Annotated in this window: 52 protein-coding genes, 3 pseudogenes and 1 riboswitch (1 of these 56 running past the window's edge); of the genes and pseudogenes, 31 read left to right on the forward strand and 24 right to left on the reverse strand. The window is 65.2% G+C overall.

The genetic code is table 11. From position 1 onward, the window contains the following. The 5 genes from DB708_RS18850 to DB708_RS18870 all read left to right on the forward strand — a co-directional run. Positions 1-682: LysR family transcriptional regulator substrate-binding protein (locus DB708_RS18850; RefSeq protein WP_165839868.1), on the forward strand; the 682-nt coding region annotated here is incomplete at its 5' end. 363 nt (positions 683-1045) lie between these two features. Further along, positions 1046-2113, forward strand: a complete 1068-nt coding sequence (locus DB708_RS18855) for an acyl-CoA dehydrogenase family protein (RefSeq protein WP_108924495.1) — start codon at positions 1046-1048, stop codon at positions 2111-2113. A gap of 30 nt (positions 2114-2143) precedes the next feature. Then, entirely contained in the window at positions 2144-2653 is a 510-nt protein-coding gene (locus DB708_RS18860; protein WP_108924496.1) for a nitroreductase/quinone reductase family protein, read from the forward strand. Between the two features lie 90 nt (positions 2654-2743). Beyond that, positions 2744-3364 (forward strand): C40 family peptidase, encoded by a 621-nt coding sequence (locus DB708_RS18865; protein ID WP_235616854.1) that lies wholly within the window; start codon positions 2744-2746, stop codon positions 3362-3364. Positions 3365-3737: 373 nt separating this feature from the next. Continuing rightward, a complete protein-coding gene (locus DB708_RS18870) occupies positions 3738-4061 on the forward strand; it encodes a putative quinol monooxygenase (RefSeq protein ID WP_108924498.1) in 324 nt (107 codons plus the stop codon). Here the strand turns inward: DB708_RS18870 and DB708_RS18875 are convergent. Then, positions 4058-4738 carry a guanylate cyclase gene (locus DB708_RS18875; RefSeq protein ID WP_108924499.1) on the reverse strand — a complete coding sequence of 227 codons (681 nt, stop codon included), beginning with the start codon at positions 4736-4738 and terminating at the stop codon, positions 4058-4060. The two genes, DB708_RS18870 and DB708_RS18875, sit on opposite strands and share 4 nt — an antisense overlap. A 59-nt stretch (positions 4739-4797) precedes the next feature. Here DB708_RS18875 and DB708_RS18880 point away from each other — a divergent pair, with 59 nt between their 5' ends. Next, positions 4798-4989, forward strand: a complete 192-nt coding sequence (locus DB708_RS18880; protein ID WP_108924500.1) for a hypothetical protein — start codon at positions 4798-4800, stop codon at positions 4987-4989. Here the strand turns inward: DB708_RS18880 and DB708_RS18885 are convergent. After that, complete coding sequence (locus tag DB708_RS18885) at positions 4959-5792, reverse strand: adenylate/guanylate cyclase domain-containing protein (RefSeq protein WP_108924501.1); 834 nt, start codon at positions 5790-5792, stop codon at positions 4959-4961. The genes DB708_RS18880 and DB708_RS18885 overlap by 31 nt on opposite strands. A 124-nt stretch (positions 5793-5916) precedes the next feature. Here DB708_RS18885 and DB708_RS18890 point away from each other — a divergent pair, with 124 nt between their 5' ends. Continuing rightward, entirely contained in the window at positions 5917-7326 is a 1410-nt protein-coding gene (locus tag DB708_RS18890; protein WP_108924502.1) for a glucose-6-phosphate dehydrogenase, read from the forward strand. 15 nt (positions 7327-7341) lie between these two features. Continuing rightward, entirely contained in the window at positions 7342-8364 is a 1023-nt protein-coding gene (gene gnd / locus DB708_RS18895) for a phosphogluconate dehydrogenase (NAD(+)-dependent, decarboxylating) (RefSeq protein ID WP_108924503.1), read from the forward strand. Here the strand turns inward: gnd and DB708_RS18900 are convergent. Then, positions 8357-9229, reverse strand: a complete 873-nt coding sequence (locus DB708_RS18900; protein WP_108924504.1) for an alpha/beta fold hydrolase — start codon at positions 9227-9229, stop codon at positions 8357-8359. The genes gnd and DB708_RS18900 overlap by 8 nt on opposite strands. Positions 9230-9328: 99 nt before the next feature. Here DB708_RS18900 and DB708_RS18905 point away from each other — a divergent pair. From DB708_RS18905 to DB708_RS18915, 3 genes and pseudogenes are all read left to right on the forward strand, one after another. Next, positions 9329-9816 (forward strand): annotated as a pseudogene (locus tag DB708_RS18905) (VOC family protein). Positions 9817-9887: 71 nt separating this feature from the next. Next, positions 9888-10790, forward strand: coding sequence for an alpha/beta fold hydrolase (locus tag DB708_RS18910; RefSeq protein ID WP_108924505.1), 903 nt, complete (start codon positions 9888-9890; stop codon positions 10788-10790). A 4-nt stretch (positions 10791-10794) separates the two neighbouring features. Next, positions 10795-12036 (forward strand): WS/DGAT domain-containing protein, encoded by a 1242-nt coding sequence (locus DB708_RS18915; RefSeq protein ID WP_108924506.1) that lies wholly within the window; start codon positions 10795-10797, stop codon positions 12034-12036. Between the two features lies 1 nt (position 12037). Here the strand turns inward: DB708_RS18915 and DB708_RS18920 are convergent, their stop codons facing one another. Beyond that, positions 12038-12643 carry a MarR family transcriptional regulator gene (locus DB708_RS18920; protein WP_108924507.1) on the reverse strand — a complete coding sequence of 202 codons (606 nt, stop codon included), beginning with the start codon at positions 12641-12643 and terminating at the stop codon, positions 12038-12040. Next, entirely contained in the window at positions 12640-14250 is a 1611-nt protein-coding gene (locus DB708_RS18925; protein ID WP_108924508.1) for a pyruvate, phosphate dikinase, read from the reverse strand. The genes DB708_RS18920 and DB708_RS18925 overlap by 4 nt, the downstream gene beginning before the upstream one ends. 177 nt (positions 14251-14427) lie before the next feature. Here DB708_RS18925 and DB708_RS18930 point away from each other — a divergent pair, with 177 nt between their 5' ends. After that, on the forward strand, positions 14428-14940 hold the full coding sequence (locus DB708_RS18930) for a DoxX family protein (protein ID WP_108924509.1): 513 nt from the start codon (positions 14428-14430) through the stop codon (positions 14938-14940). 22 nt (positions 14941-14962) lie between these two features. On the opposite strand, the gene DB708_RS18935 is transcribed toward DB708_RS18930, so the two are convergent. Together DB708_RS18935 and DB708_RS18940 are read right to left on the reverse strand one after the other, a co-directional pair. After that, positions 14963-16327 carry a flavin monoamine oxidase family protein gene (locus DB708_RS18935; RefSeq protein ID WP_108924510.1) on the reverse strand — a complete coding sequence of 455 codons (1365 nt, stop codon included), beginning with the start codon at positions 16325-16327 and terminating at the stop codon, positions 14963-14965. 118 nt (positions 16328-16445) lie between these two features. Next, positions 16446-17873, reverse strand: a complete 1428-nt coding sequence (locus DB708_RS18940; protein WP_108924590.1) for a short-chain fatty acyl-CoA regulator family protein — start codon at positions 17871-17873, stop codon at positions 16446-16448. Positions 17874-17983: 110 nt separating this feature from the next. Here DB708_RS18940 and prpD point away from each other — a divergent pair, with 110 nt between their 5' ends. The 3 genes from prpD to DB708_RS18955 are packed head-to-tail and all read left to right on the forward strand — an operon-like array spanning position 17984 to position 21521. Continuing rightward, positions 17984-19489, forward strand: coding sequence for a 2-methylcitrate dehydratase PrpD (gene prpD / locus DB708_RS18945; RefSeq protein WP_201263561.1), 1506 nt, complete (start codon positions 17984-17986; stop codon positions 19487-19489). After that, complete coding sequence (gene prpB, locus DB708_RS18950; protein WP_108924512.1) at positions 19489-20406, forward strand: methylisocitrate lyase; 918 nt, start codon at positions 19489-19491, stop codon at positions 20404-20406. The genes prpD and prpB overlap by 1 nt, the downstream gene beginning before the upstream one ends. Further along, positions 20403-21521 carry a bifunctional 2-methylcitrate synthase/citrate synthase gene (locus DB708_RS18955; protein ID WP_108924513.1) on the forward strand — a complete coding sequence of 373 codons (1119 nt, stop codon included), beginning with the start codon at positions 20403-20405 and terminating at the stop codon, positions 21519-21521. Before prpB ends, DB708_RS18955 begins: the two co-directional genes overlap by 4 nt. Positions 21522-21526: 5 nt before the next feature. On the opposite strand, the gene DB708_RS18960 is transcribed toward DB708_RS18955, so the two are convergent. Continuing rightward, complete coding sequence (locus DB708_RS18960) at positions 21527-21745, reverse strand: hypothetical protein (RefSeq protein ID WP_108924591.1); 219 nt, start codon at positions 21743-21745, stop codon at positions 21527-21529. Between the two features lie 119 nt (positions 21746-21864). Between DB708_RS18960 and DB708_RS18965 the strand changes: the two genes are divergently transcribed. Continuing rightward, on the forward strand, positions 21865-23595 hold the full coding sequence (locus tag DB708_RS18965) for a DUF3556 domain-containing protein (protein ID WP_108924514.1): 1731 nt from the start codon (positions 21865-21867) through the stop codon (positions 23593-23595). A gap of 15 nt (positions 23596-23610) precedes the next feature. On the opposite strand, the gene metE is transcribed toward DB708_RS18965, so the two are convergent. The 12 genes from metE to DB708_RS19020 form a co-directional block, all read right to left on the reverse strand. After that, positions 23611-25881: a 5-methyltetrahydropteroyltriglutamate--homocysteine S-methyltransferase gene (gene metE / locus DB708_RS18970; RefSeq protein WP_108924515.1), complete on the reverse strand. Its 2271-nt coding sequence runs from the start codon at positions 25879-25881 to the stop codon at positions 23611-23613. Positions 25882-26019: 138 nt separating this feature from the next. Then, a riboswitch (cobalamin riboswitch) is annotated at positions 26020-26269 on the reverse strand. Between the two features lie 2 nt (positions 26270-26271). Then, complete coding sequence (locus tag DB708_RS18975; RefSeq protein WP_108924516.1) at positions 26272-26913, reverse strand: NAD(P)H-binding protein; 642 nt, start codon at positions 26911-26913, stop codon at positions 26272-26274. 40 nt (positions 26914-26953) lie between these two features. Continuing rightward, on the reverse strand, positions 26954-27514 hold the full coding sequence (locus tag DB708_RS18980) for a TetR/AcrR family transcriptional regulator (protein ID WP_108924517.1): 561 nt from the start codon (positions 27512-27514) through the stop codon (positions 26954-26956). A 79-nt stretch (positions 27515-27593) separates the two neighbouring features. Next, a complete protein-coding gene (locus DB708_RS28370; RefSeq protein WP_338103944.1) occupies positions 27594-28001 on the reverse strand; it encodes a hypothetical protein in 408 nt (135 codons plus the stop codon). Positions 28002-28030: 29 nt separating this feature from the next. After that, on the reverse strand, positions 28031-28882 hold the full coding sequence (locus DB708_RS18985) for a TrpB-like pyridoxal phosphate-dependent enzyme (protein WP_338103945.1): 852 nt from the start codon (positions 28880-28882) through the stop codon (positions 28031-28033). 196 nt (positions 28883-29078) lie between these two features. Next, entirely contained in the window at positions 29079-30128 is a 1050-nt protein-coding gene (locus DB708_RS18990; protein WP_108924518.1) for an aldo/keto reductase, read from the reverse strand. A gap of 163 nt (positions 30129-30291) precedes the next feature. Further along, positions 30292-31134, reverse strand: coding sequence for an SDR family oxidoreductase (locus tag DB708_RS18995; protein ID WP_108924519.1), 843 nt, complete (start codon positions 31132-31134; stop codon positions 30292-30294). A 102-nt stretch (positions 31135-31236) separates the two neighbouring features. Next, complete coding sequence (locus tag DB708_RS19000; protein ID WP_108924520.1) at positions 31237-32541, reverse strand: TetR/AcrR family transcriptional regulator; 1305 nt, start codon at positions 32539-32541, stop codon at positions 31237-31239. A gap of 155 nt (positions 32542-32696) precedes the next feature. After that, positions 32697-33344, reverse strand: coding sequence for a nitroreductase family protein (locus tag DB708_RS19005; RefSeq protein WP_108924521.1), 648 nt, complete (start codon positions 33342-33344; stop codon positions 32697-32699). Further along, positions 33344-34450 (reverse strand): acyl-CoA dehydrogenase family protein, encoded by a 1107-nt coding sequence (locus DB708_RS19010; protein ID WP_108924522.1) that lies wholly within the window; start codon positions 34448-34450, stop codon positions 33344-33346. The genes DB708_RS19005 and DB708_RS19010 overlap by 1 nt, the downstream gene beginning before the upstream one ends. Further along, positions 34447-35592, reverse strand: a complete 1146-nt coding sequence (locus DB708_RS19015; RefSeq protein ID WP_108924523.1) for an acyl-CoA dehydrogenase family protein — start codon at positions 35590-35592, stop codon at positions 34447-34449. The genes DB708_RS19010 and DB708_RS19015 overlap by 4 nt, the downstream gene beginning before the upstream one ends. A gap of 76 nt (positions 35593-35668) precedes the next feature. Then, the gene (locus tag DB708_RS19020; RefSeq protein WP_108924592.1) at positions 35669-36643 is read right to left on the reverse strand and encodes an SDR family NAD(P)-dependent oxidoreductase; all 975 of its coding nucleotides are present in this window, start codon (positions 36641-36643) and stop codon (positions 35669-35671) included. A gap of 93 nt (positions 36644-36736) precedes the next feature. Here DB708_RS19020 and DB708_RS19025 point away from each other — a divergent pair, with 93 nt between their 5' ends. The 7 genes from DB708_RS19025 to DB708_RS19055 all read left to right on the forward strand — a co-directional run bounded on the left by DB708_RS19025 (position 36737) and on the right by DB708_RS19055 (position 45587). Beyond that, entirely contained in the window at positions 36737-38425 is a 1689-nt protein-coding gene (locus DB708_RS19025) for a nitric oxide reductase activation protein NorD (protein WP_108924524.1), read from the forward strand. A gap of 136 nt (positions 38426-38561) precedes the next feature. Then, a complete protein-coding gene (locus tag DB708_RS19030; protein ID WP_108924525.1) occupies positions 38562-39401 on the forward strand; it encodes a CbbQ/NirQ/NorQ/GpvN family protein in 840 nt (279 codons plus the stop codon). A 95-nt stretch (positions 39402-39496) separates the two neighbouring features. Next, positions 39497-40615, forward strand: a complete 1119-nt coding sequence (locus tag DB708_RS19035) for an ABC transporter substrate-binding protein (RefSeq protein WP_108924526.1) — start codon at positions 39497-39499, stop codon at positions 40613-40615. Next, positions 40615-41751 carry a spirocyclase AveC family protein gene (locus DB708_RS19040; protein WP_108924527.1) on the forward strand — a complete coding sequence of 379 codons (1137 nt, stop codon included), beginning with the start codon at positions 40615-40617 and terminating at the stop codon, positions 41749-41751. The genes DB708_RS19035 and DB708_RS19040 overlap by 1 nt, the downstream gene beginning before the upstream one ends. Continuing rightward, positions 41744-42736, forward strand: a complete 993-nt coding sequence (locus tag DB708_RS19045; RefSeq protein WP_108924528.1) for an SDR family oxidoreductase — start codon at positions 41744-41746, stop codon at positions 42734-42736. The genes DB708_RS19040 and DB708_RS19045 overlap by 8 nt, the downstream gene beginning before the upstream one ends. Continuing rightward, positions 42737-43957, forward strand: coding sequence for a cytochrome P450 (locus tag DB708_RS19050; RefSeq protein WP_108924529.1), 1221 nt, complete (start codon positions 42737-42739; stop codon positions 43955-43957). 145 nt (positions 43958-44102) lie between these two features. Continuing rightward, the gene (locus DB708_RS19055; protein ID WP_108924530.1) at positions 44103-45587 is read left to right on the forward strand and encodes an aldehyde dehydrogenase family protein; all 1485 of its coding nucleotides are present in this window, start codon (positions 44103-44105) and stop codon (positions 45585-45587) included. An 85-nt stretch (positions 45588-45672) separates the two neighbouring features. Here the strand turns inward: DB708_RS19055 and DB708_RS19060 are convergent, their stop codons facing one another. Beyond that, entirely contained in the window at positions 45673-46338 is a 666-nt protein-coding gene (locus DB708_RS19060) for a TetR/AcrR family transcriptional regulator (protein ID WP_108924531.1), read from the reverse strand. A 134-nt stretch (positions 46339-46472) separates the two neighbouring features. On the opposite strand from DB708_RS19060, the gene DB708_RS19065 reads away from it, so the two are divergent. The 6 genes and pseudogenes from DB708_RS19065 to DB708_RS19090 all read left to right on the forward strand — a co-directional run bounded on the left by DB708_RS19065 (position 46473) and on the right by DB708_RS19090 (position 53702). After that, positions 46473-47240 (forward strand): DUF1989 domain-containing protein, encoded by a 768-nt coding sequence (locus DB708_RS19065; protein ID WP_108924593.1) that lies wholly within the window; start codon positions 46473-46475, stop codon positions 47238-47240. Continuing rightward, positions 47237-47839: an urea amidolyase associated protein UAAP2 gene (locus tag DB708_RS19070; protein WP_108924532.1), complete on the forward strand. Its 603-nt coding sequence runs from the start codon at positions 47237-47239 to the stop codon at positions 47837-47839. Before DB708_RS19065 ends, DB708_RS19070 begins: the two co-directional genes overlap by 4 nt. Further along, positions 47836-49852, forward strand: a pseudogene (locus tag DB708_RS19075) (5-oxoprolinase/urea amidolyase family protein). The gene DB708_RS19070 and the pseudogene DB708_RS19075 overlap by 4 nt, the downstream one beginning before the upstream one ends. 18 nt (positions 49853-49870) lie before the next feature. Continuing rightward, the gene (gene atzF / locus DB708_RS19080) at positions 49871-51499 is read left to right on the forward strand and encodes an allophanate hydrolase (protein ID WP_108924533.1); all 1629 of its coding nucleotides are present in this window, start codon (positions 49871-49873) and stop codon (positions 51497-51499) included. Between the two features lie 254 nt (positions 51500-51753). Continuing rightward, positions 51754-52902: a thiolase family protein gene (locus DB708_RS19085; RefSeq protein WP_108924534.1), complete on the forward strand. Its 1149-nt coding sequence runs from the start codon at positions 51754-51756 to the stop codon at positions 52900-52902. After that, positions 52899-53702: a crotonase/enoyl-CoA hydratase family protein gene (locus tag DB708_RS19090; protein ID WP_108924535.1), complete on the forward strand. Its 804-nt coding sequence runs from the start codon at positions 52899-52901 to the stop codon at positions 53700-53702. Before DB708_RS19085 ends, DB708_RS19090 begins: the two co-directional genes overlap by 4 nt. Before the next feature lie 2 nt (positions 53703-53704). Here DB708_RS19090 and DB708_RS19095 read toward each other — a convergent pair whose 3' ends face one another. From DB708_RS19095 to DB708_RS19105, 3 genes are read right to left on the reverse strand one after another with little or no spacing between them, the layout of a single operon-like run. Next, the gene (locus DB708_RS19095) at positions 53705-54721 is read right to left on the reverse strand and encodes an NAD(P)/FAD-dependent oxidoreductase (RefSeq protein WP_108924536.1); all 1017 of its coding nucleotides are present in this window, start codon (positions 54719-54721) and stop codon (positions 53705-53707) included. Continuing rightward, a complete protein-coding gene (locus tag DB708_RS19100; protein WP_108924537.1) occupies positions 54718-55218 on the reverse strand; it encodes an isoprenylcysteine carboxyl methyltransferase family protein in 501 nt (166 codons plus the stop codon). Before DB708_RS19100 ends, DB708_RS19095 begins: the two co-directional genes overlap by 4 nt. A 33-nt stretch (positions 55219-55251) precedes the next feature. Next, positions 55252-56352: a type III polyketide synthase gene (locus DB708_RS19105; protein WP_108924538.1), complete on the reverse strand. Its 1101-nt coding sequence runs from the start codon at positions 56350-56352 to the stop codon at positions 55252-55254. Between the two features lie 82 nt (positions 56353-56434). Between DB708_RS19105 and DB708_RS19110 the strand changes: the two are divergent. Next, a pseudogene (locus tag DB708_RS19110) lies at positions 56435-57577 on the forward strand (NAD(P)H-binding protein). Next, positions 57574-57671: the start of a CPBP family intramembrane glutamic endopeptidase gene (locus DB708_RS19115; RefSeq protein WP_108924539.1), read on the forward strand. It continues 625 nt past the right edge of the window; the window shows 98 of its 723 coding nt (coding positions 1-98); the start codon lies at positions 57574-57576; the stop codon falls past the right edge of the window. The pseudogene DB708_RS19110 and the gene DB708_RS19115 overlap by 4 nt, the downstream one beginning before the upstream one ends.

A 57671-nucleotide genomic window follows, 5' to 3' on the forward strand; every position in this document is an offset into this window, starting at 1 on the left:
TCAGACCGGCAGACGGGTGGGCCAGGGTGGGGCGGGCAGAATCCGCATCGCTTGTTCGGAGACCCTGACGGCATGGCTTTTGCTTCCGGTCTTGCAACAGTGGCGATGTCTGCGCCAGGACGTGCATTTGGAGTTGTTGGAGTTCACCAACACTGACGTCATGCTCGAGTTGCTGGAGGCTGGTCAAATCGACGTCGCTTTCGGCCCGCGACCCACCCGCGGCTGCTCTTGTCACATCGATGTCATCGGTGAGCAGGATGCCGTTGTGGTGGCAGCCGCCGGGCACCCCTACGCGGAGCTGCCCCACATACCGATCGAGGACCTTGATGGCCAGCCATTTATCCACTACGACAGCGAAAATGCCTTGGCCGCATGGGTTGACCAGCTGGCCGCGCACCACGATATCCTGCTCAATACCGTGCTACGTACCCGCAGTCCGCGCACGGCGGTGCAGCTTGCCGCCGCCGGGATGGGTATCACCATCGCGCCAACGTCTGCGTTACCGACGCGGCTGGCCGGAACCGTGCGCCGACTAAAACCCCTGATAACGATTGATGTCATTGTTATTGTCGACGCACGGTCCGATCACCTTGTTCAACAGTTCGTCTCCGACGTCCATCGGCGCGGACTGCCCAGGTGGGATGGGCCCGCCACCGAACATGCTTTCTCGGACGAGGTTTGAGCCGCGGGGCCTGCGATTTCGGAGCCCGTGTCCATAGAACCGCTCGTGCCCAGTTGATTTACGAACCAGCTCGCCAGCATCGCTGTGAAATACCCTACCGCTGTCAGCGGTCGTGGTATTCGAGGTATCTGAGAAATCATCCGAAATGTGCATACTTCTGGGTCGCGTAGGCGGGGTAGATTCGGGCGTAGCCCGTAGACGCTGTACGTAGTACACAACGGGCCTTCGGTGACCGGCCATGAGCGCGATGGACTTTCACGTGAGTGCGCACCCCCGCCCCGTTCGAAACGGTGCCGGGGCGACCGTCGCTTCCGGCAGCGAGTTGCTTGGTTGCGAATGAAACACCAAACGGGAGGTACTGGTATGACGGCGGCGATGGGTTCCGCACCAACCCAGTTGGATTCGCGACTGCTGGAAGATATTCGAGCCCACGCCGGGGCGCTGGACCGCGGCGAGTATCACTCCCGCCGTAGCTTCGTCGCGCTCGGATCTGCCGCTCTGCTCGGGGTAGGTGCCCCCGGCAATGCCGACGGCAGGCTCCCCGAGATGGCCGATGTGATCCGGTTGATCTCGGCTGAATGCATGAGCACGGGGTTCTCGTTGTGGGCGCACAGGATGACGGTGGAGTATCTACTCACCGCTGCAACGCCTTTCAGCAATGCCGCGGCCACGCCGCTTCTTGCCGGGACCGCCCTGGGGGTCAGTGGAATGGCTGCGGCGCAAAAGGAGGTGACGGGCTGCGGAAGCCTGGAATTGACGGCGACGCCGGTGGTGGGCGGCTATGAGATTTCCGGCCCGATCAGGTGGGCCAGCAATCTGTATACCGACTCGATCATGGTTACCGGGGCTCGCACGGATGACGGAGAGAGATTGATCGTTGCCGTGCCACTGGATACGCCGGGGATAGGGGTGGGCGATCCCTTTGACTTGCTGGCAATGGGGAGCACCGCGTCGTCGTATGTGCACATGACAGCCGCCTACGTCCCCGCGGAGCAAGTGCTGTCGCGCGACTTGAAGGGTTTCCTGCGGGCGGTGCGTCCGATCATGCTCATCCTGCAGTCGGCGATGTGTCTGGGGCTGACCAGGACCTGCGTCGATCAGAGCAGGCTCGGTCTAGCCGGGACCACTGCGATCTTGCGCCCCGACCTCGACCGCATCGCGGGCGGGCTGGCCCAAGCAGAAGCAACGTTGGCGGCGGTGGCGGCCGCCGTGGGTGGCGCCAGGCCGCCGACCACGAAAGATCTGCTGTCCTTGAGGCTTTCCGCGGGTGAACTTGTCAGTGCCAGCGCCGATTTAGAAATGCGAACGGCCGGAGGCAACGGGTATGCAACCAGGACATCGACGAGCCGCCATTATCGGGAGGCGGCGTTCATCCCCGTTCAGTCGCCATCAGAGGCTCAACTGCGCTGGGAATTGTCCAGATGCGCCTGACGGTGGGGCACCGCACAGTAATGTCGCGGCATGCCGCTGCACTACGTCGACCCGACCCAGGATTACGGCCGCTGGTATCGAGCCCTGGAACGCTTCGGCCGCTCGCGGATGGGAGGGTTCGTGGGGCGACATCTGTTGTGGCACATCGATCCGTGGCTGTATCGAGCAACCGGCGGGCGCTACCCGTCCATCCTCGGCGGGCTTTCCTCGGCCCCGTTGATCAGCATGGGCGCCAAGTCGGGTCAGCCGCGAGAGCATCAACTCGCGTACTTCCACGATGGGCCCGATGCGATCTTGGTCGCCTCCTATCTGGGTGAACCCAAGAACCCGCACTGGTACCACAACCTGAAGGCGCATCCCGAATGTCGGCTCGGCGACGAAGGCTTCGTCGCGGTGGAGGTCACCGATCCCGCCGAGTACGAGCGCCTTTACGCGCTCGCGGAGCATGTCTGCATCAACTATGGCGATTACCGCGCCAAGGCCACTGCGCTTGGGCGGCGGATCCCGGTTTTGCGCCTGCGGCCCGCGCCGGCGGGATGAGGCCTGGTAGCAGTACCGTTTCGGGAAATATGCATTCTCGTGACTTGTTTGCTGTAGGTGCGGTGCACACCATTATTTAATTTACACGTGATGGGCGCCACAAATTTTGTCTTGCTAACTACCTTGTTGCTAGTGTCCGTGCCCATGATTGTCCTTGCTTCGTTGATGTCGCTGATTAATCAGGTCTCGGGGACGCCCTATATTGTGGGTGGAGATTCTCCCGCGGGTACCGATTGTTCGGGGCTCGTGTCGTGGGTTGTCAATGCGGCAACCGACAGACCGATTTACGGAAACAGATTCAATACTGGGAATGAAGAAGCCGCGCTGTTGTCGCGGGGCTTCCAATATGGAACGGCTCCCAACGCGTTGGTTGTCGGCTGGAACGGGGGCCACACGGCGGTGACCCTGCCGGACGGTACCCCGGTGTCCAGCTGCGAGCGTGGCGGGGTGCACGTCGGTGGTGCGGGCGCTTACCAGGCCGGATTCACGCACCATATGTTCCTGCCGATGCCGCCGGACGGTGAAGGCCTGCCAATGGGGCTGCCGGGTCTGCCGCCTCCGCCACCGGATGCACCGCCCCCTCCGCCGCTGGACGCTCCGCCCCCACCGCCGGAGGCGCCGCCCGTCTTGGTTGGTGCCGTGGCTCCTGCCCCACCCGCTGCGCCGGCTCCCGAATTGCCGCCGCCAGGCGATCCCGGAATTCCGAATTGATAAAGAATTGGATTTCGACATGTTATCTAATTTCGGAGATCGAATCGCGGCGCGAATCACCCGGATTGCATTGCGCGCCTGGCGCAAGTGAAGTAGTCGAGGAAACCACTTCGTTGTGGCCTGCATCACAAGTCGCTGTGTGGCATCGCAAATTCAAATAATGAAGTTCCAATGAAAAGTCCGCCTACGCGTCCATTGCGACGCGTAGGCGGACTTTGCTGTGTTCCCCTGAAACAGGAGCCTCACTGTCCCGCAATGCCACTCCCGTCACAACGAGGAGCCTGGGGCCGCAACGGGCCGTATATCCTGGCGCTGCCCGTCGCTGATCGGGCGGGCAGGCGCATTGGGAGCTGCGAGCAAAGCGGGGACCGCAATGATCTTCATCGTCGTCAAGTTCGAAACCAAACCCGACTGGACCGACCGCTGGCCGGACCTGGTCGCCTCGTTCACCGCCGCCACCCGCGCCGAAGAGGGCAACCTGTGGTTCGAATGGTCGCGCAGCCTGGAAAACCCGGCAGAGTACGTCCTCGTCGAGGCATTCGTTGACGGCGACGCCGGGGGCGTCCACGTCAACAGCGATCACTTCAAGCGGGCCATCCAGGAGATTCCGCAGGCGCTGAAGTCCACGCCCAAGATCATCAGTCAGACGATCGACGCGACGGGCTGGTCGAAGATGGGGGAGATGTCCGTCGACTAGCCGATGGACACTTCGATTTCTTCGCCTAGTGCGTACCCCGGTGCCAGCGGAAGCGTATCGCCGCTCCAGAACGTGCCCGGGTCGAACCAGTTCGCGTACTTCTCGGTACTGACCAAGCCCATTTCCTCATAAGTGATGCCCACCGTCTCGGCGCAGTACGCGGTTTCCAAGCCGACGCGCTGACGTTCTTTGCGCCGTTGGGTGGACTCTCGAACCTTCTTGTCTACGAAGGGGATTCCCTTTGTCCAGTCGTAAGCGGTGGGGAGCCGGCCACGCAACCACCGTCCAGTGAGGCGCGCGGTGGTCGGAAACGCGGTGCCGTCCATCCGTGCGATCACCCGCAGCAGTTTGTCTTCTTGTTCGCGGGTGGCGTGCGGCATCAGCTGGCGCAGCCAGCAGCGCTGGTGGTAGCGCTCACTCCACTGCACGACGGCCTGGCGGAGATCGTTGAGCTGCACGCCACGGTGGTTCGTTCCGGTCCATAGGTCGACGAGCTTGTCGCCCAATTCGGCATGCCAGATCAGCGGTGGGAGGTCGTCGATGGCCACCGTCATGCCGACGTGGTTCACCGGGCTGTTCGTCAACGTCTGAATGGCACGGTCGGGTCCCGAACCCCCGCGGAACAGCCAGAGGTCGCCGGTCCGGGTCTCGTTCAGCGCTTGTTCCAGGGTCAGCATTGAAGTCCGCTCGTCGCTTGGGGTTTCGCCGTGTCCATGGCGGTAATAGCGTGTCAATTATGCGCAGCATTTGGAAGTGGATCGGCCTGGCCGGCGTCGCCGGTGTCGTCGCCGGGGGCGCTCTCGTCGTGCGTGACCAACGGAAACGGCGCGCCTACACCCCCGACGAGATCCGCTCCCGACTGCACCAGCGGCTGGCCGAGTCGGATGCCCACGGTGGTCAGTCCAGGTCGGCGTCGGATTCGGTCTGAACTGCAAACAACCGATAGTCGCCCGAAAATCCTTTCAACTCGACACTGCGGCCTTCGTCGAACCAGATGTCGTCACAGCCGCTCAGCGCGTCTCGCACCGGTTGACTCACCAGGATCTCTCCGCCGACGGCCTGCGCCGCGACCCGCGCCGCCATGGCGACGTTGCGGCCGAACAGGTCATCGCCGCGGCGCACCGAGCGGCCCATGTGGATGCCGATCCGCACCCGAATCTCCTCGTGCCGCTTACGTTTTGCGTCCTTGTGCAGTTCGTACTGAAGGTCGATGCCACAGCGCACCGCTTGCTCGGCCCGGGCAAAGGCGATCATGAAACCGTCGCCCTGACTCTTGACCACGTGGCCGGATCGACGCTTCACCAGCCCGGAAACGAGCTTGTCGTGCGAGCTGATCAACCTGACCCAGGCGCGGTCGCCGATCCGCTCGTTGAGGGCGGTGGACTCCTCGATGTCGGAGAACAGAATCACCACCCGGCCGTCCGGCGTGACCCGGGCCAGGTCGGGGCGCTCGACCTCGGCCCAGTCGGCGAGGTCTTCGATGGAGCTGCGCATGGCCGCGCCAAAGCCCTCCTTACGCATCACGCTGGCGGTGTTCCACACCGTCTTGACCGCCTCACGGCCACCGGAGATCAGCCAATTGCGGGTGTCGACACGCTGCCGTAGCTCCTCGGCCTCCTGGCGGCTACGGTCGAGCAACCGCCACAACACGGCGAGTGCGCAGGCTTCGATCACGGCAACGCCGGCCAGGACGTAGACCGCGATATGCAGTACATCACCCACGTCACGCATCCTTGCAAAGTGCGCGATGGCTTCCGGTTGTCGGCCCTATAAGCAGTGTCTAGGGTTGAGTGCGAACACCCCCGGGTAGTGCATCTCAAGTGCTCCGATCAGGTGACTTTTGGGAGGTTCGGTCTTGGCCGACGACGGTGGTGATTCGTCCAACCTGCTGGTGATCTTCGGGATCACCGGCGATCTGGCCCGCAAGATGACGTTCCGGGCGTTGTATCGGCTCGAGCGCCGCAACCTGCTGGACTGCCCGATCCTGGGTGTCGCTAGCGACGACATCAGCGTCGAGGAGTTGGTCGAGCGGGCGCGGGGCGCCATCAACGAAGCCGGGGAGAAGATCGACGACGAGGTGTTCGATCGGCTGGCGAATCGGTTGGACTACATGCACGGCGATGTCACCGAGCGCGAGCTATACCACCGGCTGGCGGAGATGATCGGTTCGGATTACCGCCCGCTGTACTACCTCGAAATGCCGCCCGCGTTGTTCGCCCCGATCGTCGAGAACCTCGCGCGCGAAGGACTCGTGCAGCGCGCACGCGTCGCAGTGGAAAAGCCGTTCGGCCATGACCTGGAATCGGCGTGCGAGCTCAACGAGCGATTACACGCGGTGCTCGACGAAGACCAGATCCTGCGGGTGGACCACTTCTTGGGCAAGCAGCCCGTGGTGGAACTTGAATGCCTCCGCTTCGCCAACCAGGCGCTGGCCGCGTTGTGGGATCGCCAGAGCGTTTCCGAGATTCACATCACGATGGCCGAGAACTTCGGCGTCGAGGGCCGCGGCAAGTTCTACGACAAGGTCGGCACCCTGCGCGACGTGGTGCAGAACCATCTGCTGCAGGTGCTTGCTGTGATGGCTATGGAACCGCCGGTCGGTGGCAGCGCCGACGACCTCAACGACAAAAAGTCCGAGGTGTTCCGCGCCATGCCGCCGCTAGACCCCAAGCGTTGCGTACGGGGTCAGTACAACGGCTACACCGACGTTGCCGGAGTGGCAAAGGACTCACAGACCGAGACTTTCGTCGCGCTGCGGACCGAGATCGACAACTGGCGCTGGTCCGGGGTGCCGATCTTCCTGCGGGCCGGTAAGGAGCTGCCGGAGAAGGTCACCGAGGTGCGGCTGTTTCTGCGCCGGGTTCCGCAATTGGCCTTCCTGCCCCACCGCAGGTCGGCCGAGCCGAATCAGATCGTGTTGCGCATCGACCCGGAACCGGGCATGCGTCTGCAGTTGTCCGCTCAAGTCCAGGGCGATTGGCACGACGTACACCTGGATTCGTTGTTCGCCACGGACCTGGGTGAAGCTGAGGGGCCCTACGAACTGCTCCTGCATGCCGCGCTGACCGGCGATCGGCAGCTTTTCGCCCGAGAGGACAGCATCGAAGAGACCTGGCGCATCGTCCAGCCGCTGCTCGACAAGCCGAGCGAAATCCACCCTTACGAGCCGGGGTCCTGGGGGCCCGAGGCCGTCCAGTCGCTGGTACGTGGTCATCGCCACTGGCAAGACCCGTGGTTCCCTCCAAAAACGCAGTCGGGACAGTAAGGAGACCGGAAAATAATGCAGCTCGGAATGATCGGCCTGGGCCGGATGGGTGCGAACATCATTCGCCGCGTGGTCAGCGGCGGACATGAGGGCGTGGTGTACGACCACGACCAGGAAGCCGTCAAGGCGCTGGCCGGTGAGGCGGGAATGACAGGGGCCTTTTCGGTTGCCGAGCTGAAGGAGAAGATGACCGCGCCGCGGGTGGTCTGGGTGATGGTGCCTGCGGGCGACATCACCACGTCGGTGATCGAGGAGCTGGGTAAGACGCTCGAGCCTGGGGACATCGTGATCGACGGCGGCAACTCCTACTACCGCGACGATCTCAAACACTCAAAATTCTTGGCCGAGAAGGGGATTCACCTCATGGACTGCGGCACCAGCGGCGGGGTGTGGGGTCGAGAGCGTGGCTACTGCCTGATGATCGGCGGCGACCAGGAATCCTTCGATCACGCCGAGCCGCTGTTCGCCACCATCGCGCCCGGTGTTGACGCGGCCCCGCGCACGCCGGGCCGCGAGGGCGAGGTCACGCAACCGGAGAAGGGCTATCTGCACTGCGGGCCGGCCGGAGCCGGGCACTTCGTGAAGATGGTGCACAACGGAATCGAGTACGGAATGATGGCGTCGCTGGCCGAAGGGCTGAACATTCTGCGCAACGCCGACATCGGTACGCGCGTCGAAAAGGGCGACGCCGAAACCGCGCCGCTGTCCAACCCCGAGTGTTACCGCTACAACATCGACATTCCCGATGTCGCCGAGGTGTGGCGTCGGGGCAGCGTCGTGGGGTCCTGGCTGCTGGATCTGACGGCGATCGCGCTGCACGAATCGCCCGACCTGCACGAGTTCTCCGGACGGGTCTCGGACTCGGGCGAGGGTCGATGGACCGCGATCGCGGCGATCGACGAGGGAGTTCCCGCACCGGTCTTAACGACCGCGCTGCAGTCCCGCTTCGCCTCGCGCAGCCTCGACGACTTCGCCAACAAGGCACTGTCGGCGATGCGCAAGCAGTTCGGCGGACACGCCGAGAAACCGGCTAACTAGCGGTCACTCGCCTGACGAAGTCCACCACGGCGTCGGTGAACGCGTCGTTGTCATCGCCGGCGGCGGTGTGCCCGGCGTCGGACAATTCGACGAACTCGGCGCGCGGCACCGTGTCCAGGAAATGCCGCACGCCCTCGGGGCTGACAACGTCGGAGAGTTTGCCGCGGATCAACAGGATCGGGATCTGCAGATGCTTGGCGGCATGCTCGAAGTTGTCCGTCCGCAAATCCGGGTCGTCGCCGGGTGCGATCATGAACGCCGGATCCCAGTGCCAGTACCACCGGCCGTCACGCAGCCGAAGGTTCTTTCTCAGCCCCTCGGGACTGCGCGGTTTACTGCGGTGCGGCAGGTAGGCCGACACTGCGTCGGCTGCTTCTTCGAGCGAGCCGAAACCGTGCAGGTTGGTCAACATGAAGTCCCGGATGCGCGCGCTGCCGTTCTTCTCGTACCGCGGCACCACGTCGACCAGCACCAATCCGGTCACCCTGTCCGGGCCCGCGGCGTCGGCCACCAGGATGCCCGTCAGCCCACCCATGCTGGCGCCGATCAGCACGACGGGATGGCCGATAGCGTCGAGGATGTGCAAAACGTCGGCCATCAGGGTTTCGATCGCGTAGTCCGCGCCGGGCGCCCGGTCACTGTCGCCATGGCCGCGGCTGTCGAGTGCGACGACGTGGTAACCCTCGTCGGCCAGGAATTGACCGGTGTTCTTCCAGGAGAACCGGTTTTGGCCGCCGCCGTGCAACATCAGAATCGACGGTCGGCCCGCGATGGCGACGTCGCGGTTCCATTCGTCGGCGACCAGGCCAATACCGCCCACACCAGCGAACTTGACCGTCTGGGGACTGCTGCTCACGGTGCTCATCGAACTGACGTTACATAGTGCTCCGATGATTTCTGGCGCTTGGTGGGGTCTGACCGTGAGACGACCTCGGCAGGTACCCAAACAGGAAAGGAGGCGCCCATGCCATCGATCACTCCCTCGCTGTGGTTTGACCACAACTTCGGGAGGCGGTGACGTTCTACGCCTCGGTGTTCCCGAACTCGCGAATCCAGGACCTCAACCGCAGCACCGACGCCGGTCCCGGCGAGCCCGGCTCGGTGCTATCGGGCACGTTTGTGCTGGACGGCAACCGGTTCATCGGGATCAACGGCGGTCCGCAGTTCCCGTTCAGCGAGGCGGTTTCCTTCACGATCGACTGCCAAGACCAGGACGAGGTCGATTACTACTGGAACCGGCTGACCGACGGTGGTGAGGAGTTGCCATGCGGCTGGTGCAAGGACCGCTACGGGCTGCGTTGGCAGGTAATCCCGGCCAGGCTCTACGACCTGGTGAGCCATCCCGATCCGGCCCGCGCGACGGCCGCCACCCAGGCGATGTACGGCATGCGCAAGATCGTGGTCGCTGAGCTCGAGCGGGCGGCGGCGGATGCATCGAGCGAAAACCCTTGATGCCGTGACGGTTTAGAGATTCCTGCGGTCCGTCGGTGCGGTCTAGACCCGTACGCGTTAGGTTGGTCCGTGTGACGGAGCCGCGGTGGATCGACGTGCCGGGGCCTCCCGGCGACCTCAAGGCGCTGACCTGGGGCCCGCCCGACGCCCCGATCGCCTTGTGTCTGCACGGCTTCCCCGACACCGCCTACGGCTGGCGCAAGATGGCCCCACTGCTTGCCGCATCGGGTTGGCGGGTCGTCGCACCGTTCATGCGCGGATACGCCCCGTCGTCGATTCCCGACGACGGCAGCTATCACGTCGGCGCGATCATGGACGACGCGCTGCGTGTGCGCGCGGCGGCCGGAGGGACCGACCGCGACGTGGTGATCGGTCATGACTGGGGCGCACTGGCGGCCACCGGCTTGGCCGCGATGCCCAACAGCCCGTTCGCCAAAGCCGTGGTCATGTCGGTGCCGGTGTCTGCCGCATTCCGCGGCCAGGTGAGCGAGCGGGGCCGGCTGGCCCGCCAGCTGCCGCGTCAGCTGTTGCGCAGCTGGTACATGTTCTACTTCCAATTACCTTTGCTGCCAGAGCGTTCCGGGCCCTGGATACTGCCGTTGTTGTGGCGGCGATGGTCGCCGGGCTATCGCGGGGCCGACGAGGATCTGCGCCACGTCGACGCCGCGATCGGAACGCCCGAAAGCTGGCGGGCGGCGCTGGGGACCTACCGGGCCACGCTGCGCAACACCAAGCCGCCGCAGCGCTACGCCGAACTCAACGAGCTGTGGACCCAGGCACCCATCCTGCCTACCTTGTATCTGCATGGCCGTGACGACGGTTGTATGACTCCGGCGTTCGCGCACTGGACGGAGAAGGTGCTTCCCGCCGGCAGCGAGGTGGCCATCGTCGATCATGCCGGGCATTTCCTGCAGCTTGAACAGCCCGAGAAGGTGGCCGAGCGGGTGCTCGCGTTCGTCGACCCACCCGGCTGACGCCATGGCTGCGCAGCGAATGGCGGCCGTCGATGCGGAGTTCTATTGGATGTCGGCCAAGGTCCCCAACGACGACTTCCAGCTGTGGGCATTCGACGGCGAACCCGCCGATCTCGATGCTGCCATCGCCGAAGTGTGTCGCCGGGCCCGCGGGTGTCCCGATCTGACCATGCGGGTCCACGACGGATACCCGCTGACGTATCCGCAGTGGGTGCCCGCGCCGGTCGGTCCCGAGCAGGTGGTCTGCCACGACTTGGTCGACCGCAGCTGGCGCGGCTGCCTGACGGCCGTAGTCGGTCTCGCCGATCACCAGTTGGATATGCGCCAGATGCCCTGGCGGATACACGTATTCACGCCGGTCTTCGGCGTCCCGGGCGTCGGCGGCCCAGGCACCGTGGTGATCTGGCAGTATCCGCATGCATTGGCCGACGGCGTTCGTGCTTCGGCGATGGCAGCCCGGCTGTTCGGGCGGGCTGACCCAATGCCCGAGATGCAGCGGTTGCCGTTGGGTTTTCTGCCGTGGCGTGCTGTCGACGCGGCGCGCACGCATCGCCAGCTGGTTCGCGACACCCGCGACGGGCTGGTGGCACCGGGAATCGGATACCGGCCTCCGCTGCCAACCAACGCCCGTCCGGCCGGTGTCCGCTCGATTCATACTTTGGTGCGCCACCGCTCGCAAGTGCTGGGTCCTACCGTCACCGTTGCGGTGCTGGCCGCGGTGTCCACCGCGCTGTCCGGCCTGCTCGGCGATGCGGCCGATTCATTGGCCGCAGAAGTGCCGATGGCTAAACCCGGTGTGCCACATCCACATAACCATTTCGGAAATGTCGTTGTCGGGCTATACCCACAGCTTGATCGGGATGCCCGAGTGCAGCGTATCGCCACCGATCTGGACAATGGTCGGCGGCGATTCGCGCATCCGGCTACCCGCGCAACCGACCGGGCCTTCGCCGCGATGCCCGGCGCGCTATTGCGGTGGGGTGTCTCGCTGTTCGATCCCGATGCCCGGCCCGCGCAGGTGTTGGGAAACACGGTGTTGTCCAGCAATAACCGCGGTCCCGCTGATTTGAATTTCGGGGGCGCTCCGGTGGTACTGACGGCCACCTATCCGCCGTTGTCGCCCGCAATGGGTCTGACGCACGGCGTGCACGGCATCGGCGAGACGATCGCGATCAGTGTCAACGCGGCCGAATCCGCCGTCCCCGACATCGACGCTTATCTGGCGCGCCTCGACGCCGCGCTTTAAGTTATTGCGCGTCGCCGGACCTGGCCGCCTCCTCGCGGGTGAGGCCGACGGCGCCGATCAGCTCCTCGTGCATTTCGAACCACACCGTGTGATACGAGTCGATCAGCGGTCGAGTCAGCCAGGAGCTGTCGCCGCCTTTGATTTTTCCAAGTGCTGCAACAAGTTTGGCTGCATAGGCGTTCAGCCGGGGCAGTTGGGCGCCGGCCGCGGCAATGATCGGCAACACCCTGGCGTGCACCCGGTCGAGGCGCGCCAGTACCGCCGCGTCGTATTCGGCGTCGTCGTGCGCATTGGGCGGGCTCCCGGGACCGCCCTTGAGCTGCCAGTCGGTTACCAGAGCCTTGAAATCGTGGTTCACGCTTCGGAAGTCGTCGTACACGGCCGCCACCGCGGCCGGGTCAACGCCCTCGCGCTCCTGGGCGAGCAGTTCGTTCAGCCGGTCGCGGCCGCTGGGGCTGATCCGCAACGTCGCCCCGCCGACCAGCAAGCCCGACGCGGTCAGCGTCTCGGTCACGTCGCCAACGTCTTCATTGAGGGTGGCGGCGAGGTCGGTCGGCGTCACCCGACCCTTGAGCCGAATTGCCTGCAGCACAGCCAACTCAGTCACGGGGTGGTCTGGGTGGTCAGTCGCAGCGCGGCCAGCATGACGATCAGCGGGGAGGCCGAGAGCACGTCGGTACGCCCGCTGTCCAGCGCGGCGCGCACCGCGGCGTCAGAAGTATCGTCAAGCGTCGGGTGGTCGCCGTCGGCGTGTGCGCGCAGCGGGCTGATTCGCCGCGCGATGTCGGCGAGTTCGCGAAGCTCGGGCGTATCGTTCTCCGACCACGAGGACGGGGCCAGATTGCCTTCGCGCACTTCACCTTCGTAGCCGTCGACGGTGATCTGCTTGCCGGCCAGCGTTGCGGCGACTCCGTTGCCGCATCCCACCACTGCGACCCTGCCGAGTTCGCGGCTGACCACCGCAGCGTGGCTGGCGGCGCCGCCGACCTCGGTGACGATGCCGTGGGCGGCCAGCATGCCCCGGACGTCTTCGGGTCGGGTGTGGTCGCGAACCAGGATGACCTGCTCACCCCGGTCGGCGGCATCCAGCGCCTCGTCCACCTGCGTGTAGGCCTTACCCGAGACGACGCCCGGGCAGGCCGGCAATCCTTTTGCCAAAAGCGGTGCGGCCAAACGTATTTCCGGCTGCAGCGCCGGCAGTAGCAGAGCCTTGACGTGTGTCGGGGTCACCCGGCGCAGCGTCTCGGCGGCGTCGATGAGCCCCTCGTGATGCAGTTGCAGCGCCAGCCGCACCGCCGCCTGCGCCGAGCGTTCGGCCGCCCGAGTCTGCAGCAGCCAGAGTTTGCCGTCTTGCACGGTGAACTCGATCTCTTGCACATCGGACCCGAGTCGTTCCAAAGTGCGGGCGACATCCATCAGCTCGTCGTAGACCGCCGGTTGCTCGTCGCGCAGGGCGGCGATCGGTTCCACGTCGACCAATCCAGAGACCACGTCGTCGCCCTGGCCGCCCGGGAGCCATTCCCCGAAAGGCTCATTGGCGCCGGTGATCGGGTTGCGTGAGAAGAATGCTCCGGCACCGGAATTGGGGCCCAGGTTGCCGAAAACCATGGCCTGCACAACCACGGCGGTGCCGCCACCCTCGTCGAGGCCGTAGTGGTCGCGGTAGGCAACCGCGCGCGGCGAGTTCCACGACGCGAACACGGCCTCGATGCCCGCGCGAAGCTGCGCGTACGCGTCGTCCGGAACGGATGGCGACTGGCCGCCGACGATGCGGTGATACATACCGGTGAACCGCAGCCGGGTGTCTTCGGCGAACTTCTTGGTTCCAGACGCGGCCAGCGCCTGTTCGACGTTGTCGTTGAGACCCAGGTTCAGGATCGTGTCCATCATGCCGGGCATCGACAGGGTGGCCCCCGAGCGAACGCTGACCAGCAGCGGACGCGGCCCGCGGCCGAAGGTGCGTGAGGTTTCGCCCTCCAGCCATTTCATTCGGTCGAGCACGTCGTGCCAGATCGCGTCCAGCGTCGCGGCGGGCTCGGTCAGACACCGCAGGCCCACCTCGGTGGTGATGCAGAACGCGGGCGGCACCGGCAAGTCGTGCCGGTGCATGACTTCGATGCCGTGGCCCTTGTTGCCCAGGATCTGCCGCGGATGGTCCGTTTCGCCGTTCAGCAACACCACGGTGTGGTCGGTGGAGGTGGCCGCATGCCCGATCGAGCTGCTTTCGGGGGTGCTGTTGCCTCGTGCGATACGCGCCGTGGTGCACCCCCTCCTGGTTCAGCTAGTTGCCGGCAAACGCGGGAACGCCCGCTATATTCCCACACGAATCGCCTGACGCAGCCGCTCACCACTGCTGTTATCCGATCCGCCCGATGATCTAGGTTTGCACGTATGACTCCCTATGACGTCGGATTACTCATCCTGCGGCTGGTGCTGGGCGTGACATTGGCCGCACACGGCTACAACAAGTTCTTTGGCGGCGGCCGGATACCGGGCACCGCGCGATGGTTCGAGAGCATCGGTATGAAGCCGGGCAAGTTCCACGCCACCGTGGCCGCCACCACCGAAATCGCCGCGGGGCTGGGCCTGGCCGCCGGGCTGCTGACGCCGATTCCCGCCGCGGGCTTTGTCTCGCTGATGCTGGTCGCGGCGTGGACCGTGCACCGCCACAACGGGTTCTTCATCGTCAAGGAGGGTTGGGAGTACAACCTGGTCCTGGCGTTGTCCGCAATCGCGGTGGCGACGCTGGGACCCGGCCGGCTCAGCCTGGACTGGGCGATCTTCGGGATCAACGACCCGCTGATCGGCTGGAACGGGCTGCTGATCTCGGTGGGGCTCGGTCTCGCAGGCGCGCTCGGCCTGTTGCTGATCTTCTACCGGCCGCCGGCCAAGCAAGCCGGCTAGCTTCTCGGGGCGCCGTGTCCGCCTAGGCGACTGCAGTGGTTTCGGCCGCCGTCACCTCGGCCGCCGCCCGCTCGCCGGAGCGGATCGCTCCGTCGATCCACCCGCACATGACCGCCGAGCTCTCGGTGCCTGCCCAATGGACGCGACCGCAGGGTTCGCGCAAGGTGTAGCCGAATTCGGTCAGCACGCCGGGCGCGGTGTGGCCGATCATCCCGCCACCGGAATAGCGCTCGACGGTCCAGTTCTGCAGGTGGAATTCCCGCGGAGATTTGGCCTTACTGCCGAACCGATCGACAAGCTCGCCGATCAGGATCGACTTTTGTTCGTCCGCCTCGAGGTAGGTCAGTCGGCGCGCCGCGGGTCCCTCGGTGATGATGCACATGATGCCCGGGTCCGCGGTGTTGGTGCAGGCGTCGATGGTCAGGGTGGCCGGGGATCCCGGCGCGGCGGACTGGCCGGAGAATCCGTCGGCCCGCCAGAACGGCTCGTCGTAAAAGATCGAGGTCTTGATGACCGCGCCGCTGGGAACGCGCTGGTGCAGAAAAGCCCGGTCCACCGGCAGCGCGGGCTCATAGAGGATCGAGGTGGCGATCGCCAGTGGGATCGCGACAACGACTCGGCGCGCTCGCACCGTCAGATCGGCCGCGCTGACCGTCACGCCGTCAGCGTCCTGGGTGATCTGCCGGACCGGCTGCGAAAGGTGCAGCGCGTCACCGAGTTCGGCCACCATCGGGCGGTGCAGCGCGCCCATCCCACCGACGGGGCGGGCATCCTGCGAGCCACCCTTACCCGAAATCGCGAACGTGAGCCCGCCGGCGGAGGCCGTCTGCAGCAGCCCCCACAGCAACGACGTCTCCGACCCTGCCGAGGTGTAGAGGCCGGCGAAGGCCATGTCCAGCATCTCGGCGGCTTCCTTGGACGCGGTCTTCTTGTGGATCCATTCCCCGATGCTGATGCGGTCCCACTCGGCGGCCTTCTTCGCCTCCCACGGGGCTTCGCGCGGAATCTCCTTACACATCTTCTCGATGGCGGCCAAACCGAGTCCAAGGTTGGCGACCGCCCACGGGCTCACGGTCCACGGGATGGTGCCGCCGTAGCGGTGCTTTTTGCCGCCGACGATCATCATCGCGTCGCCGTCGTTGTGCTGCTTGTATTCCGGTACGCCGAACTCTTTCATCAGCGCGTAGATGCGGTCCTGGCCCGGCCCGATCCACGCGCCGCCGCGATCGACCCACGTTCCGTCCGGGAAGGTTTCGGTGAAGGTGCGACCACCTACCCGGTCACGGGCTTCCAGCAAGGCCACCGAGTGGCCCGCTTGCTTCAACCGGAAGGCGGCCGTCAAACCCGCGAAACCCGCTCCGACCACGCAATAATCGACGTCCGCCACGATCGGCTCCTCGGTTGCATTTGGGTGCTGAGCAGCAAACTACACCGATCGCGAGATCATGGCTGTCCGTTCGCGCGGAATTCATGCATGAGGTCAAATCGGCCGGCGTTCGATGCCGCTATGACGGTGTGATCACCGGCGGATAGGGCAGATCGGTGCTGGAGTGCGGGTCCACGTGCACCCGATGGCCCAGATACGGAAAGGCGCGTTGTGGGCAGGCGGGCCGGTCACAGATCTTGCAGCCGGCACCGATCGGCACGATCGCCTCGGTACCGGTGCGGTCGATACCGACCGAGTAGATCAGTTTCCCGGCGTGCGCCACGTCGCAGCCGAGCCCGATCGCAAAGCTCTTGTCCGGGCCCAGGTATCGGCTGGGCTCCGTCGTGGTGGTGCGCGCAATCCAGAAATACGTGCGCCCGTCCGGCATTTGAGCGATCTGTGTCATGAACTGGCCGGGCCGGGAGAAGGCGTGATGAACCACCCATAGCGGGCAGTTGCCGCCCACCCGCGAGAAATGAAAAGCCGTGGCGGACTGACGTTTAGAGATGTTCCCCGCGCTGTCGGTCCGGACGAAGATAAACGGGATCCCGCGCGCGCTCGGGCGTTGCAGGGTGGACAACCGATGGCAGACGGTTTCAAAGCCGACCTCGAAACGTCTTGCCAGCTGGTCGATGTCGTAGCGCATGCCCTCGGCGGCTGCCAGAAACCGTTGGTAGGGCAACAGCAGGGCACCGGCGAAGTAGTTGGCCAGGCCGATGCGAGCCACGCCCCGCGCATCGTCGCTGAGCTGGTCGTCGCCGGCGATGATGCCGCCGATCAGCTCGGCCTGGGTGAGCAACGCGATCTGAGTTGCCAACTGAAAGGCGCGCTGGCCGGGATGGAGCCACCGGGCCAGATATAGGGTTTTCGACTCGGCCCGAAACAGGCGCTTGGAGTTGGGATTCAGGACCTGCCCGTCGTCGATGACCAGGGTGATGCCGAGTTCTTCGCGAACGAGCTCTGCCAGCTGACTGTCGAGTCCGCCTGTCTGCAAACGGTTTTGATTGAACAGCTGCTCGGCCGCGACATCGAGATCACCGATGTAATTTTTGCGGTCGTAGAAGAAGTCCCGAACCTCTTCGAACGGCATCGGCTGCGGGGGGCCCGTCGGTATTTCGGCGTTGGCACGACCGTGTAGGGCTTCGAGGTCGGATGTGGCGTCGTGTAGCCGCCGCTGCAGGTTGACCAGCGTCTGGCCGACCTCGGGCATCCGGGCCACCAGCTCTTCGATTTGTCCGGCCGTCGCGGGCCCGTCGGTGAAGATTTCGCGCAGATCCGCGACCAGGCGGGCATCGGACTCCGGCGCGAAGTATTGGGTCGGTAGGTCGAAGCGTTCGGTGAGTGTCAGCAGCACCGGCACCGTAATCGGACGCTGGTCGTTTTCCAGCTGGTTGACGTAACTGGTCGACAATCCCAGGGCGCGCGCCAGCGCGACCTGAGTTAGCCCGTGCTCCTCGCGGAGCCGTCGTAGCCGCGCACCAGCGAACGTCTTCGCCACCCGTAACAGCGTACGCGCACTGTCTTTCACAAGATTTGCAAAATCATGCGGATAAGGACACAAAATTACGCTCTTTTAGGGGATTTACCCCGTTTCATTGGTTGCGTAATGTGCGGTTTATGCGCATTCATGACGTTCGAACCCGGCGCAGCGCCGACGACTTCCCCCGCAGCGAGCACCTGGCTTTCAAGATTGCCGAGGTCGCTGCAGATCCGGTCGCCGTGCCCGCGGAGACCGAAGCGATGGTGATCAATCGCATCATCGACAACGCCGCGGTTTCGGCTGCCTCGCTGACCCGTCGTCCGGTGACCACCGCCCGGGTCCAGGCGCTGGCGCATCCGGCTTTGGCGCGGGGCGCGAAGGTCTTCGGCGTCGAAGGCGACTACTCGCCGGAGTGGGCGGCATGGGCCAATGGCGTCGCGGTACGCGAGTTGGACTTCCACGACACGTTCCTGGCCGCCGAGTACTCGCATCCGGGAGACAACATCCCCGCACTGGTGGCCGTGGCACAGCACCTCGATATCGGCGGTGCCGATCTAATTCGCGGTCTGGCAACGGCCTACCAGGTCCAGGTCGATCTGGTCAAAGGGATCTCGCTGCACGAGTTCAAGATCGACCACGTCGCCCACCTTGGCCCCTCGGTGGCCGCCGGCCTCGGGACCATGCTGAAGCTCGACCCCGAGGTGATCTATCAGGCGGTCGGGCAGGCACTGCACCTGACCACGGCCACCCGTCAGTCCCGCAAAGGCCTGATCTCCAGCTGGAAGGCCTTCGCACCGGCATTCGCCGGCAAGATCGCTATCGAGGCGGTCGACCGGGCGATGCGCGGGGAAGGTGCTCCGGCGCCCATCTGGGAGGGCGAGGACGGCGTAATCGCCTGGCTGCTAGGCGGTCCCGAGCGCACTTACCAGGTGCCGTTGCCGGAGCCGGGCGAACCGAAGCGGGCCATTCTGGACACCTACACCAAGGAGCACTCGGCGGAGTACCAGAGCCAGGCGCCGATCGACCTGGCCCGGCGGCTGCGCGAGCGCATCGGCGACCTGGGCCAGATCGCGACGATAGTGCTGCACACCAGCCACCACACCCACTATGTGATCGGCACCGGATCCGGGGACCCGCAGAAGTTCGACCCGGACGCATCGCGGGAGACGCTGGACCACTCGCTGCCGTACATCTTCGCGGTCGCGCTGCAGGACGGCACCTGGCACCACGAACGGTCCTACGCGCCCGAGCGGGCACACCGGCCCGACACCGTCGAGCTCTGGCACAAGATCTCCACGGTCGAAGACCCCGAGTGGACTCGCCGCTATCACTCGGCCGATCCCGCCGAGAAGGCGTTCGGCGCCCGCGCCGAGGTGACGCTGAAGAGCGGGGAGGTAATCGTCGACGAGCTGGCCGTCGCCGACGCGCACCCGTTGGGGGCCAGGCCATTTGAGCGCAAGCAGTACGTCGGGAAGTTCACCGACCTGGCCGACGGCGTGGTCGCCGACGCCGAGCAGCAGCGATTCCTGTCGGCGGTGGAAGCCCTTCCGCAACTGCAGGCCGGTGCTCTGGGCGCGCTCAACATCACGGTCGGTCCGCTGGTGCTCGACCAGGCGCCCAAGATTGGGCCGGGGATCTTCTGATGAGCGGGCTGATCGGCAGCGCTGTTCCCGCGGCACAGAAGCGAGCACAGCTTCGCACCGCGCTGCAAAGTGGTCGGCTGCAACGATTTCCAGGCGCGTTCTCGCCGCTGGTTGCCAAGCTGGTCGCCGAGATCGGGTTCGACGGCGTGTACGTGTCGGGCGCGGTGCTCTCCGCGGATCTCGGACTGCCCGATATCGGCCTGACCACCCTGACCGAAGTCGGCGCGCGCGGCGCCCAGATCGCCGGGGCGACGGACCTGCCCACGTTGATCGACGCCGACACCGGCTTCGGCGAACCGATGAGCGCCGCACGCACGGTGACCGTCCTGGAGGATGCCGGGCTGGCGGGCTGCCACCTGGAAGACCAGGAAAATCCGAAGCGATGCGGGCACCTCGATGGCAAAGCCGTGGTGCCGGCGAGTGAGATGGTCAAACGTCTGCGCGCCGCGGTATCCGCCCGGCGGGACCCCGATTTCATCATCTGCGCCCGCACCGACGCCGCGGGTATCGAAGGAATTCCCTCGGCGATCGACCGCGCCAAGGCCTACGCCGACGCCGGCGCCGATCTGATCTTCACCGAAGCCCTGCGTACGCCAGCCGATTTCGAGCAGTTTCGCGCCGCGGTGGACACGCCGTTGCTCGCTAATATGACCGAGTTTGGCAAGTCAGAGCTCTTGACCGCCAAGCAGTTGTCCGACATCGGCTACAACGTGGTGATCTACCCGGTGACTACCCTGCGTCTGGCCATGCAAGCCGTCGAGTCTGGCCTTCGTGAAATCGCGGACACCGGAACACAATCCAGCCTGCTGGAGCGAATGCAGCACCGCAGCCGGCTCTACGAGCTGCTGCGCTATTCCGACTACAACCAATTCGATTCCGACATCTACAACTTCGCCGTCGAAGGGAACCAACCATGACCGCGCCGACCGCTGAAATCAAAAAGGGCCTAGCCGGCGTGGTGGTGGACACCACCGCGATCTCAAAGGTGGTGTCGGAGACCAATTCGCTGACCTACCGGGGGTACGCGGTCCAGGATTTGGCCGCGCAGTGCAGTTTCGAACAAGTCGCGTTCCTGCTTTGGCGCGGTGAGCTCCCGACCGACTCGGAGCTGGCGCTGTTCAGCCAGCGGGAACGCGCCAGCCGCCGGATCGACCGGTCGATGCTGTCGCTGTTGACCAAGCTCCCCGACAACTGCCACCCGATGGACGTGGTACGCACGGCGATCAGCTTTTTGGGTGCCGAGGATCCCGACGAGGACGACGATTCGGCAAACCGGGCCAAGTCGCTGCGCATGCTGGCGGTGTTGCCCACCATCGTCGCGGTGGACATGCGACGACGCCGTGGGCTGGAGCCGATCCCGCCACACAGCGGGTTGGGATACTCCGAGAACTTTCTGCAGATGTGCTTCGGCAAGGTGCCCGAACCCGAAGTCGTGAAGGCATTCGAGCAGTCGATGATCCTGTACGCCGAACACGGTTTCAACGCTTCCACGTTCGCCGCACGGGTGGTGACGTCGACGCAGTCCGACATCTACAGCGCGGTCACCGGTGCCATCGGTGCGCTCAAGGGCGCGCTGCACGGCGGCGCCAACGAGGCGGTCATGCATGACATGATCGAGATCGGCGATCCGCGCAACGCCCGAGAATGGTTGCGCGGCAAGCTCGCCCGCAAAGAAAAGGTGATGGGATTCGGCCACCGGGTCTACAAGAACGGTGACTCCCGGGTGCCGACGATGAAGGAGGCGTTGAGCCGCGTCGCCGCGACGCGCGATGGGCAGCGCTGGCTGGACATGTACAACATCCTGGAAGCCGAGATGTTTGACGCGACCGGAATCAAGCCCAATCTCGACTTCCCGACCGGTCCGGCGTACTACCTGATGGGATTCGACATCGCCTGCTTCACGCCGATCTTCGTGATGAGCAGGATCACCGGGTGGACCGCTCACATCATGGAGCAGGCCGCGTCGAACTCCTTGATCCGGCCGTTGAGTGCCTACTCGGGGCCCCAGCAGCGGGCACTGGCCTTCAGGTAAGCCGGCTAGTCCGCTGGGCCGCCGTATTGCCAGACCAGGTTGTGGTTGCCGGTCATGGTCGGATTGCACCACATGGTGCGGCCATTGGCGTCCTGGATGGTGGCGTGCAACGCCGTGCACGAATCCCCGACGGTGGGCGCGTCGCCGTGCGCGGTGCCGACGCCGAAGCCGGCGGCGATAAAGGCCGCCAATGCGGCCGATACCAGGAACCGAAATCTGCTCACGATGGACATCTCCTAAGCAGGTGCCAAGCCATCACGCTATCCGGCGGAGAACTTGCGGGCAAAGGATGTCATCCGCGGCCCTCGGCACGCTGCGCTAGAACGCGTTCTAGTCTGTGGCAATGGGATTCCTCCAACCCGAACTGCCGCAGGTCGACATCGACGAGTGGAGCAAGCTCAGCCGCAGCGAGAAGATCCGGCCGATGGCCCGGCACTGGGCCGAAGTGGGCTTCGGAACGCCGGTCGTCCTGCACCTGTTCTACGTCGGCAAGATCTTGCTCTACATCCTGTTCGCGTGGCTGTTGGCGGTGCCGACCACCCGCGGGCTGGCGTTCACCCACGTCATGTCGTGGTACTGCGAGCCGATCGTGTTCGAGAAGGTCGTGCTTTACACGATGCTCTTCGAGGTGATCGGGCTTGGCTGTGGGTTTGGGCCGCTGAACAACCGGGTCAATCCGCCGTTGGGTTCGATCCTGTATTGGCTGCGGCCCGACACCATTCGGTTGCCCCCGTGGCCCAAGCGCGTCCCGGGGACCAAGGGCACGGCCCGCACGCTGGTGGACAACGCGCTGTACGGGCTGCTTCTGCTGTTGACCTTCCTGACCCTGTTTGCCGACGGCACCGGCCCGGTGCCGGAACTGGGCACCCAGGTCGGGTTGATACCTACCTGGCGGATCGTGCTGATCCTGGTGCTGCTCGCGGTGCTGGGATTGCGCGACAAGGTGATCTTTCTAGCCGCCCGCGGGGAGGTCTACGCGACGCTGGCGGTGACGTTCCTGTTCGGCGGCGTCGACATGATCATCGCCGCCAAACTGGTGTTCCTGGTGATCTGGATGGGCGCGGCGACGTCCAAGCTGAACAAACACTTTCCGTTCGTGATGTCGACGATGATGTCCAACAACCCGGTCTTCCGGCCACGCTTCATCAAGCGGCTGTTCTTCGAGAAGTTTCCCGACGATCTGCGGCCCGGACGGCTGTCGCGGATTTTCGCCCACGTGAGCACCTTCGTCGAAATGTGTGTGCCCATTGCGCTATTCGTCGCGCACGGCGGCTGGTGGACCGCGGTTCCCGCGGCAATCATGGTGCTCTTCCACTTCGGCATCCTGTCGGCCATCCCGATGGGGGTGCCGCTGGAGTGGAACGTGTTCATGATCTTCGGCGTGTTCGCGCTGTTTGTCGGCCACGCTCACACCGGGCTGGCCGACCTGAAAAACCCTGTCCCGGTGGGGATTTTCATCGCGTTCATTGCCGGGATCGTGATCGCGGGCAACCTGTTTCCGCGCAAGATCTCGTTCCTGCCCGGCATGCGGTATTACGCCGGCAACTGGGACACCACGCTGTGGTGCATCAAGGGATCGGCGGATAAGAAGATCAACCACAACATCGTCTCGATCGCCAGCATGCCCGCGGCCCAGCTGGAGAAGGTGTACGGCAAGGAGCGTGCCCAGATCCCGATGTATCTCGGATATGCGTTCCGCGCCATGAACACTCACGGCCGCGCGCTGTTCACACTCGCGCATCGCGCGATGGCCGACGGCAACGAGGACGACTACGTCATCACCGACGGGGAGCGGATCTGCAGTACCGCGATCGGATGGAATTTCGGCGACGGCCATATGCACAACGAGCAGTTGATCGCCGCGATGCAGCAGCGCTGCGGCTTCCTGCCCGGCGAAGTGCGGGTCGTGCTGCTCGACGCTCAGCCGATCCACCGCCAGACCCAGTCCTATCGGCTGGTGGACGCCGCGACAGGCGAGTTCGAGCGCGGCATCGTCAAAGTCTCGGACATGGTCACCCGGCAGCCCTGGGCCGACGATGTGCCGGTCCAGGTGCTGTCCGAGCAAGCGGAGTAAACCGCTCGGCGAGCCTTAGACCCCCGCGCGGACTTCCTGCGCGGCGGCGACCATGTTCTGCAGCGAGGCGTTCACCTCGTCGGTGTTGCGGGTCTTCAGCCCGCAGTCGGGGTTGACCCACAGCCGCTCCGCCGGAACGGCCCGCAGCGCCGCCCGCAGCGACTCGGCCATCTCGCCGGTGCTCGGCACCCGCGGCGAGTGGATGTCGTAGACGCCCGGGCCAACACTGTTGGCGAAGCCGACCGAGTTCAGGTCGTCCAGCACCTCCATATGTGAGCGAGCCGCCTCGATCGACGTGACATCGGCGTCCAGGTCCGCGATGGCTCCGATCACCTCGCCGAACTCCGAATAGCACAGGTGCGTGTGGATCTGGGTCGAGTCATCGACGCCGGAAGTGGCCAGCCGGAACGACCCGACCGCCCAGCTCAGGTACTCGTCCTGATCAGCGCGACGCAGTGGCAGCAGCTCGCGCAGTGCGGGCTCGTCGACCTGGATCACCGCGATGCCGGCGGACTGCAGATCCACCGTCTCGTCGCGGATGGCCAGCGCCACCTGGTTGGCGGTGTCGGCCAACGGCTGGTCGTCGCGGACGAACGACCAGGCCAGGATCGTGACCGGGCCGGTCAGCATGCCCTTGACCGGCTTTTCGGTCAGGGACTGCGCGTACTTGGCCCATTCCACCGTCATCGGCTGCTCGCGGATCACGTCACCGAAAAGGACCGGCGGCCGCACGCAGCGGCTGCCGTAGGACTGCACCCAGCCGTTCTTGGTGGCGAAGAAACCGTCCAGCTGCTCGGCGAAGTACTGCACCATGTCGTTGCGCTCCGGCTCGCCGTGCACCAGCACATCGATGCCGAGGCCTTCCTGCAGCTTGATGACGTCGGAGATCTCCTGCTTCATCCTGCGGTCGTATTCGGCCTCGTCGATCTCACCGGCGACCAGCGCGGCGCGGGCCTTGCGGATCTCTACGGTCTGCGGGAACGAGCCGATCGTGGTGGTCGGCAGCGGCGGCAGGTGCAGCCGCTCTTCCTGGCTGGTGCGCCGCTGCGCGGCATCGCCGCGGTGCGTACCGGACGTCACGATCGAGTCGATGCGAGCCCGGAGCTTGTCATTGTGCAGCCGCGGATCCTTCTTCCGGGAGGCCGCCGCGGCGTTGGAGGCCTCGATCTCCTCGGCGACCGCGTCGCGGCCCTCATGCAGCGCTCGGGACAGCGCCACCACCTCGGCGACCTTCTCCTGACCGAACGCCAGCCAACTGCGCAGCGCGTCGTCGAGGCCGGTCTCCGGTTCCAGCGAGTACGGCACGTGCAGCGTCGAGCACGATGTCGAGACGGCGACGTTGGCCGCCGAACCCAGTAGCGTCGCCAGCTTGCTCAGCGCCGCCTGCAAATCGGTGCGCCAGATGTTGCGCCCATCGACGACACCGGCCACGAGTGTCTTGTTGGCCAGCTCGGGCACCGCGGCGATCGCGGTGTCGGCACCGTAAACCAGGTCGACGCCGATCGCCTCGACGGGTGTGCGGGCCAGCGCTCCCAATGAGTCGCCGGGATCACCGAAGTAGGTGGCGACGTAAATGGCGGGCCGGTTGCTCACCTTGCCCAGCGCGTTGTACACGGCTTCGGCCAGCGCGGGGGCATCGGGGGAGATGTCGGTGACCAGAGCCGGCTCGTCGATCTGTACCCACTGCGCGCCGTTGTCGGCCAGCAGCGACAGCAGCTCGGAGTAAATCGGTAGCAGCTCCTGCAGCCGCTCGATCGGCGCGCTGCCACCGTTGACGCCCTTGCTCAGCAACAGGAAGGTGACCGGGCCGATCACGACTGGACGCGCTGGAATTCCCTGCCCTTGAGCCTCTTTGAGCTCGGAGAGCACCTTGACCGGATTCAGCGAGAACTTCGTCGCGGGCTCGATCTCGGGAACGATGTAGTGGTAGTTGGTGTCGAACCACTTGGTCATTTCCAGCGGCGCGACGTCTTTGTTGCCGCGCGCCGCGGCGAAGTAGCGGTCCAGCTCGTCGGGAACCTGCGCGGCGCGAGCCGGCAATGCGCCCAGCATGACCGCGGTGTCGAGCACCTGGTCGTAGTAGGAGAAGGTGTTCACCGGCACCGAGTCCAGGCCCGCGTCGGCCAGGCGCTTCCAGGTGTCGCGCCGCAAGGTGGCGGCAATGTTTTCGAGGTCGGCTCGGCTGGTGCGTCCTGCCCAGTAGCCCTCGGTCGCGCGTTTGAGTTCCCGTTTCGGGCCGATGCGCGGAGAGCCGACAACTGTCGCTGTGAATGCTTGAGGGGTCACGATATTCGTCCTTCAATCGGCGTGGAGGTCACCGCCGGCGGACATGCAGCCGATCCGGTAGCGGTGCGCACCCTGTGCACGTATCGCAACGGCTGCAGCCTAGCGCCCATTCCACGAGGCGATGAGCCGCCGGGCGCGGCGCGCCCGGCACAGCTGGCAGGTCTCCGGACTTGCAGGCGCGCACCGGGTGGTGCTCCTAGTGGCCGTCGCTTCCCAGTCCTAAGACCAGTGCTTGCCAGAAACTCTGACGGCGGTCGTTCCTGCATACCGTTGCGGGACAGTCCCGGATTCTCACCGGGTTCCCTCTTACGAAGCGTTACTCACGTTGCTTCGTTCGATGCCGGCGCCGCGGGTGCGGCGCAAGCAGACCAGCTGCGAGAAGCAGTTTAGTCAGCCCGCCAACGCCACCGCGATCGGGATGTCCCCGTTGTTGAATTCGATGGTCCGCCGGAGGGTCGAATCGTTGGCCAGCGCGGCAGCCACGACGAGCGCGACATCGGCGCGGGATACCTCGCCCTTGCCCTGGCCGGCGACGATGCGGCCGGTCGCCGGCTCCAGCGTGAGCCTGCCGGGACCCAACACCGTCCAGTCCAGTTCGCTGGCCCGCAAGTGGGCATCGGCGGCGGCCTTGGCCTCCGCGTAGGCGAAGAACGGGTCGCCCTGCGGCACGCCGTGATCCGACCCCGCACCGAAGTACGACACCATCACGAACCGGTTGATGCCCGCCTGCCCGGCGGCGTCGATCACCCGGATTGCGGCATCACGGTCGACGGCATACGTCCGCGCCGGATCGCCGCCGCCCGCCCCGGCCGCGAAGACGACCGCGTCGTGCCCGGTCAACAGATCGGCCAGGGCATTCGTATCGAGCTGCTCGATGTCGGCCACCACCGGTTTGGCGCCGGTGGCGGCGACCTCGTCGGAATGGTCGGGATTGCGGAAGACCGAACTGACCTCGTCGCCGCGTTCGGTCAGGATGCGGGCGAGCTGCAGCGCAACCTTGCCGTGGCCGCCGACGACGAGGATTCGAGCCATACCCCCGACCGTACGCGTCAGAACCCCCGCGGCGGCCCGGTCAGCTGCTCCGCAGTCCCTCGATTGCGAGGCCCATTATCCGTTTGGCTTGCCGCTTTCCCTCTGCTCCGTCTGCGACCCGCCACAGAAAACTCATCAGCAGCAGAACATCTGCGGGATCGAGGTCCGGCCGAAGGGACCCATCGGTAATGCAGGCATCGACCAGCTGGCCGACTGCAGCGACAACCGGGGTATACGTCTCGTCGATCGCGTCCTGTAGCGCTGCACTGTGCAGTGCGTCGCCCAGACCGTGTTTGAGGCGAACGTAATCTGCCAATTTCTGGAACCACAAACGCAACGCATCCAACGGCGGGTGAGCCTGCAGCAACTTGGGCACCGAACCCACAAGTCGCTGGACGTCGTGACGGTATACCGCGAGGATCAACGCTTCCCGGGTGGGGAAATGGCGATACAGCGTTCCCGCACCGACGCCTGCTCGTTTGGCGATCTCATTGAGCGAGGTCGTTCCCGACGCGGCGAAGGCGTCGTGCGCAACTTCAATGATGTGCTCTCGATTGCGCAGGGCGTCGGCGCGGATCCCGGCGACAGCGTCGTCTGCCACGGACCGGTACCTCCTTGGTCAAGGACACTCTCTGTTGCAGACCGAGCATAGGTGGAGACCGTCTCGGGTAAGACTGCAATCAGTCGTCGGACAGCCGGTCGTGGAAGTAATCGTCATAGGCCGCCAAATCGAGTAGGCCATGCCCCGAGTAGTTGAACAAGATGACGGGTTCCTGCTGCGCGCACCGCGCTGCCAGCGCTGCTTCGATCACGCCTTTGATGGCGTGCGCGGTCTCCGGTGCCGGGACCATGCCCTCGGTGCGTGCGAACCTCACGGCGGCTTCGAGCACGGACCGCTGTGGGTACGCAACGGCCTCGATCCACTGGTGTTGCAAGAGATTTGACAGGATCGGCGCGGCGCCGTGATAGCGCAGTCCTCCGGCGTGGGTAGCGGGCGGCACAAATTCACGCCCGATCGTGTACATCCACATCCGCGGTGTCAGACCCGCGGTGTCACCGGACTCGTACCGCAGCTGGCCTGCTGTCAATGACGGGCAGGATCGCGGTTCGATGGCTATCAGGCGAGCCTGCTCGCTGCAGCGGGGCGTGATTGCAGAAACGGCAGAGCCAGACCCGCGAAGTTCGAGCCGCCGCCGCATGCGCCGATGACGATATCCGGGCTGCCCTCGCCCGCGAGCTGCAGTTGTTCTCTGGCTTCCAATCCGATGACGGTCTGATGAAGCAGCACATGGTTCAGCACGGAACCGAGCGCATAGTGAGTATCCGAGCGGCCAACCGCCTCTTCGACGGCTTCACTGATCGCGATCCCGAGCGAACCGGGGCTGTCAGGATGGCTTCGTCGGACTGATCTGCCTGCCTCGGTTGTGGTAGACGGGCTGGCAATCACCTCGGCGCCCCAAGTCTCCATCAGGACGCGGCGATACGGCTTCTGCTGGTGCGACGCGGCCACCATGAAGACGCGGCAATCCAGGTCGAATAGCTGGCAAGCCATCGACAACGCGCTACCCCATTGTCCGGCACCGGTTTCGGTGGTGAGCCGTCGAATACCTTCGGCCTTGTTGTAGTACGCCTGGGCGACTGCCGTGTTGGCCTTGTGTGAACCGGTGGGTGAGACCGACTCGTCTTTGAAGTAGATCCGGGCCGGCGTCTGAAGAGCTCGTTCCAGACGCACCGCACGCACCAATGGCGTTGGACGCCAGAGTCTTAAGATGTCGAGTATTTCGCCTGGCACGTCGACCCAGGGGTCGGCGGACATCTCTTGCTCGATCAGCGCGGCAGGAAAGATCGCGCCAAGATCGTCGGGGTCGACTCCTCGATCGAGTACCGGATGTTTCGGTATTGCCAGTGGTGCGGGTAGGCAGGACGCCACGTTGAACCATGCCGCCGGGATATCGCCGGGTTTCAGCACATAACGCAATGACTTGTTTCCTTCGAGTGGAACGCGTGAGACAAGCAGGCCAACGTATAAAGCAGCGCAATCGCTGAATTCGATACGCCGTGTGGTCGGAATACGTTCATACGCACGACGAGATGCTCGCCGGTCTACCGTGCACGTCCACCGCCGGGCGGTGTCGGACCGCCTCGCGATTCTTGCCTACGAATCGCTATACAGCGGTGGTTAATTGGGGTACGTGCGCGATCACCGCCTGCAACTGCGCATCGTCTGACATGCCCTGGAAGTCGTAGCGCGGTGTGTACGGTGCCTGCAGCATCTGCATTTCGGCTGCCGTGAGGTCGACGTCGAGGGAGGCAATCGCCTCGTCGATCTGACCGACACTGCTCGCTCCGACAATGGGTGCTGTCACCACGGGTTTGGCGTGCAGCCAGGCAAGTGCCACCTGGGCGCGACTGATGCCGTGTGCCTCGGCGACAGCGCCGACCGCATCAACGATGGCTTTGTCGGAGCTGTTATCGGCAGTGGCATAAAGCAAGTCGGCAAATCCGTCGTTCGAAGACCGTGCGGTGGCTTTCACGTCACCCCAGGATCGTGCCAGCCTTCCGCGCGCCAACGGACTCCAGACAATGGCGCCCACGCCCTCGTCGAGGCAGAGTGGGATCATCTCGCGCTCCTCCTCGCGAGCCAACAAGTTGTAGTGATCCTGCATCGAGACGAATCTCGCCCAGCCGTTGTTGCGCTGCAGGTGCAGGGCTTTGGAAAACTCCCATGCCGGCATCGATGACGCCCCGAGATAGCGGACCTTGCCGGCCTTGACCAGATCATGAAGTGCCTCGAGAGTTTCCTCCAACGGCGTGGTGTGATCATTGCGGTGAAGCTGGTAAAGGTCGATATAGTCGACACCCAGTCTGCGCAGTGAATGGTCGATCTCGGTCATGATTGCTTTGCGGCTCAAGCCTTTACCGTTCGGTCCCGAACGCATTGCGTGTCTCAACTTGGTCGCGACAACGACGTCGTCGCGGCTGGCGAAGTCGCGCAGCGCGCGCCCAAGGATCTCTTCGCTGCTTCCCTGCGAGTACATGTTCGCGGTGTCGAAAAAGTTGATCCCGGCTTCGATTGCGTATCTGATCAGGGGTCGAGACTGGTCTTCGGGGAGCGACCAGACGGGATGCCCGCGCCGGGGATCGCCGTAGGTCATGGCGCCAATCGCAATGGGAGACACGTCGAGTCCCGATGTGCCGAGCTTGATGTATTGCAATGTCCGCTCCTCCCGAATGCATTAACGGAGAGTTCTCCGGTAGCTGAGTCGGAAGCTACCGGAGAACTCTCCGATTGGCAAGACGAGAGATTCCTCGCGGCGTGCCGGAGCGCGGCGGATGCTTACTTATCGATGCAGCCGTTCCAGCTCGAGGCCACCGGCCCTAGAGCTTGACCCGCCCCATGATGATGTCGATGATCGGCTTTCCCGGCGGATAGGCGTTGGTCAGCGACGCCATCGTGTGCCCGTAGTCGACCAGTAGCGTGATCCCGCTGATGCCGAAGGCGGCGGCGCTGTTCAGGAACGCCATCACGTCGCCCATCTGCTCGGGCGTGTGCACTTTGGAGCCGGTCTCGTCGCGGTAGTCCTGCGCGAAGGTGAGCCACAGGTCGGCGTTGGACTGGGCCAGCGGCGTGTCGGTGGGGCCCGGGCAGATCGCGTTGATCCGGATGCCCTTCTTCAGCAGCGGATAGCCCTGGGTCGCCACGTAGGCGTTGACGACCTTCTTGGAAAAGCCGTAGTGAATGATGCCTTCGGCCTCGTGCGCCTTGACCCACTCCTGGGCCGACGCGAAGTCCGGCGTGACCAGGAACTCGGTCAGCAGGTCCAGGTCGTTCTCCCAGCCCATGCCGGCGACCGAGGAGATGAAGCAGATCGCCGAGCCGGAGGGCAGCTGGTTGCGCTCGAGCAGGCGCTCGATCAGATGCCGGTGGCCGAGGAAGTTGATAGCCATCAGGTCCGTCGTGCCGTCGGCGATGCCGGCCGCCGAGAACACGGCGTGGACCGGACCGTCCAGTTGCTCGAGCGCGGCATCGATGGACGCGGTGTCGCGCAGGTCCACCTGGATGGACTTGGCGACGTCATAGCTCACCGGTGCGTAATCCATCACGATGACTTCGGCGCCGAGCTCAGCCGCTGACTTGGCCGCCGCGGCGCCCATGCCAGTCGCGCCACCGACAACGAGAGCGCGCTTGCCGTCGTAGCGCAACCGATCGACAATGGTCATGGAAATCCCCTTCTCGGATAATGCCAATGCGGTTCTAACTGCTCAACTGTATGGGTAACAGTTATTTGGTTCAATACCCGGGTCGGGATTAAGTAGACGGGCTTACTTGCCGCGAACGGCGGCACCTCGCAAGACGGTGTCCCGGGTGTGCACCAGCGCCGCCCGCTTCCCGACCGCACGCAGGATGTTCTCCGGTATCCACTGCAGCCCGATGACGCAGCGTGCCAGCATCGCGGCCGACGGAGTGTCGATGCGAATCTCGCCGGCGCGGATACCTTCGGAGAGCAGCGTTTTCATTTGCCGCAGCCGCGTCGGATACGACCAGCCCGGATTCGCGGTTGGCGGCGATTGCCGCATCCACGCCAGCTGGATCCGGAATTCGTCGGAGAATCGGTCCAGCGCGTTGACGTTGATCCAGCTCAGCGCATCCAGCTTCTCGATGGGCGTGGCATCCGAGCGCAGCACGCTGACCCACCCCGCCTCGACCTTCTGCCCGAAGGATTCCATGATCGAGTCGAGAAGCTCGTCCTTGGATCCGATCACCCGATAGACGGTGCCGGTGCCAAGACCCGACGCCGACGCGATGTCGCGGATCGTGGTGGCTTCATAACCTTTGCGGCCGAATTCGGTACGGGCCACCGCACGGACATGCGCGGTCTTGTCGCTTGGGTCGGCGTCGCTGTCGTCGGCCCACGACTCGATGACGGCGCTGGCGGCCGCGAAGGCGTTGGAGCGATCCAGTGCCGAGTCGGTGGGGGGCCGGGCCGCCAGCCCTTGCAAGATGATTCGGCACAGCAGCTCGGCCACTTGGTCGGGTGCAGAGTTGTGCCGCATGACGTCGAGCCCGACCTGCAGCATGGTCTGAGAGATGCGGTCGGCCAGCGTGGGTAGATCGATGTCGGGCTTGATGTAGCCGGTCCACCTGCCGGCGCGCAGCGTTTGCACCATGGCCTCTTGAACCGCCACGGACTGCTGCCGGGTCAGGTTCATCAGTTCGGGGTCCGCGCTCGGTCCCTCGTAGAACGACATCTGCAGGGCGGCCCGATGGTGCACGGCGCAGTTGGCGACCGCCGATCCCAGCTCGATTATTTTCTCGGCGGCCGGGCGTGAATCGGCGTCGTCCAATCGCGCCTGGGCGTTTTCCCCGATGCGGTTCAGGTCGTCCTGATAGCGGCGGATCAGCTCGATCAGGATCGCTTCTTTGGATTCGAAATGGTGATACAGGCTTCCGGGCAGAATCCCCGCCGCGTCGGCGATCTCCTGCAACGAAGTTCGCAATCCCGAGGATGCGATCAAAGTGGCCGCGGTCTGCAGAATCTCGGTGCGGCGCGTCCCGGAGTCGTCGGCCTGATCCAGACGATCGGCCAGCGCCCGCTTGCCCTTAGCCAAGGTCTCGGCTTTGGCCATGGCTAACGGTGCGCATATCGAGAGGACTGCGACCGGGCAAACCTACGCATTCGTCCTCCTGCCGAACCAAATCTTTGTTAAAGGCTATCAGATTGCGCGATTCGAAACCGGCTCAAATGCGCTGCTAACAGCGGTGACAGAGCCATTCTAAGACCCTAGAGCCCGGGACCGTCCCAACTGTCCATCGCGACCACCTCGTCGAGAGGCCGCCGCGGGGCCGGGGAGAAGGTGTGCCCGGACCGCAGCCGGCCGACCGGTAGCAGGGCGCCCTGGACGTAAGTCGGCGGGATTCCGAGCAATTGCCGCACCTCGTCTTCGTGGTGCAGGTGCAGGGTTGTGACGCAGGTGCCGTAGCCGCGGGTGTGCAAGGCCAGCTGAAAGTTCCACACCGCGGGGAAGATCGAACCGTAAAGGGTTGCCAGATGAAACGACTCGTCGCCGTCGATGCGCGGCAAGTAAGGCTGATAGCTTGGGATTACCAGCAGCGGCACCTTCGCCATGTTCACGACCAGCCACTCCGTCGACGACATCAGCCGCCCCTCGGGCGTGCCGCCCGGCAGCAGGTCGGCGAGCAGCTGGCCGCCGACCCGCTTCAGGTAGGCGTCGCGGTACAACTCGGCGATCTTCTCCCGCTTCTTCGGATCGCTGACCACCAGCCATCGCCAGGCCTGTGTATTCGAGCCGTTGGCGGCCTGCAGGCCGATCCGCAGGCACTCGCGAATATCCGCAAGGTCCACCGGCGCGTCGAGGTCGAGGGTCTTGCGCGCGGAACGAGTGGCGGTCAGCAGGTATTCGATATCCATCAGTGACCTCTCTTGGCAAGGCGCGCACCGAGTTCAGTCAGATATCCGTCGGGTCCGCCGAGAAGCGCGCTCCAGCTCAGCAGGCGCTTGAGGTAGAGATGCGCATCGTGTTCCCAGGTGTAGCCGATACCACCGAACACCTGGATGGCGGTGTCGCCCACGGTGGCCAGTCGCCCGGCGAACGCCTTCGCCCGCAGCGCGGCGAGATGGCGTTCGTCGGGCGGTACTTCGGCGGCTGGAGCGTCCGAGGCCCACAGCGCGTGGATGACACCGCTGCGGGCCAGTTCGACGGTCTCGTACATATCGACACAGAGATGCTGGATCGCTTGAAACGATCCGATGACCCGACCGAATTGCTTTCTGACTTTTGCGTATTCGACGGCGAGGTCCATCACGGCCCGCGCGGCGCCCAGGGCGTCGGCGGCAGTGGCGATCAGCAGGTCGTCGAGCACCGCCGTCACGTCGGCCGGCGTAACCGTGGCCAGGCGCTGGGCGGGCGTGCCGTCGAGCTGGACGCGAAACTGTTTGCGGGTGGCATCGATACCGCGTTCGGGCGCCACGGTGAACCCGGGCGCGTCGGTGGGCACCGCGAAAAGTGCGGTGCCCTGCGCCTCTTCGGCGAGCACCAGCAGGACGTCGGCCGCCGCGGCATCGGAGACATCGCCGAGCTCGCCCCGCAAGACGACGCCATCGCCGGCCGCGTCGACCGCGGCATTCTCGAAGTCCAGGAAGCTGACGGTGGCGATCGTCGTCCCCTCGGCGATACCGGCCAGAATCGTTGCGGCACTGGCATTGTCGCAGAGCCGGGTCAGCGCGCGCGGCGCGGCCACCGCGGTGGACAACCACGGCCCCGGGTGCAGGGCGGCACCGAGTTCTTCGGCGACCACACCGGCTTCGACCATCGTCATTCCGGCCCCGCCGTGCTCCTCGGGCACCAACAACCCGGTGGTGCCGAGGTCGGCCAGGCCGCGCCAGACCGCGTCGTCGACTCCGGTCGGATCGTCGAGCAGCTCGCGCACGTGACCCGAAATCGGTGCCTTGTCAGCAAGAAAGCGGCGCGTGGTGTCGCGCAGCGCGACTTGTTCGTCGGTGAGTTCGAGGTTCATTTGCGCGGCAATCCCAGTACGCGTTGTGCAGTGATGTTCTTGTTGATCTGTGTCGTACCGCCGGCGATGGTCAGCGAGCGCGACGTGAGACGGTAGTTCGCCCACGCGGCATTGGTGCCGCGGGTACCCAGCACGTCGAAGGCCAGCGCGGCCATGTCCTGCCCGATCTCACCCCACACGGTCTTGGCGAGGCTGGCCGAACCGAACGCGTCGCCACCGTGCAGCGTTGCCGAGATGGACCGCTGGCAGAGCACCTCGAGATACTTGATACGGACGGCTATTTCGCCCAGTCGCCGCAGCGTCACGGGGTCTTCGAGCGCGTTGGTCTGCGCGGCGATGTCGTCCACCAGCTCTTCAAGCCGTACCTGCATTTCGGCGTACAGCCGTGCGGCCCCGGCGCGTTCGTGGCTGAGTGTGGTGGTGGCCACCTGCCAGCCGCCGTTCAGCGGTCCGAGCAACGCGTCGGCCGGCACCCGCACGTCGTGAAGGAACACCTCGGCGAAATCGGTGTCGCCGTTGAGCGTGACGAGCGGACGGACCTCGATGCCGGCCAGCAACATGTCGACGATCAGGCAGGAGATCCCCTGGTGTTTCGGGGCGTCGGGATCGGTGCGCACATACAGCTGGCACCAGTGCGCCCGATGCCCCAGCGAGGTCCAGATCTTCTGGCCGTTGACGACGAAGTCGTCGCCATCACGCACCGCCCGGGTGCGCAGCGATGCCAGATCGGATCCCGCTTCGGGTTCCGACATTCCCTGGCACCAGATGTCGTCGGCCCGCATCATCCGGCGCAGCAGTGTCTGCTTCTGGTCCTCGGTGCCGTACTGCATGATCGCGGGGGCGATGTTGTTCATCCCAATGACGTTGAGCGGCATCGGAGCCCGCGCGCGGGTGGTCTCTTCGGTGTAGACGAGTTGCTCGAGCACCGTCGCTCCGCGACCACCGTATTCGCTCGGCCAGGAGACGGCGGCCCATCCCGCGTCGGACATCGTGCGGCTCCACGCGCGCATCATCTCGAACGTCGCGTCGTCGCGTCCCAAATTTCGGCGGGCGGCCACCAGCTCGTCGGCCAGGTTCGCGGACAGCCAGGCGCGCAGCTCGATGCGGAACTGTTCGGGCTCCGGCGGATATGAGAAGTCCACTTTTCCTTGACTCTGATCGTGGCTAACTGCGACTTAGCCGGACTTTACGGTGGAGCATTTTTGTGGTCAATAACGTTTACCTGGACTGGGCCTCGGGGAATGCGACCTCTGCGTTACCCGGCATCGCGCTGACGCCGCGTCGCTCGCAGACTTCCAGCACCTCGTCGACGATCGAGCCCGGCACCAGGAATCGGTCGGTGGCCGACATCTGCTCGAGATGTGCCTCAATGTCTTCGGCCGTTGGTTCGCTCTCGGTGTCTGCGAGCCACCCCTCGCTCAGCCCGATGAATATCCGCGCATACCGTCCGGCGGCGGCCGAATAGTTGCGGTGGGTGAACCCACAGGCACGGCTGGCGAGAAACGTCACCAGCGGTACCACGAGTTCGGGCCGAATGGCCTGCATGAAGCCGGATTCGGCGAGAAACTTCTCGTCACCGACGGTCTCGGTGACCATTCGCGAAAAACCGGTTGGCATCACTGAATTCGCGAATATCCCGTGCGCTTCGCCTTCGATCGCGATCACATTCGTCAACCCCACCAGACCGGCCTTGGCCGCGGCGTAGTGAGCCTCCATAGGCTGGCCGAAGATGCCGGCTGACGACGAGATGAACACGAACCGCCCGCCCCCGTCCTTCTTCATCACGCGATACGCGGGCTGGGACAGATAGAACGCGCCGTCCAGATGGACACGCAGCATTCGCGTCCAGTCGTCGACCGAGAGATCTTCGAATGCCACGCTGCCGAAGATGCCGGCATTGCTGACGACCGCGTCCAGGCGCCCGAATGCGCCCACGGCCGCGTCGACGATCGCCTGACCGCCCGCCGGGTTGTCCACCGAGTCGTAGGAGGCGATCGCGTGTCCGCCCGCTTTCGTGATCTCGTCGACCACGTCGTCGGCGATCTTCGTGTCGGCGCCGTCGCCGCGCATCGAACCGCCGAGATCGTTGACAACCACCGCGGCACCGCGGCGCGCCAGGTCCAGCGCGTAGAGGCGGCCGAGTCCGCGGCCGGCGCCGGTAACCACAGCTACCTGGCCGGCGAAGTCAATCATGATGTGCTCCCCACTGACCCGACGGCCGTTTGACTTGCCGTGACGCCGGACTTTACGGTGGAACAGATATTTGGTCAACAAGTCGGAGGTTGCGTGGGGGACGACGCACGTGCCGAGCGATTGCAGGCCCTGGGCATGCTCGCCTCCGCGCTGGCGGGCCAGGCCGTCGCGGTCGCGGGGTTGTCGGCGGGCGAACCGGCCTGGACGGACGGCCAGACGATTCACGTCGACGCCGCCGCACCCGCGCGCGCGAAACTCGAGGCCATCGCCGTACACGCGTCGATGATCGCCGCCGGCAGCCTGGACCCCGAGGCGGTCGGGTCGTTGGTTCGTCACCCCCGGCTGGCCAAGCGCTACCTCGCGGTCGAGGGTCACCGCGCACTGGTCGCCAATGCCCATTTGCTACCAACGGTTTTGGCGTCGCTGGGTAATCGTGACATCGCCGCCCGCAGCGACTCACCCGCCGCGTCGCTGGAGATAGCCGCCGGACGGGCGCCGCTCGACGACCCGGGGTTCGGGGTGATCCGGGCGGCGAAGGTGATGGCTGCGTGCGCCCGCGTCACCAAACAAGACGAACAGGCCAACGCCGGGCACGTCCCGCGCAAGAGTGGTCCGAAGGAACTCGAGGAGCTCGACGACGGCGAGGTCGACGACTCCGACGATCCGGATCTGTTCACCAGCCCGGTCGGCGGGGGCGGGTTCATCGGCAAGTGGCTGAAGAAGATGCTGTCGTCCGCGCGCAAGACCGGCAGCGGGGGTGGACCGCCAGGCGCGGATGCCCCCACGCATCGGACCAACTCGGGCAAACGCGGTGCGCACGCCGTGTCGTCGCTGGCCTCAACCGCGAGCGAGGACGTCGACGACGCCGAGGCCGCGGCGGACGGCGTGCGGTATCCGGAATGGGACGCCGCCCGCAAGCGGTATCGGCCCGCATGGTGCACCGTGCGCGAGGTCGAGCCGGAGGTCAAGGCATCCGCCACCCAGGCGATCGACGACGCCATCGGGGTGCGGCGACCGCTATCGCGACTCGGCATGGGGCTGCACCGTCGGCACCGTCAATCGCAGGGCGACGACATCGACATCGACGCGGCCGTCGAAGCTCGCGTCGAGGTGCGGTCGGGATCGGTGCCGGACGAATCGGTATACCTCGACAGCTTGCGGCGCCGGCGCGACCTGTCGGTGCTGCTGCTGCTGGACGTGTCGGGATCGGCGGCCGAGCCCGGAACGGTGGGGCGCACGGTGCACGAGCAGCAGCGGGCCGCGGTCGCCAACCTGACCGTCGCACTGCACGACCTCGGTGACCGGGTCTGTCTCTACGCCTATTACTCGCAGGGGCGCTCGGCGGTAGCGATGGTGCCCGTCAAGCGATTCGACGACCATCTCGACGCCCACATCATCAGGCGGCTCAACAGTCTGGAGCCTGGCGCGTACTCGCGCCTCGGCGCGGCCATCCGGCACGGCTCGTCGGTGCTGGAGGCGCGTGGCGGCACGTCACGGCGGCTGCTGGTGGTGCTGTCCGATGGCCTTGCCTACGACCACGGCTACGAGCGGCCCTACGGCGCCGCTGACGCGCGCCGCGCGTTGACCGAGGCACGGCGGCGGGGGACCGGCTGTGTGTGCCTGACGATCGGTGCGGGCACCGATGTCGCATCGCTTCGCCGGGTGTTCGGCAGCACCGCGCACGCCACGGTCGCACGCCCGGATCAGCTCGCCGGCGTGATCGGACCGCTCTTCCGGTCCGCGCTGCGTTCGGCAGAGGTTCGGCGGCGGGTGAGTGCCTGATCGCGGAGAATCTGCGCTGATGTGATGTCCCCGAATGTAGTTCGTGTACGGGCTTCGGATCCAAAGCTGCACGTGAGCGCACTTGAAACAAACATCTGTTCCGGATAGGCTCCAATAAATCAGCAGAAGGGACGTTATGACCAACGAGTCCGGGATCGCCAGCCGCAACGGCACGAGTCCCGACACGGATGAGGTGCGGCCCTATTACCAGGCGGTCGGCGGCGAAGAGGCAATCTTCAAAGCCGCGTACCGCCAGGGGCTGGCGCTCGTCTTGAAGGGGCCGACGGGTTGCGGCAAGACCCGCTTCGTCGAGGCGATGGCCCACGACCTCGGCCGGCCGTTGATCACGGTTTCCTGTCACGACGACCTCACCACGGCGGACCTGGTCGGGCGCTATCTGCTGCGTGGCGACGAGACCGTGTGGGTGGACGGCCCGCTGACCCGGGCGGTGCGCGAGGGTGCGATCTGCTACCTGGACGAAGTCGTGGAAGCCCGGCAGGACACGACCGTGGTGCTGCACCCGCTCGCTGACCACCGGCGCCAGCTGCCGATCGAGCGTCTGGGCATCACGCTGGACGCGGCGCCCGGATTCGGTCTGGTGGTGTCCTACAACCCCGGCTACCAGAGCGTGCTCAAGGACCTCAAGGATTCAACGCGCCAGCGCATGGTCGCCATCGAATTCGGTTTCCCCGCAGCCGATGTCGAAGAAGGCATCGTCACACACGAAGCCGGTGTGGACGCCGCGACCGCGGCCGAGCTGGTGCGTTTCGGCCAGGCCATCCGCCGCCTGGAAACCGGTGGCCTGCGCGAGGTCGCGTCGACCCGCGTTTTGATCGCGGCGGGCAGGCTGGTCGCTGAGGGCCTGACCATGCAAGAGGCGGCGAAAGCCGCAATCGCCGGGCCGCTCACCGATGATGTGGCGGTGGGCCGGGCGTTGGGCGAAATGGTCGAGGTCTACCTGGGCGAAGGCGGATAGATGATTGACGCTGCACGGCGCCGCCGCTACCGTCTGAACAAATATTAGGTCAGCCATGGATCGTTTGCGAGCGTGCAGGTCACCCGGGAGGTCAGATGTCCTACGAAAGCAGCGCTGAGCCGATCAAGGTCGGCTACTTGATGGACTTCACGCTGCCGCCGGGATTTCCCGAGGATCTGTTCGCCTCTTTCACCCAGACTTTCGACCTCATTTTCGAGGAGGCCACCGCCCAGGGTCTGATTGACCGTCCCGTGCAGATGATCTATCGCGAGGTGGAGGGTCTGCCCAAGGGTTCGGTGAAGGCGGTGATCGACGCATACGGCGAACTGGTCGACGAGGGTTGCCTGCTGGTCTTCGGGCCGCACATCACCGATAAATGCGTGCCGGTGCGTGAAGCGATCGAGGAACGATTCAAGGTACCGGCCATCGCCGTGACCGGCACCGACGACTGGCTGGGCGAGTGGACCTTCGCCTTCCCGCAGGGATCGATGACCGATGAGCCGATCTTCCTGGCAGACCTGATCGCCAAACGCGGACTCGCCGAAATCGGTGTGCTGGTCGAGCAGAGCCTCATTGGCGAGAGCTACCTGAAGAACCTGCGAACTGCCTGTCGGCGCAAGGGCATTCGCATCGTTGCCGAAGTCGCGATCGCGCAGACGGCTCAGGACATCAACGCCGCGGTCCGGACGCTCCATGAGGCAAAGGCCGAGGCGATCGTGCACCTGGGCTTCGGATTCGGAATCGTCTTCATCAACCCGGCGCTCGAGGCCCTCGGTTGGGACCCGCCCCGTTTCACCACCACCGCATGGCAGAACGCATGGGTTAACCCGATCATGTGGAACGCGTTCCTGGGCTGGACCGGTGTCGACCAGTACGACGAGGCGAACCAGATCGGCCAGGACTTCCTCGACAGCTACGCGAAGAAGTACAACGGCAGTCGCCCGGAGTTCTGCGTGACCGTCGTCAACCGCGACGTCGCCGCCACCCTCGTACGGGCCTTCACCGACGCTCACCCGTTGAGTCCGCGCGGCGTCAAAGAGGCGCTGGAGCGGGTCAAGATGATGCCCGCCGCCTCGGGCGCGCCCGGAACTCGGGTGTCGTTCGGCAAATGGACCCGTCGCGCCTGGATGGGCGCCGGCTACCTGGTGGCCCGGACTCTCGATGCCGACGGAATCAACTCACACCTGGTGGATCGCTTCGGAGAGGAAGACTGATGTCCACAGAACAGTCCACACCACTGACGACAAACGACAAACCCACGCAGCCGGGCGCAAACCGGGGTTGGGGCGGCTGGATCGCCGGCGCCGCGCTGGCGGCGTTCGCGCTCTTCTTCATCGCGAATTGTCGTGTCGCTCTTGACCCGCGCGTCGCCAATCCGAATGTGCAGGGCCGGCCCCGGCCGGTGAAGTTCATCTTCGGCCTGGACTACATCACCTTCCTGCATATCTCAACGTGCATCATGCTGCTGGTGCTGCTGGTGGTGTTCATCCGGGGCTGGCGCCGCAACCCGGGCAGCCCGGTCATGCTGATGTTCCTGTGCACCACGTTGATCGTGTGGCAGGACCCGATCATGAACTGGTCGCCGTTCGCGGTGTACAACCCCGACCTCATTCACTGGCCGGAGTCCTGGCCGTTGGTATCGCTGTCGCCGACCGTCGAGCCGTTCGTCGTATTCGGCTACGTCACTTTCTATTTCGGTCCGTACTTCCCGGCGATCTGGATCCTGCGCAAACTGCAGGCTAAATACGGGCCGCAATCGTTCGTGTCGCGACATCCGTTGTGGAGCCTGGGCCTGCTGGCCTGTGTGATCGGCTTCATCTTCGACGCATGGCTGGAGATCCAGCTCGTGCACGCCGGCATGTACATCTACTCCCAGGTGATTCCCTGGGGCTCGGTCTTTACCGGCACCACGTTCCAGTTCCCGCTGATCTGGGAGTCGTTTTCGGTCACCTTTGTGATGGTGCCCGCCGCGATCCTCTGCTATCGCGATGACACCGGAAAGTCGGTGGCCGAGAAGCTGACTGCGAAGGCCAAGATCTTCCCCAGCCGTCCGGTGCTCGGCACTTTCCTGGTGATGTTCGCCATCATGAACGTGTCGTACTTCGCTTACGGCGCCTGGTTCTGGGCCATCAAGGTTAGCCATGCGGCGACATCGGTCGCCTGCCCGTGGCCTTATCCAGAAGCCAAAGTTTATGACCCGCAGGGATTTTACGAGAAGGCGGGCGCCCAGGGCCCGTACTCGGTCGGCATCTGGTCGACCTGGGCGAGCGGCGAACCGAACGGCCGGCCGCACGTCGAAGCGCCGCCGCAGGGTCAGGGCGCCTGCGCGACCGCGAGCAAGAATGGCTGAGCCACGCGCGGTTGTGATCACCGGTGCGTCCCGCGGATTGGGATTCGCCTCGGCCGTGCGCCTCTATCGCGAGGGGTGGCGGGTGGTCGCGGCCATGCGCACACCCGACCTTGGGCTTCCGCTGCTGCGGGAGGCAACCGGGGCCGCTGACGATGACGACCGGCTGATCGGCGTCCAGCTCGACCTGTTGGATGCCGCCTCGATTGCTGGTGCCGCCAAGGCAATTGAAGAAGCCGTCGGGGCGCCATTCGCTCTGGTGCACAACGCCGGGATCTCCGCGGCCGGAATGGTGGAGGAGACGGATATGGCGTTGTGGCAGCGCATGTTCGCCACCAGCGTGCTGGGACCGGTCGAACTCACCAAGGCCCTGTTGCCGTCCATGCGCGCGGCGGGTCAGGGACGCATTGTGCTGGTCGCCAGCACGGCCGGGGTGCGCGGCCAGCCGGCCACCGCGCCCTACTCGGCGGCCAAGGGCGCGTTGGAGCGCTGGGGCGAGTCGATGGCGTGCGAGATCGCGCCCTTCGGTCTGGGTGTCACCGTCCTGGTGTCCGGCACCTACGACACCGAAATCATCACCGACGCGGGCACCGTCGATGATCGCAATTTCGAGGGCCCTTACGCCCGACTGCACAACACCATGAACAGCCGCGGACGGTTCGCGATGAAGATGGCTCGGCCCCCCGAACGGTTCACCGACGGACTGGTCAGGGCGCTCGCTGACGAGGCGCCGTTCCGCCGCCGCGGTGTCGGGCCGGATGCGTCAATGTTGCTGACATTCAACCGGATTCTGCCGTCTTCAGGAATGCACCACATGTCGCGGATCGTCTTGGGCATACCCAAACAGGGTTCGATGCGGGGTGGGGCATGGCCGTTGACTCTCACCCAGAAGGTGATGGTGCTTGGTGCACGCGTTCTTCCGCAGCCGGTGCTGCAGCGCTTGGCGGCGCTGGCGGCGAAGCGCCAACAGGGGAGTGAGGGAAAATAAATGGAACAGCTATTCGACGACCTGGAGGATTTCGGCTCCTTCGACGACGCGATATCCGGTGACGTGCGTGACCCGTACACCGAATTGGCGCGCATTCGCCGCGAGGAGCCCGTGCAGCGACTCGAGACGTCGGGAGCGTTGCCGCACGAGGAATCGCTGCCGATGTTCATCGTGTATCGCCACGAGGACATCCAGCAGATGCTGCGCGACAACGAGACGTTTTCGTCGTCGGCGGTGATTGCGGCGTTCGGCCCGGTGCTCGGTGAGGGCGTGATGCTCGGCATGGACGAGCCGGTTCACGGCCGGTTGCGATCACTGGTGTCAAAGGCGTTCTCGCAGAAGTCATTGGCGCGCTGGCAGGACGAGTTGGTCGGCCGTGTCGCGAACAGTCTGATCGACAAGTTCGCGGCTAATGGCAAGGCGGATCTGGTCAAGGAGTTCACCTTCGACTACCCGAGCCAGATCATCGCGGGCCTGTTGGGCCTGCCGGAAGAGGACTACCCGCAGTTCCAGCGGTGGTCGATTTCGCTGCTGAGTTGGCTGATGAATCCCGAACGCGGGCTTGCCGCCTCGGCCGCGCTGTGCGAATACTTCGCCCCGATACTCGAAGCCCGGCGCGCGGAGCCGAAGGAAGACTTGATCAGCGCGCTCGCTGCGGCCGAGATCGACGGCGAAAAGCTCGCGGACGAAGAGATCTTCTCCTTCCTGCGACTGCTGTTGCCGGCCGGCGTCGAGACGACTTACCGGTCGTTGGGCAGCCTGCTGCTGGCGCTGCTGTCGGATCCCGCACAGTTGGATGCCATCCGTGTCGACCGGTCACTGCTGCCGCAGGCTATCGAGGAGGGGGTGCGCTGGGAATCACCGCTGTTGACCATTACCCGGGTGGCGACGCGCGACACCGAACTCGGCGGCGTGGCCATCCCGGCCGGGGCGACGGTGATGCCGATGCTCGGTTCGGCGAATCGGCAAGAAGAGCGATATCCCGACCCGAACACGTTCGACATTCACCGCGAGGCTCGGGCAAATCTGGGCTGGGGGCACGGCGTGCACGTCTGCCTCGGCATGCACCTGGCGCGGCTCGAGATGCGGACCGCGATCAACCTTTTGTTGGACCGGCTGCCGAATCTCCGGCTGGATCCCGACGGGAACGACCCACACATCCGTGGACAGGTGTTCCGGTCGCCGACGTCGGTTCCGGTGCTGTTCGACGCGCAGAAGTAGGGCGGCCATGGCGTCGAGCGGACGTGCGGTAATCCCACGTCAAGGGCCTGCCCGCAGGTGGTAAGTTGCCAATCGGCTAGTTTCCAGTAAGGCTCTCCGCAGGGACGAGTCACAAGATCACGAGTCTGAAGAGAGCTGAACAAATATGGCTGACACTGTAAAGGTCCGGTTCGAGCCGAAGATGATGATCGACGGGAAGCTCGTCGATGGCCAGGCCGGCACCTTCACCAACATCAACCCGGCGACCGAGGAGCCCCTCGGTGAGGTGGCCGACGCCTCGAAGGAAGACATGCTCCGGGCCATCGACGCCGCCCGTCGGGCCTTCGACGAGAGCGACTGGTCGACCAATCGCGAGTTGCGTAAGCGCTGCCTGTTGCAGCTGCACGACGCGATCGAGGAGGAGAAGGAAGAGCTGCGCGAGGAGCTCATCCTCGAAGTTGGTTCGCCCCGGGCCATCACGTTCGGGCCTCAGTTGGATGCCCCGCTGGCCGACGGACTGAAGTACCCGGCCAGGTTGATCGACGAGTACGCCTGGGAAACCGATCTCGGCGATCGAGTCATCAGCCTCACCGGTGCGAACACCTCCATCAAGGTTTGGCGGGAGCCGGTGGGCGTGGTCGGCGCCATCGTGCCGTGGAACTTCCCGTTCGAGGTCACTCTCAACAAGCTCGGCCAGGCACTGGGAACTGGCAACACCGTCGTGCTCAAGCCGGCGCCCAACACCCCGTTCAACGCGACCCGGCTGGGCCGGCTGATCGCCGAGAAAACCGATATCCCCGCCGGCGTGGTCAACGTCGTCACCGCGTCGGATCACTTTGTGGGCGAAGAGCTTACGCTGTCGCCCAAGGTCGACCTGATTTCGTTCACCGGGTCTACGGTGGTCGGCAAGCGGATTATGGAAAAGGGCGCGGCCACCATGAAGCGGCTGTTCCTCGAACTCGGCGGCAAGTCGGCCACCATCGTTTTGGAGGACGCCGACTTCGGGTTGGCCTGCGCGATCGGCATCGCCCCGTGCATGCACGCCGGGCAGGGTTGCGCGAACCCCACCCGGATGCTGTTGCCGCGGTCTCGTTACGAGGAGGGTGTGGTGATCCTCAAGGGCATCTATGAGAACGTCACATGCGGTGACCCGCAGGACGCGGGAACGCTGTGCGGCCCGGTGATCTCGGAGAAGCAGCGCGATCGCGTGATGGGCTACATCCGCAAGGGTGTCGAGGAGGGCGCCACGGCACTCGTCGGCGGCCCCGATGCGCCCACCGGTTTCGACAAGGGATACTTCGTCAGGCCAACGCTTTTCACCAACGTCGACAACAAGATGACCATCGCCCAAGAGGAGATCTTCGGCCCGGTGTTGTCGGTCATCCCGTTCGACGACGAAGAGGACGCGATCCGAATCGCCAACGACAGCGTCTACGGCTTGGCAGGCAACGTGATGTCGGGATCGCTGGAGCATTCGCTGGCGGTGGCCCGCAGGATCAAGGCCGGCTTCATGGGCGTCAACGGCGGCGCTCCGTATGGCGCCGACGCACCGTTCGGCGGATACAAGGACAGCGGGGTGGGCCGCCAGAACGGCGTGGCCGGGTTCGACCAGTACACCGAGATCAAGACGGTCGGTTATCCCGTCGGCTAGACCGTAAAGTGCTGTGGCCCAGCACTTGACTGGGCGATCCTGCCGGGCCGTCATGCAGCTGCTGCCGAGTTCGCTCACCCGGCTCCTAGTTCAGCGGCAATGATGACTGCAGTCGTTCGGCGGTCAGCCTGCGCAGCTGTGCGAAATCACCGGTGTGGCCCAGCAATCGCAGTGCGCTCTCGGCGATGACCCAAGGGTGATCGGGCGGGCAGACACCGTCGTCCAAGCGTCGGTTGATGACTGACTCAACCAAACGAAACGGCAGGTCATCAGTTTCTGGCGGCCCGTTGCTCTCGGCGACGACGGCGCCCGAGAGCTTGCGGTAGCGGGCCCGCAGCGCGCTGCGGCGCCGACGGAATGTGCCGAAGCGGCCGGCGCGCAGCTCCGGAAGCAGATAGAGGGCACCGAGATTCCATCGGCTGCCGCACAATTGAGAAGTATCACCGACCACCAGGGCGTGCAGCCGCGGTGCGCCCGGTCCGGCCTCGCCAAGTAGTTCCTTCGCCAGCCGCAGCGACTCGTCCACGGTACCGGCGAGCAACGCGTCAATGATGTCGTCCTTGGTGGTGAAGTAGTGATAGAGCGACGCCTGCCTGATGCCGACGGCTTCCGCGATGCGTCGCGTCGAGGTGGAAGCATACCCGACTGTCGTGAACAATTCGGCGGCCGCGTCAAGAATTTCGTCCCTGGCGGTCAGTTCCGGCCGATGCGATACCACCAGTCTAGGACGCCCACGCCTGTCATTGCGCATGCCACATTCTCCCAACCCGGTGAAAATTTGGCAGCCGGATGCAGATATTTCTATCATGTGATAGAAAATCAGGGATCGCGCTCATGCAATCGAATTGCAAGTGGATAGCCGCGCCGCCAGATAAGGAGACCGCGATGAGCACACCCGCGAGCACCGATTCGACCGGCGGTGCCAGATTGCACGCGCGTGCCCAGGCGCAGCAAGCGACGATGCGAATACCGACGACCCCACCGGACATCGAGTGCTCGCGGCTGTTTTGGGCCGAGTCGATTCCGGTGAACGGTTACGTCACCAAAGTTCTCGCCAGGGGCAGCCGTGTCCGGCTGGCAGACCCCGACGGCGGCGCGTGCGCACATGTGCTGCTGTATCGCGCCGAGGCGCCCTGGGAGCGGTTGAACGTCGCCGACACCATGAAGGTGCCGTGGCATGCCTACCTACGCGCGGGCCATCCGCTGCTATCCGATCAGGGCCGGCTGCTGGCAACTGTGGTTGCTGACTCCTCGGGCCGCCACGACATGCTGTGCGGGCCCACGCAGGCCGGACGTCAGCTGTTGCAGTTAGGCGCCATCAAGCACGGCCTCGACATACGGGACGTGGCGGCGTCGGCATCGTTCTTCCAGGGCGTTCACGTCGATCCTGGTTGCGGCGCACTCGAATTCACGGGTTCCACCGGCCCTGGGGCGGCAATCGATCTCTTGATTCACCTGCCGGTGGTGCTGATACTCGTCAACGCCGCTCACCCACTAGACCCAGATCCGTCGGTTACCGCGCTGGATGTCCTGGGTTGGAAAGCGGGCGAGGAGCTGACAGCGCCGGTCAATGACGATCCCGAATACCTGCGTGCATTGTTCAACAGCGAGGCGGCCTGGTTGGCAGCCACCGGATCGGAGGTCGCCCGATGACAACCACTGTGCAGTCGAAGATCATCGTTGACGAGATCGTGGCGGCCTGCGCGCCCTGGTCGGCGATCGTCCATGCCGGCCAGCAGCTGGAAATCGTTGACCTGGAAGGAAATCAGGCGGTGGATTGTCTGCTGTACGCCGCCGATGACCACACCCAGCGTTACAGCGCTCAAGCCACGGTGGCGGCGCAACGCAACATCTTCTTGACCACTGGCTCGGTGCTGCGAACCGCGGACGGCACCGCGTTGATGGAGGTCGTGTCCGATGATGTCGGCAATCACGACACACTTGCGGGAGCCTGTTCGCAAGAATCGAACACATTGCGCTACGGCCATCACACCGTGCACCAACACGCCTGTGCCGAGAACTTCCTGAGCGAAGGCGCCAAATGGGGCCTGGGCAAGCGCGACATCGTCCCAAACATCAACTGGTTCATGAACGTTCCAGTCGAAGCGGACGGCACGCTGGGTATCGTCGACGGCTTGTCAGCGCCTGGCAAGAGCCTTACCGTCCGTGCCGTGATCGACACGCTGGTGTTGGTGTCGAACTGTCCGCAGATCAACAATCCGTGCAACGGCTTCAACCCGACACCCGTATGAATGGTGATTTCGCGTCCGTGACACACATCGAGGTGCTGCGGTCCGGCATGCTGACCACCGTGCAGGACTGGCCCGGACGTACCGGGTTTTGGCATGTCGGTGTGCCGCCCTCCGGTCCGATGGACGACCTGTCGTTTCGAATCGGAAACCAGGTAATCGGAAACCCCGAGGGGGCGGCGGGCCTGGAATGTACCAAAGCCGGTCCATCGCTGCGCTTTTCAACAGCGACGTGGGTGTGTGTGACGGGGGCCGCGGCGCCGGTCACCATCGACGGGAATCCGGCTCCGCAATGGCGGTCGGTGTGCGTGCCCGCGGGGGGTGTGCTGGATATCGGCATGGTCACTGGGCCCGGTATGCGGTGCTATGTCCTTGTTGCAGGCGGCATTTGTGCATCGGAGTATCTGGGCAGCGCCGCGACATTCACGCTGGGTGCCTTCGGTGGTCACCAAGGGCGCTCGCTGCGGGACGGGGACGAACTGAGCGCCGCCGGCGGGCCAGAGGTGACGAACGGCGAACGCCACCCGCGCTCCCAATGAGACCCAGCCCAGTATCGGCAACCGATGGGAGCTGGCGGTGACCGAGGGCCCGCACGCGGCGCCCGAGTTCTTCACCCGCTCGGACATCCACGAACTGATCAGCACCGACTACACCGTGCACTTCAACTCCGACCGAACCGGCGTTCGCTTGGTCGGCCCGAAACCACAGTGGGCTCGTCTCGACGGGGGCGAGGCGGGCTTGCACCCGTCGAACATCCACGACACCGCGTACTGCATTGGAGCATTGGATTTCACCGGCGATACACCGATCCTGCTGGGGCCCGACGGACCCAGCCTCGGTGGGTTCGTGTGCCCGGTGACGGTGGTGAACGGCGACCGGTGGAAGCTTGGCCAGATGGCGCCTGGGGACGCGGTGCGGTTCGTGCCGGTGCGAGCCGATCGGGCACCGTCATTGCGGTCGCTTGCTACGTGCAGACGGGCGTCACTGCCGCTGGTCATCTCGACATCCGGTGACCGCGACGACGGTGTGCTTCAGCGCTACACGGCCGGCGACGGTACCGCCGTTACGTTGCGGCGCGCCGGCGACGGCGGGGTGCTCGTCGAATACGGCCTGATGGCACTGGATTTGGCGATGCGGGCACGGGTTCAAGTGCTCTATGAACAGATCCGGGCGCGCAACGTCACCGGTGTGCTGGAACTGACCCCCGGGGTGCGGTCACTACAGATCCAATTCGCTCCCGATCAGCTGTCCTGTGCCGAAGTGACTGAACTGGTGGCCGAAGTGGACGAATCTCTCCCGCCATGGCACGAGCTCGTAGTATCGAGTCGTTCGGTTCGGCTACCCCTGTCGTGGGACGATCCGGCCACCCACGAGGCGATCCAGCGATACATGCACGGTGTGCGTGCCGACGCGCCGTGGTGTCCGTGGAACATCGAATTCACCAGGCGCATCAATGGTCTGGATGACCACTCGCAGGTGCACGACATCGTCTTCGACGCCAAGTACCTGGTTCTGGGGCTGGGGGATGTTTACCTGGGCGCACCGGTGGCCACGCCGTTGGATCCTCGGCATCGGCTGGTGACAACGAAGTACAACCCTGCGCGCACCTGGACACCGCAGAACGCCGTTGGCATCGGTGGCGCATACCTCTGCGTTTATGGGATGGAGGGGCCCGGCGGTTACCAGCTCGTGGGACGCACCACCCAGGTGTGGAACCATCGTCATCCCGACGAAGCCGCCTCGTTCGAACCCGGAATACCTTGGCTACTCAGGTATTTCGACCAAATCAGCTTCTTTCCGGTGGGCGCCGAGGAACTCTTGGAACTGCGCGCGGACATGTCTGCCGGACGCGGCCAGGTCGACATCACCAGCGGTGAGTTCTCGCTGGCTGACTATCGCCATTTTCTCAAAGACAACGACGACAGCATCGCCGAGTTCCGCCGGCAGCAAGCTATGGCGTTTAACGCCGAACGCGAAGCTTGGCACCTCGCCGGGGAATTCACCCGGGCCTCCTGAAGGGAATCGATCGAAACCATGAGCGTGTGGATCTGCCGACGTCCGGACGCCGAGCTTGTCACGGAGCTGGCCCAAAGCCGTTCGAGCCGAGGAACACTGGCAGGGATGCGGCTGGCGGTCAAGGACAATATCGATGTGCAAGGCTTGCCCACCACCGCCGCCTGTCCCGAGTTCGCATATCAGCCTGACCGTGATGCACCGGCGGTGGCGGCGCTGAGGGCGGCCGGCGGGGTGGTGATCGGCAAGACCAATCTCGACCAGTTCGCTACCGGGCTGGTGGGGACGCGTTCGCCGTATGGCGTTGTGCCCGATAGTCGAAGGCCGAGCCATGTCAGCGGTGGTTCCAGTTCGGGCTCCGCCGTCGCGGTCGCCTGCCAGGAGGCAGATATCGGGGTCGGCACCGATACGGCTGGTTCTGGCCGGGTGCCCGCAGCATTGCAGGGCCTGGTGGCAATTAAACCGACGGTTGGTGTCATCAGCACCGACGGCGTCGTGCCGGCATGCGAATCATACGACTGCCTAACGATATTCGCGCGCGAGCTGGCTTTGGCCAATCGTGCCATGGCGGTGATGGCAGCGGGTGCGCCGGGACGAAGTTGGCCGGCGGATACCCGGCTGGCGGCGCCGCCGAACCCGGTTGTCGCCGTGCCCAATGAGCTCCCCGAGCTGGACGAGCACTGGCGTGCGGCGTTCGAGAACGCTGCCGCGGCACTGGCAGACGCGGGTGCCCGCATCCGTGCCATCGACATGACACCGTTCTTGGCGGCGGCCCGGCTTCTCTACGATGGCGCACTTGTCAGCGAAAGATATGATGCCGTAGGGGAATTCATCGACCAGCATCCCGACGCATCGCTTGATTCGGCGGTCCAGCGGATTATTGGCGGCGCCCGCGACATCCCTGCCCATCGGCTGCTTCGAGACCGTCGGGAAGTCCAGCGGCTGTACCGCCGCGCCATGGCATCGTTAGACGGGGCCGACGCGCTGTTGGTGCCGACCGCCCCGATGCATCCGTCGATAGTCGAAGTTGCGGCAGACCCGATCGGGGTCAATGCACGAATGGGGACCTACACCAACTTCTGCAATCTCTTCGACATGTGTGCGGTCGCCGTACCCGCGGGTACGGCGGGCGAAGCGCAGTTCGGGGTGACGGTGCTGGGGCGGGCCTTCGATGATGCCGTGGCGCTCGACATCGCGGCAAGATTGACTGGCGACGCGTTGTCAGAAGCTAGCTGGCCGTTGGCCGTTGCCCGCAACGTCGAGCTGGTGGTCTTCGGCGCACATTTGCGTGCCGGCCCGCTGGCGCACCAGCTCACTGACCTCGGTGCCAGTTTCGCCGGTGCGGCGACTACCGCGCCGCGCTACCGGATGGCAGTGCTGGATGGCGACCTGCCCAAGCCGGCGGTGACCCGAACACCCGACGGAACAGTCGGCACGGCGCTGACGGGGCACCGTTGGCTGCTTTCGCCGGCCGCGCTCGGTACGTTCCTGGCTGCACTACCGGCGCCGATGCAGCTCGGCAAGGTTGAACTAGCCGACGGCACTTGGTGCACCGCGTTCGGCTGCGACGCAGCGGTCGCCGCTGCCGGCACCGACATCAGTTGCTACGGCGGCTGGGCCGCGGCGATCGAGGCAGGCGCGGTCGGTTAGACCGGCCGCTGTCGACGCGCGTGCGACCAGGGCGTCGCGTGTGCGCTTAGCGCCGACTCCGTCGGCGTGTCAGCACCCAACGCGCACACTCATCGCCGGCAGTGCGTCAACGAATTGGCAAGCCCCACCGCGCGGGATCGGTGTGGCCACTGTGACGCCCGGTCCGCGCACATCTCCTATACCACCCCGGCACTAGGCCGCCCAACCCCTTGGTTGACAATCGAGGCAAGACCGGAGTCAAAGGAGACATAACCATGCCTGAAGCTGTCATCGTCGAAGCCGTGCGCTCGCCAATCGGCAAGCGCAACGGCGGACTTTCCGGGGTGCACCCCGCGGAGCTGTCCGCGCAGGTGCTCAACGGACTGGCCACCAGGGCCGGTATCGATCCCGTAATCGTTGACGACGTTATCTGGGGCTGCGTGATGCAGGCCGGCGAGCAAGCCCTCGACATCGGCCGCACCGCGCTGTTGACCGCGGGGTGGCCGGAGACCGTCCCGGGCGTGACCGTCGACCGCCAGTGCGGATCCAGCCAGCAGTCCATCCACTTCGCCGCGGCCGGCGTGGTGGCCGGCCACTACGACGTGGTCGTCGCCGGCGGCGTGGAGTCGATGTCGCGCACCCCGATGGGGGCCTCACTGGCCAATGGTGGCCGGCCCTACCCGCAGGAATTCATCTCCCGCTACGACGGCAAGATTCCCAACCAGGGCCTGGGCGCCGAGATGATCGCCGAGCAGTGGGGACTCGACCGTACCGCGCTCGACCAGTTCTCCCTCGACTCCCACGAAAAGGCCGCTGCTGCACAGGATTCCGGCGCCTTTGACGACCAGATCGTGGGCATCAAGGATTCCGACGGCAACGTCGTGCTCAAGGACGAAGGCATCCGCCGCGGCACGCCGATGGAGAAGATGGCCTCGTTGAAGCCGGCGTTCAAGGAGGACGGCGTGATTCACGCCGGTAACTCCTCGCAGATCTCCGACGGCGCGGCCGCGCTGCTGTTCATGTCCGCGGAGAAGGCCAAGGACCTGGGACTCAAGCCAATTGCCAAGGTGCACACCGCAACCCTGGCCGGAGCCGACCCGGTCATCATGCTGACCGCGCCCATCCCGGCCACCCAGAAAGTGCTGCAGCGATCCGGCCTCTCCATCGACGACATCGGTGCCTACGAGGTCAACGAGGCGTTCGCGCCAGTTCCGCTCGCCTGGCTGAAAGACATCGGCGCCGACGAGACGAAGCTCAACCCCAACGGCGGCGCGATCGCGCTCGGCCACCCACTCGGCGGCTCCGGGGCGCGGATCATGACCACGCTGCTGTACCACATGCGGGACAAGGGAATTCGCTACGGCCTGCAGACGATGTGTGAGGGTGGTGGCCAGGCCAACGCCACCATTGTGGAGCTGCTGTGACGGACGCTGACGGCGCCGCACCGGCGGTGCTGGTCGAGCGCCGGGGCAACGTGATGGTGATAACCATCAACCGGCCCGAAGCGCGCAACGCGATCAACGCAGCCGTCAGCATCGGCGTCGGGGATGCGCTGGAAGAAGCGCAGCACGACGCCGACGTGCGGGCAGTGGTGATCACCGGCTCCGGCGACAAATCGTTTTGCGCCGGAGCCGATCTCAAGGCGATCGCTCGCCGGGAGAACTTGTATCACCCCGACCACGCCGACTGGGGCTTTGCCGGTTACGTGCGCCACTTCATCGACAAGCCCACCATCGCCGCGGTCAACGGCACCGCGCTGGGTGGCGGCACCGAGCTGGCGCTGGCCAGCGACCTGGTCGTCGCCCACGAGCTGGCCAAATTCGGTCTGCCCGAGGTCAAACGCGGATTGATCGCCGCTGCCGGCGGTGTCTTTCGCATCGTCGATCAGCTGCCCCGCAAGGTGGCGATGGAACTGCTGTTGACCGGTGAACCGATGACGGCGTCCGACGCCTGGGAATGGGGCCTGGTCAACCAGGTCGTCAAGGAAGGCTCCGTGCTGGACGCCGCGCTGGCGATGGCGGCCCGCGTCACCGTGAACGCGCCGCTGTCGGTGCAGGCCAGCAAGCGCATCGCTACCGGCGTCGACGACGGCGTGATCACCGGCGACGAGGTGGGCTGGGAGCGCACCGTGAACGAGATGCGCACCCTGATCAGATCCGAGGACGCCAAGGAAGGGCCATTGGCGTTCGCCGAGAAGCGGGAGCCGGTCTGGAAGGCGCGTTAGCGCTAGCTCGCCAGGATGTTGACCCCGAAGCCGAACACACCGGGTAGGCGTTCACACGCTGGCACTATCGCGGGTCGCGTCATTCGTGGCGTGCTGGCCAACACGACGGCCCGGGTCAGTAGGCGGTAATTGCGGGTAACCCGGTGCCACGCCGCCTCATATGCCGCCGGTGTGTCATTGACGATGGCGTCGAGGACCGCCCCGGCCTGTTTGACGGCCAGGCTGACTCCTTCGCCGGTCAGCGCGTCCTCGTAGCCCGCCGCGTCGCCCACTAGCAGCACCCGGCCCGCGACGCGGCGCGAGACGACCTGCCGCAGTGGGCCGCAGCCGCGCGCGTGCCCGCGGCTCGCGCCCTCGAGGTGGCGGGCCAGCCGCGGAAACCAGCCCAGCTCGGGGCGTCCCTGAGACAGGATCGCCACGCCGACCAGATCCGGCTCGACCGGCGTCACGTACGCCTCTCCCCACCGGGACCAGTACACCTCGACGAACTCCGACCACGGCGGCACCGTGAAATGCCAACGCACGCCGTACCGTCGCGGTTTCCCGGCCGTGGCCTTGATGCCGGCGCACCGCCGTACCGTCGAGTGCAGTCCGTCGGCCCCCACCAAGAACTTCGCCCGGATGCCGGCGGCGGTCACGCCATGCGCGTCCTGCTCGACGCTGGTCACCTTGGTCCGAATCCATTCGGTGTCTTGCTCTTTGGCGCGTGCTTCTAGCGCCGCATGCAGGGTAGTCCGCCGCACACCGCGGCCCGGACCGGCGCGAAACAGGTCCTCGGCGCGGCGCTGCTCGCTGACGTACGCGATTCCGCGAAACGGCATGCCGGCGGGGTCGACGCCGAGCGACGTCAGTTCGGCGAGGCCGCCGGGCATCAGCCCCTCGCCGCACGCCTTGTCGATCGGATCCTCGCGCGGCTCGGCCACGATCACCGACAGCCCGTGCCTGCGGGCCTGCAATGCCGTGGCGAGCCCACCCGGGCCGCCGCCGACGATCAGCAGGTCGGTGTCGTACCTGCTCATGTGTAGCCCAACGCGGAGTTCTCCACCCGGATGCGCACACTGAGCAGGATCGCGTTGGCGACGGTGAACGTCGCCGCCGTCAGCCACGCCGTGTGTACCAGCGGTAATGCGAACCCTTCAGCCACCACTGCAACATAGTTCGGGTGGTGCAGCCACCGGTAGGGCCCCCGGTTCACCAGGGGCGCTTCCGGCAACACGATCACCCTGGTGTTCCACCGCCGGCCCAGGGTTCCGATGCACCACCAGCGCAGTACCTGACTGGCCGCCGCGATCGCCAGCATCGGCCAGCCCAGCCACGGAATGAACGGCCGGTGCAATGCCCACGGTTCCACCACGCAGCCGACCAGTAGAGCGGTGTGAATGAGGACCATCACGATGTAGTGCGGCCGGCCAAACTCCTTGGCGCCCTGGGTAAGAGACCATTGCGCATTCCGCTTGGACAGCACCAGCTCCGCGACGCGCTCGAGCCCGACCGCCAGAATCAGCAGGTAGTACATGTCACCACTATCTCGCGTATCAGGCTTCCGGGGCTACCAGGCCAGCAGAACGAGCTCGGCGCAGAAAGCCGGACCCATCGCGATCATGAGGCCAAGCGAACCAGCTGATGGCGGATCCGCCAGGTTGGCCGCAAGCACGTCCAGCACCGAGACCGACGACAAGTTGCCGTTGTCGCGCAGCGAGTTTCGGGTTCGATCAAGGGCGTTGCCGGGCAGTTCCAGCACTTCTTCGACCGCTTCGATGACCGCGGGCCCACCGGGGTGGCAAACCCACGCCGAGATGTCCTGCGGTGTCAGCCCATGGTCGGCGAGGAACTTGCGGACGTCGTTACCGAGGTATTTCTGCGCGACGTTCACCACGTCGGCCGACAAGACGATCTGGAAGCCCTCACTGCCGATTTTCCAGCCCATAACGTCTTCGGTGTCCGGATACAGCCTGCTCCGGGTGGCCAACACCCTGGGCCCCCTACTTTGGGTGTCCAGGTGGTCGGCGCCGCGCGCGATCACGGCGGCGGCGCCGTCGCCGAACAGGCTGGTGGCAACGAGATTGGCTATCGAATGGTCGTTGCGCTGGATCGTCAATGTGCACAGTTCGACGGCCAGCAACGCGGCCACCTGGTCGGGGAAGGCACGCAGATAATCGTGCATGCGGGCCACACCTGCCGCGCCTGCCACGCAGCCCAGGCCGAACATTGGGACGCGCTTGACGTCTTCGCGCAGTCCGACCCGCCCCGCCAGTCGCGCCTCGATCGAGGGTACGGCCAGCCCGGTGACGGTCGTCGAGAAGACGATGTCGACGTCCGACGGCTTCACCTTGGCTTCGTCAAGTGCCGTGAGCAGGGCCCGCTCACCCAGATCGAGTGCTACCTCGAGGTAGGCCTCGTTTGCCTCGGTGAAGCCGCTCAGCTGCTCCATTCGATCCATCGACACCGCGAGATGGCGTTGATCGACCCCGCTGGTCATGGCAAAGCGCCGAAAATGTTCGCCAAGGACGCCGCTTAACCTGTCGATGAGCGCGTCTTGCCGGTGATAGTTCTGCGGGAACTCCACGGCAACCGCTGCTACTGACGGATCCGCACTGGCCACGGTTTGCAACGCCAGGCGTGCGGAATTACCCCCTCTGATGTCCTCCATGCTTTTAGTTACGGTGCCCTAACTCGATTGGTTCAACGCCGTTCTGGTTTAGACGCGCCCCTTGCGGGATAGGGTCAGGGGTATGCGAATTCTGGTCACCGGTGCCAGTGGCTATGTGGGATCGCGTCTGGTCACGGCGTTGCTTGCGAACCAACACCAGGTGGTAGCCGCCACCCGAAACCCCGAGCGGCTCAAGCGCTTCGGTTGGTTTGACCACGTCGCACCGGTCGAACTCGATGCCTGTGACCCCGTGTCGGCGCAGGCGGCGATGGACGCCGCGGGCCCGGTTGACGTGGTCTATTACCTGGTGCACGCGATCGGGCAGCCCGACTTTCGCGACGCCGACCAGGCCTCGGCCGCCAACGTCGCGGCCGCCGCCAGGGATGCCGGGGTGCGGCGCATCGTCTACCTGGGCGGCTTCGTGCCCGCGGGTGGGGAGTTGTCCGACCATCTGGCCAGCCGGGCCGAGGTGGCCGAGGCCCTGACGATCCCCGACGGACCGGAACTGGTGTGGCTGGGGGCGGCGGTGATCATCGGCGCCGGGTCCACATCCTTCGAGATGATGCGCTACGTCGGCGACCGTTTCCCGCTGATCCCGGCTCCGAGCTGGATGGACAATCCGATCGATCCGATCTCCATTCGCGACGTGCTGCACTACCTGCTCGCGGTGGCGAACCCCGGGCGGGTGCCCGCGGGCGCCTATGACATCTGCGGCCCGGACACCACGTCCTACCGGGACCTGCTCAAGACGTATGCGCGCGTCTCGGGCAGGTGGCACGCCGCATTGCCGGTCGGCAGAGTCGACACGTCGCTGGCGTCGCTGGTCACCGGGCTCGCGCTGCCGGTGCCCATGGGATTGGCCGGCGATCTGGTGGAGTCGCTGGATCACCCGATGGTGGCCTCTGCCAGCGGCCTACGTGGTCGGGTACCCGACCCGCGCGGCGGCCTGCTGAGCGTCGAGGACGCCATCTGCCGGGCATTGACGTCGAACGGCAGCCCCCGGCCCGTCAATGCGCTGGCCGATCCGCATCATCTCGCCGATACCGATCCCGGATAGGCCGGCGGGGACGCCCTGCACATCCGGCGGCTTGCCAGGATGATCACCCCGCCGATCGCACGACCCACCCTGAAGCTGGTCAACATGGTTCCCGGCCCGGTCGCCGGAGCGCTGCGAACCGGCCTCGACATCGTGCTCACCCTCACTCCGAAGGTACGTCCGGCATGAGCCAAGCCACCCGCCCGTACCACACCAGCGTGTACTCCGAACTGCGTCGGGCCGTCACCAATTTTGCTGTGCCACACCATGAACCGCCCTCGGT

Origin of the sequence: Mycobacterium montefiorense, from assembly GCF_003112775.1 — a bacterium.
GTDB classification, from domain to species: domain Bacteria; phylum Actinomycetota; class Actinomycetes; order Mycobacteriales; family Mycobacteriaceae; genus Mycobacterium; species Mycobacterium montefiorense.

What these genes read in the sequence shown, in the direction of transcription:
- DB708_RS18855 (WP_108924495.1), top strand. Translation starts at nt 1,046, where the DNA reads ATGACGGCGGCGATGGGTTCCGCACCAACCCAGTTGGATTCGCGACTG.
- DB708_RS18860 (WP_108924496.1), top strand. Translation starts at nt 2,144, where the DNA reads ATGCCGCTGCACTACGTCGACCCGACCCAGGATTACGGCCGCTGGTAT.
- DB708_RS18865 (WP_235616854.1), top strand. Translation starts at nt 2,744, where the DNA reads ATGGGCGCCACAAATTTTGTCTTGCTAACTACCTTGTTGCTAGTGTCC.
- DB708_RS18870 (WP_108924498.1), top strand. Translation starts at nt 3,738, where the DNA reads ATGATCTTCATCGTCGTCAAGTTCGAAACCAAACCCGACTGGACCGAC.
- DB708_RS18875 (WP_108924499.1), bottom strand. Translation starts at nt 4,738, where the DNA reads ATGCTGACCCTGGAACAAGCGCTGAACGAGACCCGGACCGGCGACCTC.
- DB708_RS18880 (WP_108924500.1), top strand. Translation starts at nt 4,798, where the DNA reads ATGCGCAGCATTTGGAAGTGGATCGGCCTGGCCGGCGTCGCCGGTGTC.
- DB708_RS18885 (WP_108924501.1), bottom strand. Translation starts at nt 5,792, where the DNA reads ATGCGTGACGTGGGTGATGTACTGCATATCGCGGTCTACGTCCTGGCC.
- gnd (WP_108924503.1), top strand. Translation starts at nt 7,342, where the DNA reads ATGCAGCTCGGAATGATCGGCCTGGGCCGGATGGGTGCGAACATCATT.
- DB708_RS18900 (WP_108924504.1), bottom strand. Translation starts at nt 9,229, where the DNA reads ATGAGCACCGTGAGCAGCAGTCCCCAGACGGTCAAGTTCGCTGGTGTG.
- DB708_RS18915 (WP_108924506.1), top strand. Translation starts at nt 10,795, where the DNA reads ATGGCTGCGCAGCGAATGGCGGCCGTCGATGCGGAGTTCTATTGGATG.
- DB708_RS18930 (WP_108924509.1), top strand. Translation starts at nt 14,428, where the DNA reads ATGACTCCCTATGACGTCGGATTACTCATCCTGCGGCTGGTGCTGGGC.
- prpD (WP_201263561.1), top strand. Translation starts at nt 17,984, where the DNA reads ATGCGCATTCATGACGTTCGAACCCGGCGCAGCGCCGACGACTTCCCC.
- prpB (WP_108924512.1), top strand. Translation starts at nt 19,489, where the DNA reads ATGAGCGGGCTGATCGGCAGCGCTGTTCCCGCGGCACAGAAGCGAGCA.
- DB708_RS18955 (WP_108924513.1), top strand. Translation starts at nt 20,403, where the DNA reads ATGACCGCGCCGACCGCTGAAATCAAAAAGGGCCTAGCCGGCGTGGTG.
- DB708_RS18965 (WP_108924514.1), top strand. Translation starts at nt 21,865, where the DNA reads ATGGGATTCCTCCAACCCGAACTGCCGCAGGTCGACATCGACGAGTGG.
- DB708_RS18975 (WP_108924516.1), bottom strand. Translation starts at nt 26,913, where the DNA reads ATGGCTCGAATCCTCGTCGTCGGCGGCCACGGCAAGGTTGCGCTGCAG.
- DB708_RS18995 (WP_108924519.1), bottom strand. Translation starts at nt 31,134, where the DNA reads ATGACCATTGTCGATCGGTTGCGCTACGACGGCAAGCGCGCTCTCGTT.
- DB708_RS19000 (WP_108924520.1), bottom strand. Translation starts at nt 32,541, where the DNA reads ATGGCCAAAGCCGAGACCTTGGCTAAGGGCAAGCGGGCGCTGGCCGAT.
- DB708_RS19005 (WP_108924521.1), bottom strand. Translation starts at nt 33,344, where the DNA reads ATGGATATCGAATACCTGCTGACCGCCACTCGTTCCGCGCGCAAGACC.
- DB708_RS19010 (WP_108924522.1), bottom strand. Translation starts at nt 34,450, where the DNA reads ATGAACCTCGAACTCACCGACGAACAAGTCGCGCTGCGCGACACCACG.
- DB708_RS19020 (WP_108924592.1), bottom strand. Translation starts at nt 36,643, where the DNA reads ATGATTGACTTCGCCGGCCAGGTAGCTGTGGTTACCGGCGCCGGCCGC.
- DB708_RS19030 (WP_108924525.1), top strand. Translation starts at nt 38,562, where the DNA reads ATGACCAACGAGTCCGGGATCGCCAGCCGCAACGGCACGAGTCCCGAC.
- DB708_RS19035 (WP_108924526.1), top strand. Translation starts at nt 39,497, where the DNA reads ATGTCCTACGAAAGCAGCGCTGAGCCGATCAAGGTCGGCTACTTGATG.
- DB708_RS19040 (WP_108924527.1), top strand. Translation starts at nt 40,615, where the DNA reads ATGTCCACAGAACAGTCCACACCACTGACGACAAACGACAAACCCACG.
- DB708_RS19045 (WP_108924528.1), top strand. Translation starts at nt 41,744, where the DNA reads ATGGCTGAGCCACGCGCGGTTGTGATCACCGGTGCGTCCCGCGGATTG.
- DB708_RS19050 (WP_108924529.1), top strand. Translation starts at nt 42,737, where the DNA reads ATGGAACAGCTATTCGACGACCTGGAGGATTTCGGCTCCTTCGACGAC.
- DB708_RS19055 (WP_108924530.1), top strand. Translation starts at nt 44,103, where the DNA reads ATGGCTGACACTGTAAAGGTCCGGTTCGAGCCGAAGATGATGATCGAC.
- DB708_RS19060 (WP_108924531.1), bottom strand. Translation starts at nt 46,338, where the DNA reads ATGCGCAATGACAGGCGTGGGCGTCCTAGACTGGTGGTATCGCATCGG.
- DB708_RS19065 (WP_108924593.1), top strand. Translation starts at nt 46,473, where the DNA reads ATGAGCACACCCGCGAGCACCGATTCGACCGGCGGTGCCAGATTGCAC.
- DB708_RS19070 (WP_108924532.1), top strand. Translation starts at nt 47,237, where the DNA reads ATGACAACCACTGTGCAGTCGAAGATCATCGTTGACGAGATCGTGGCG.
- atzF (WP_108924533.1), top strand. Translation starts at nt 49,871, where the DNA reads ATGAGCGTGTGGATCTGCCGACGTCCGGACGCCGAGCTTGTCACGGAG.
- DB708_RS19085 (WP_108924534.1), top strand. Translation starts at nt 51,754, where the DNA reads ATGCCTGAAGCTGTCATCGTCGAAGCCGTGCGCTCGCCAATCGGCAAG.
- DB708_RS19095 (WP_108924536.1), bottom strand. Translation starts at nt 54,721, where the DNA reads ATGAGCAGGTACGACACCGACCTGCTGATCGTCGGCGGCGGCCCGGGT.
- DB708_RS19100 (WP_108924537.1), bottom strand. Translation starts at nt 55,218, where the DNA reads ATGTACTACCTGCTGATTCTGGCGGTCGGGCTCGAGCGCGTCGCGGAG.
- DB708_RS19105 (WP_108924538.1), bottom strand. Translation starts at nt 56,352, where the DNA reads ATGGAGGACATCAGAGGGGGTAATTCCGCACGCCTGGCGTTGCAAACC.